The 57,671-nt window shown below is 67.6% G+C and carries 50 protein-coding genes and 2 tRNA genes (1 of these 52 running past the window's edge); 22 read left to right on the top strand and 30 right to left on the bottom strand.

Annotated elements, in window-relative coordinates; all coding sequences use genetic code 11:
* The first annotated feature begins 69 nt into the window (after positions 1-69).
* Positions 70-324, top strand: coding sequence for a cell division protein CrgA (gene crgA, locus H1D24_RS05840; protein ID WP_181656275.1), 255 nt, complete (start codon positions 70-72; stop codon positions 322-324).
* Positions 325-579: 255 nt separating this feature from the next.
* Here the strand turns inward: crgA and H1D24_RS05845 are convergent, their stop codons facing one another.
* Both H1D24_RS05845 and H1D24_RS05850 read right to left on the bottom strand, forming a co-directional pair.
* Positions 580-1,476, bottom strand: coding sequence for a rhomboid family intramembrane serine protease (locus tag H1D24_RS05845; RefSeq protein WP_181656276.1), 897 nt, complete (start codon positions 1,474-1,476; stop codon positions 580-582).
* Between the two features lie 121 nt (positions 1,477-1,597).
* Positions 1,598-2,131 (bottom strand): peptidylprolyl isomerase, encoded by a 534-nt coding sequence (locus H1D24_RS05850; RefSeq protein ID WP_181656277.1) that lies wholly within the window; start codon positions 2,129-2,131, stop codon positions 1,598-1,600.
* Between the two features lie 342 nt (positions 2,132-2,473).
* Between H1D24_RS05850 and H1D24_RS05855 the strand changes: the two genes are divergently transcribed.
* Positions 2,474-3,181: a DUF5324 family protein gene (locus H1D24_RS05855; protein ID WP_181656414.1), complete on the top strand. Its 708-nt coding sequence runs from the start codon at positions 2,474-2,476 to the stop codon at positions 3,179-3,181.
* Positions 3,182-3,577: 396 nt separating this feature from the next.
* On the opposite strand, the gene H1D24_RS05860 is transcribed toward H1D24_RS05855, so the two are convergent.
* Positions 3,578-3,650, bottom strand: a tRNA-Ala gene (locus tag H1D24_RS05860).
* A 183-nt stretch (positions 3,651-3,833) separates the two neighbouring features.
* Between H1D24_RS05860 and H1D24_RS05865 the strand changes: the two genes are divergently transcribed.
* Complete coding sequence (locus H1D24_RS05865; RefSeq protein WP_181656278.1) at positions 3,834-4,385, top strand: helix-turn-helix domain-containing protein; 552 nt, start codon at positions 3,834-3,836, stop codon at positions 4,383-4,385.
* Positions 4,386-4,434: 49 nt separating this feature from the next.
* A complete protein-coding gene (locus tag H1D24_RS05870) occupies positions 4,435-6,045 on the top strand; it encodes a serine/threonine-protein kinase (protein WP_181656279.1) in 1,611 nt (536 codons plus the stop codon).
* Positions 6,046-6,083: 38 nt separating this feature from the next.
* On the opposite strand, the gene H1D24_RS05875 is transcribed toward H1D24_RS05870, so the two are convergent.
* Together H1D24_RS05875 and H1D24_RS41685 are read right to left on the bottom strand one after the other, a co-directional pair.
* Entirely contained in the window at positions 6,084-7,460 is a 1,377-nt protein-coding gene (locus tag H1D24_RS05875; protein ID WP_309484221.1) for a hypothetical protein, read from the bottom strand.
* 105 nt (positions 7,461-7,565) lie between these two features.
* Positions 7,566-7,694 (bottom strand): DLW-39 family protein, encoded by a 129-nt coding sequence (locus tag H1D24_RS41685; protein ID WP_003999697.1) that lies wholly within the window; start codon positions 7,692-7,694, stop codon positions 7,566-7,568.
* A 315-nt stretch (positions 7,695-8,009) separates the two neighbouring features.
* Here H1D24_RS41685 and H1D24_RS05885 point away from each other — a divergent pair, with 315 nt between their 5' ends.
* The gene (locus tag H1D24_RS05885; RefSeq protein WP_181656281.1) at positions 8,010-8,339 is read left to right on the top strand and encodes a DUF6344 domain-containing protein; all 330 of its coding nucleotides are present in this window, start codon (positions 8,010-8,012) and stop codon (positions 8,337-8,339) included.
* A 518-nt stretch (positions 8,340-8,857) separates the two neighbouring features.
* Here the strand turns inward: H1D24_RS05885 and H1D24_RS05890 are convergent.
* From H1D24_RS05890 to dnaA, 9 genes are all read right to left on the bottom strand, one after another.
* Positions 8,858-8,934, bottom strand: a tRNA-Ile gene (locus tag H1D24_RS05890).
* 71 nt (positions 8,935-9,005) lie between these two features.
* The gene (locus tag H1D24_RS05895) at positions 9,006-9,716 is read right to left on the bottom strand and encodes a DUF3566 domain-containing protein (protein WP_181656282.1); all 711 of its coding nucleotides are present in this window, start codon (positions 9,714-9,716) and stop codon (positions 9,006-9,008) included.
* Between the two features lie 18 nt (positions 9,717-9,734).
* Positions 9,735-12,326, bottom strand: coding sequence for a DNA gyrase subunit A (gyrA, locus tag H1D24_RS05900; RefSeq protein WP_181656283.1), 2,592 nt, complete (start codon positions 12,324-12,326; stop codon positions 9,735-9,737).
* 42 nt (positions 12,327-12,368) lie between these two features.
* A complete protein-coding gene (gene gyrB, locus H1D24_RS05905) occupies positions 12,369-14,468 on the bottom strand; it encodes a DNA topoisomerase (ATP-hydrolyzing) subunit B (RefSeq protein ID WP_181656284.1) in 2,100 nt (699 codons plus the stop codon).
* 286 nt (positions 14,469-14,754) lie between these two features.
* A complete protein-coding gene (locus H1D24_RS05910) occupies positions 14,755-15,327 on the bottom strand; it encodes a DciA family protein (protein ID WP_181656285.1) in 573 nt (190 codons plus the stop codon).
* Complete coding sequence (recF, locus tag H1D24_RS05915; protein ID WP_181656286.1) at positions 15,324-16,445, bottom strand: DNA replication/repair protein RecF; 1,122 nt, start codon at positions 16,443-16,445, stop codon at positions 15,324-15,326. Before recF ends, H1D24_RS05910 begins: the two co-directional genes overlap by 4 nt.
* Before the next feature lie 69 nt (positions 16,446-16,514).
* The gene (gene gnd / locus H1D24_RS05920) at positions 16,515-17,390 is read right to left on the bottom strand and encodes a phosphogluconate dehydrogenase (NAD(+)-dependent, decarboxylating) (RefSeq protein ID WP_181656287.1); all 876 of its coding nucleotides are present in this window, start codon (positions 17,388-17,390) and stop codon (positions 16,515-16,517) included.
* Positions 17,391-17,529: 139 nt separating this feature from the next.
* The gene (gene dnaN / locus H1D24_RS05925) at positions 17,530-18,660 is read right to left on the bottom strand and encodes a DNA polymerase III subunit beta (protein ID WP_181656288.1); all 1,131 of its coding nucleotides are present in this window, start codon (positions 18,658-18,660) and stop codon (positions 17,530-17,532) included.
* Positions 18,661-19,634: 974 nt separating this feature from the next.
* Positions 19,635-21,665 carry a chromosomal replication initiator protein DnaA gene (gene dnaA / locus H1D24_RS05930; RefSeq protein ID WP_181656289.1) on the bottom strand — a complete coding sequence of 677 codons (2,031 nt, stop codon included), beginning with the start codon at positions 21,663-21,665 and terminating at the stop codon, positions 19,635-19,637.
* A 385-nt stretch (positions 21,666-22,050) separates the two neighbouring features.
* On the opposite strand from dnaA, the gene rpmH reads away from it, so the two are divergent.
* From rpmH to H1D24_RS05975, 9 genes are all read left to right on the top strand, one after another.
* A complete protein-coding gene (gene rpmH / locus H1D24_RS05935) occupies positions 22,051-22,188 on the top strand; it encodes a 50S ribosomal protein L34 (RefSeq protein ID WP_005482975.1) in 138 nt (45 codons plus the stop codon).
* A gap of 19 nt (positions 22,189-22,207) precedes the next feature.
* Complete coding sequence (rnpA, locus tag H1D24_RS05940) at positions 22,208-22,579, top strand: ribonuclease P protein component (RefSeq protein ID WP_181656290.1); 372 nt, start codon at positions 22,208-22,210, stop codon at positions 22,577-22,579.
* Positions 22,576-22,944, top strand: a complete 369-nt coding sequence (gene yidD, locus H1D24_RS05945) for a membrane protein insertion efficiency factor YidD (RefSeq protein WP_181656291.1) — start codon at positions 22,576-22,578, stop codon at positions 22,942-22,944. Before rnpA ends, yidD begins: the two co-directional genes overlap by 4 nt.
* 3 nt (positions 22,945-22,947) lie before the next feature.
* Positions 22,948-24,228: a membrane protein insertase YidC gene (gene yidC / locus H1D24_RS05950; protein ID WP_181656292.1), complete on the top strand. Its 1,281-nt coding sequence runs from the start codon at positions 22,948-22,950 to the stop codon at positions 24,226-24,228.
* A 12-nt stretch (positions 24,229-24,240) separates the two neighbouring features.
* Positions 24,241-24,753 carry a Jag family protein gene (locus tag H1D24_RS05955; RefSeq protein WP_181656293.1) on the top strand — a complete coding sequence of 171 codons (513 nt, stop codon included), beginning with the start codon at positions 24,241-24,243 and terminating at the stop codon, positions 24,751-24,753.
* 106 nt (positions 24,754-24,859) lie between these two features.
* Positions 24,860-25,576, top strand: coding sequence for a 16S rRNA (guanine(527)-N(7))-methyltransferase RsmG (gene rsmG / locus H1D24_RS05960; protein ID WP_181656294.1), 717 nt, complete (start codon positions 24,860-24,862; stop codon positions 25,574-25,576).
* A 267-nt stretch (positions 25,577-25,843) separates the two neighbouring features.
* Positions 25,844-26,920 carry a ParA family protein gene (locus H1D24_RS05965; RefSeq protein WP_181656416.1) on the top strand — a complete coding sequence of 359 codons (1,077 nt, stop codon included), beginning with the start codon at positions 25,844-25,846 and terminating at the stop codon, positions 26,918-26,920.
* Positions 26,917-28,017: a ParB/RepB/Spo0J family partition protein gene (locus tag H1D24_RS05970; RefSeq protein WP_181656295.1), complete on the top strand. Its 1,101-nt coding sequence runs from the start codon at positions 26,917-26,919 to the stop codon at positions 28,015-28,017. The genes H1D24_RS05965 and H1D24_RS05970 overlap by 4 nt, the downstream gene beginning before the upstream one ends.
* A gap of 344 nt (positions 28,018-28,361) precedes the next feature.
* Positions 28,362-28,979 carry a GNAT family N-acetyltransferase gene (locus H1D24_RS05975; protein WP_181656296.1) on the top strand — a complete coding sequence of 206 codons (618 nt, stop codon included), beginning with the start codon at positions 28,362-28,364 and terminating at the stop codon, positions 28,977-28,979.
* A gap of 76 nt (positions 28,980-29,055) precedes the next feature.
* Here H1D24_RS05975 and trxA read toward each other — a convergent pair whose 3' ends face one another.
* The 7 genes from trxA to H1D24_RS06010 all read right to left on the bottom strand — a co-directional run bounded on the left by trxA (position 29,056) and on the right by H1D24_RS06010 (position 38,693).
* Entirely contained in the window at positions 29,056-29,388 is a 333-nt protein-coding gene (gene trxA, locus H1D24_RS05980) for a thioredoxin (protein WP_067281759.1), read from the bottom strand.
* Positions 29,389-29,428: 40 nt separating this feature from the next.
* Positions 29,429-30,388 carry a thioredoxin-disulfide reductase gene (gene trxB, locus H1D24_RS05985; RefSeq protein WP_181656297.1) on the bottom strand — a complete coding sequence of 320 codons (960 nt, stop codon included), beginning with the start codon at positions 30,386-30,388 and terminating at the stop codon, positions 29,429-29,431.
* Between the two features lie 165 nt (positions 30,389-30,553).
* On the bottom strand, positions 30,554-31,477 hold the full coding sequence (locus H1D24_RS05990) for an RsmA family anti-sigma factor (RefSeq protein ID WP_181656298.1): 924 nt from the start codon (positions 31,475-31,477) through the stop codon (positions 30,554-30,556).
* Positions 31,474-32,190, bottom strand: coding sequence for an RNA polymerase sigma factor SigM (gene sigM, locus H1D24_RS05995; RefSeq protein ID WP_181656417.1), 717 nt, complete (start codon positions 32,188-32,190; stop codon positions 31,474-31,476). Before sigM ends, H1D24_RS05990 begins: the two co-directional genes overlap by 4 nt.
* Positions 32,191-32,218: 28 nt before the next feature.
* A complete protein-coding gene (locus H1D24_RS06000; protein WP_181656299.1) occupies positions 32,219-33,952 on the bottom strand; it encodes a protein kinase family protein in 1,734 nt (577 codons plus the stop codon).
* Positions 33,953-34,071: 119 nt separating this feature from the next.
* Complete coding sequence (gene murJ, locus H1D24_RS06005) at positions 34,072-36,309, bottom strand: murein biosynthesis integral membrane protein MurJ (RefSeq protein ID WP_181656300.1); 2,238 nt, start codon at positions 36,307-36,309, stop codon at positions 34,072-34,074.
* Between the two features lie 47 nt (positions 36,310-36,356).
* The gene (locus H1D24_RS06010; RefSeq protein ID WP_181656301.1) at positions 36,357-38,693 is read right to left on the bottom strand and encodes a DUF6049 family protein; all 2,337 of its coding nucleotides are present in this window, start codon (positions 38,691-38,693) and stop codon (positions 36,357-36,359) included.
* 233 nt (positions 38,694-38,926) lie between these two features.
* On the opposite strand from H1D24_RS06010, the gene H1D24_RS06015 reads away from it, so the two are divergent.
* Positions 38,927-40,399: a CCA tRNA nucleotidyltransferase gene (locus H1D24_RS06015; RefSeq protein WP_181656302.1), complete on the top strand. Its 1,473-nt coding sequence runs from the start codon at positions 38,927-38,929 to the stop codon at positions 40,397-40,399.
* 151 nt (positions 40,400-40,550) lie between these two features.
* On the opposite strand, the gene H1D24_RS06020 is transcribed toward H1D24_RS06015, so the two are convergent.
* From H1D24_RS06020 to H1D24_RS06035, 4 genes are all read right to left on the bottom strand, one after another.
* On the bottom strand, positions 40,551-41,054 hold the full coding sequence (locus tag H1D24_RS06020; RefSeq protein WP_181656303.1) for an LppU/SCO3897 family protein: 504 nt from the start codon (positions 41,052-41,054) through the stop codon (positions 40,551-40,553).
* A gap of 137 nt (positions 41,055-41,191) precedes the next feature.
* Positions 41,192-42,487: an MFS transporter gene (locus H1D24_RS06025; RefSeq protein ID WP_181656304.1), complete on the bottom strand. Its 1,296-nt coding sequence runs from the start codon at positions 42,485-42,487 to the stop codon at positions 41,192-41,194.
* A 118-nt stretch (positions 42,488-42,605) separates the two neighbouring features.
* The gene (locus H1D24_RS06030) at positions 42,606-43,688 is read right to left on the bottom strand and encodes an inositol-3-phosphate synthase (protein WP_181656305.1); all 1,083 of its coding nucleotides are present in this window, start codon (positions 43,686-43,688) and stop codon (positions 42,606-42,608) included.
* A 59-nt stretch (positions 43,689-43,747) separates the two neighbouring features.
* The gene (locus H1D24_RS06035; protein ID WP_181656306.1) at positions 43,748-44,443 is read right to left on the bottom strand and encodes a PadR family transcriptional regulator; all 696 of its coding nucleotides are present in this window, start codon (positions 44,441-44,443) and stop codon (positions 43,748-43,750) included.
* Positions 44,444-44,813: 370 nt separating this feature from the next.
* On the opposite strand from H1D24_RS06035, the gene H1D24_RS06040 reads away from it, so the two are divergent.
* Positions 44,814-47,489, top strand: a complete 2,676-nt coding sequence (locus tag H1D24_RS06040; protein ID WP_181656307.1) for a transglycosylase domain-containing protein — start codon at positions 44,814-44,816, stop codon at positions 47,487-47,489.
* Between the two features lie 108 nt (positions 47,490-47,597).
* Positions 47,598-49,118, top strand: a complete 1,521-nt coding sequence (locus H1D24_RS06045; RefSeq protein WP_181656308.1) for a glycosyltransferase family 87 protein — start codon at positions 47,598-47,600, stop codon at positions 49,116-49,118.
* Positions 49,119-49,224: 106 nt separating this feature from the next.
* Here the strand turns inward: H1D24_RS06045 and H1D24_RS06050 are convergent, their stop codons facing one another.
* From H1D24_RS06050 to H1D24_RS06060, 3 genes are all read right to left on the bottom strand, one after another.
* On the bottom strand, positions 49,225-50,256 hold the full coding sequence (locus tag H1D24_RS06050; RefSeq protein WP_181656309.1) for an alanine racemase: 1,032 nt from the start codon (positions 50,254-50,256) through the stop codon (positions 49,225-49,227).
* Between the two features lie 86 nt (positions 50,257-50,342).
* A complete protein-coding gene (femX, locus tag H1D24_RS06055; RefSeq protein ID WP_181656310.1) occupies positions 50,343-51,464 on the bottom strand; it encodes a peptidoglycan bridge formation glycyltransferase FemX in 1,122 nt (373 codons plus the stop codon).
* A 304-nt stretch (positions 51,465-51,768) separates the two neighbouring features.
* The gene (locus H1D24_RS06060; protein WP_181656311.1) at positions 51,769-52,083 is read right to left on the bottom strand and encodes a hypothetical protein; all 315 of its coding nucleotides are present in this window, start codon (positions 52,081-52,083) and stop codon (positions 51,769-51,771) included.
* Positions 52,084-52,382: 299 nt separating this feature from the next.
* Here H1D24_RS06060 and rpsF point away from each other — a divergent pair, with 299 nt between their 5' ends.
* The 4 genes from rpsF to rplI all read left to right on the top strand — a co-directional run bounded on the left by rpsF (position 52,383) and on the right by rplI (position 54,084).
* Complete coding sequence (gene rpsF / locus H1D24_RS06065) at positions 52,383-52,673, top strand: 30S ribosomal protein S6 (protein WP_004950685.1); 291 nt, start codon at positions 52,383-52,385, stop codon at positions 52,671-52,673.
* A gap of 72 nt (positions 52,674-52,745) precedes the next feature.
* Positions 52,746-53,324: a single-stranded DNA-binding protein gene (locus H1D24_RS06070; RefSeq protein ID WP_181656312.1), complete on the top strand. Its 579-nt coding sequence runs from the start codon at positions 52,746-52,748 to the stop codon at positions 53,322-53,324.
* A 58-nt stretch (positions 53,325-53,382) separates the two neighbouring features.
* Positions 53,383-53,619, top strand: a complete 237-nt coding sequence (rpsR, locus tag H1D24_RS06075; protein ID WP_003949403.1) for a 30S ribosomal protein S18 — start codon at positions 53,383-53,385, stop codon at positions 53,617-53,619.
* Positions 53,620-53,637: 18 nt separating this feature from the next.
* Positions 53,638-54,084: a 50S ribosomal protein L9 gene (gene rplI / locus H1D24_RS06080; protein WP_181656313.1), complete on the top strand. Its 447-nt coding sequence runs from the start codon at positions 53,638-53,640 to the stop codon at positions 54,082-54,084.
* Between the two features lie 154 nt (positions 54,085-54,238).
* On the opposite strand, the gene H1D24_RS06085 is transcribed toward rplI, so the two are convergent.
* Positions 54,239-55,576 (bottom strand): MATE family efflux transporter, encoded by a 1,338-nt coding sequence (locus H1D24_RS06085; RefSeq protein ID WP_181656314.1) that lies wholly within the window; start codon positions 55,574-55,576, stop codon positions 54,239-54,241.
* A 458-nt stretch (positions 55,577-56,034) separates the two neighbouring features.
* Between H1D24_RS06085 and dnaB the strand changes: the two genes are divergently transcribed.
* On the top strand, positions 56,035-57,513 hold the full coding sequence (gene dnaB / locus H1D24_RS06090; RefSeq protein ID WP_181656315.1) for a replicative DNA helicase: 1,479 nt from the start codon (positions 56,035-56,037) through the stop codon (positions 57,511-57,513).
* 103 nt (positions 57,514-57,616) lie between these two features.
* Here dnaB and H1D24_RS06095 read toward each other — a convergent pair whose 3' ends face one another.
* Positions 57,617-57,671, bottom strand: the 3' portion of a protein-coding gene (locus H1D24_RS06095) for a dihydrofolate reductase family protein (protein WP_181656316.1). 512 nt of this gene lie beyond the right edge of the window; only the last 55 of its 567 coding nucleotides appear in the window; the start codon falls outside the window, past its right edge; it ends in the stop codon at positions 57,617-57,619.

The following is a 57,671-nucleotide window of genomic DNA, read 5'->3' on the forward strand; positions in this document are numbered from 1 at the left end:
TGTACGCTGCCCCAGGGCCAGCCCAGTTCACTTGCGCGGCCACGCAGCGCATCGACAGGAGAGACCCTCGTGCCGAAGTCACGTATCCGCAAGAAGGCCGACTACACGCCGCCGCCGTCGAAGCAGGCGACGAACATCAAGCTGACCAGCCGCGCCTGGGTGGCTCCGGTGATGCTGGCGCTGTTCCTGCTCGGTCTCGCCTGGATCGTCGTCTTCTATGTGACCGACGGCTCGCTGCCGATCGACTCCCTCGGCAACTGGAACATCGTTGTGGGCTTCGGCTTCATCGCGGCGGGGTTCGGCGTCTCCACCCAGTGGAAATAGCTCGGCCCCAGCCTCGGCCCGAGGCTCTGCCCCCAGCTATCCACTGAGTTATCCACAGCACTGTCCACAGCGGGGGAAAAGGTCAGAAGATCTGTGGATAACCCACCGGTTTTGCTGCCGGTGTGACTGACCTACCACTCTTCGGACGTCAGTTCGCCCCTTGTCCTTCCTGCGAAAACCCAGGTCAGCGACAAGGGGCACACTCGTTCCCCACGGCATGCACAGGATCAGCCACACGCTGTGGACAACTGCGGCTCAAGTGAGCTGCGCAGTCCTCATCAGCACGATCACAAGCGACACGGCCAGCACCACCGCACAGGTCGCGTACTGGACCAGCGTCCGGCGCTCGCGAGGCGCGTGCACCATGGCGTAACCGACCACGACACCGCCGACGAGTCCTCCCACGTGGGCCTGCCACGCGATGTTGGCCCATGTGAACGTGAGGACCAGGTTGATCACCAGCAGCGCGATGACCGGCCGCATGTCGTAGTTCAGCCGCCGCATGAGAACGGCGGTCGCGCCGAACAGCCCGAAGATGGCACCGGACGCGCCGAGCGACGGCTGGTTCGGGGCGGCGAGGAGATAGGTCAGAGCGCTGCCCGCCAGTCCCGAGACCACATACAGAGCGATATAGCGCGCGCGGCCCAGCGCGGCCTCCAGCGGCGGGCCGATCCACCAGAGGCTGAGCATATTGAAGGCGATGTGGATAAGGCTGCCGTGCAGAAACATCGCCGTCAGCAGCCGGTACCACTGCCCGTCCGCAACGCCCTCGAGTGATCCGAGCACGGGGACATAGGCACGCCCGATCAGATCGAAGCTGTCCGTGAACCGGTCACCGACCGAGAGCTGCACCAAGAAGACAGCGAGATTGAGTCCGATCAGGAGCTTGGTGACCATGCGCGGGTCCGCCGCGACCGTGCCACCGGCGATGGTGCGCGGCTGGTTCGCATCCGGGGCATGGCCCGTGCCCGAGCCCTCGCGTACGCAGTTGGGGCACTGGAATCCGACCGAGGCGCTGACCATGCACTCCGGGCAGATGGGGCGCTCACAGCGGGTGCACCGGATGCCCGTCTCCCGGTCCGGGTGCCGGTAGCAGCCGGGCAGGCTCTGGGCACCCTGCGGGTCCTTGGGATTGCCTGGCGCCTGGTCCATGGGGTTCCCCTCGTTCTCCGTACACAACGCACCGCCCCGCCCATCCTTACGGACGGGCGGGGCGTTTGGTTCCCTGCGGGTCCCTTTGGGGCGCACCCCGCGGGATCCCGTGGGCTCAGGCTCAGCCCTGGCGGGTCTCCACGACGACCGACTCGATGACGACGTCGTTGACCGGGCGGTCGGTGCGCGGGTTCGTCTGGGTGGCGGCGATGGCGTCCACGACCTTCTGACTGGCCGTGTCGGTGACCTCGCCGAAGATGGTGTGCTTGCGGGTCAGCCAGGCGGTCGGCGCCACGGTGATGAAGAACTGCGAGCCGTTGGTGCCCGGGCCGGCGTTGGCCATGGCCAGCAGGTACGGCTTGTCGAAGGCCAGGTCCGGGTGGAACTCGTCCTCGAACTGGTAGCCGGGGCCGCCCGTGCCGTTCCCCAGGGGGTCACCGCCCTGGATCATGAAACCGCTGATCACCCGGTGGAAGACCGTACCGTCGTAGAGCCTGTCGGTGGACTTCTTGCCGGTCGCCGGGTGGACCCACTCCCGCTCGCCCTGGGCGAGCTCGACGAAGTTCTTGACCGTCTTCGGCGCATGGTTCGGCAGCAGCCGCACCTCGATGTCGCCGTGGTTGGTCTTCAGGGTGGCGTAAAGCTGCTCAGCCACGATCTGCCTTCCGTTGTCCTCTGTGACCCTCCGATCCTCGCACGGATGGTCTCTTCCGTCTTCGCACGGTAGGTCCGTGCGTCGTCGCACCTCGCAACCTGGCGGACTACACCTCTTTGCCGGGGAAACACGACCTAGTAGAAGCCGAAGGGGCGCGTCATGCCGGGATCCGTGGCATTGTCGTCGGCAAGCTCCCCTTGCACCGTATTGCTCTTGAATTCCCTGAGTCATCGCTGATGACCCGGATGCCCGCCCTCGCATGCCGCGGAGCCTTCCGACAGGCATGATCCCGATAAGGGTGGAAAGGTGAAATACCTGTACGCCACCGAGGAGGAGGATCCCGTGACCCGCATCGACAGCGTGCGCGCCGCGACCGGCTCGGCGAAGGAGAGCGTGCTGCACGCCGCGGAAGTGGTGGCGCCCTACGCCGACACGGCCAAGGACCGGGCCGCGCACTACGCACACGAGGCACGTGTACGACTCGCGCCGAAGGTGTCGCACGCCGCACAGCAAGCGGCGGAACAGGCCCGTGCCCAGTACGGAGCACATGTTGCGCCGCGTCTGGAACAGGCACGCACCCATGTGCCACCCAAGGTCGACTACGCGGCTCATGAGGCCGCCGTCCGCACTCGCCGGGCAGCCCGCCAGGCCGCCGTCTATTCGAGGCCGCGTATCGAGCAGGCCGTCGCCGCGGCCCAGCCCGTCCGTGAGGAGGCAGCCGCTCGCAGTGTGGCTGCGCTGGCCGCGCTGCGCGGTCAGATTTCCGCCAAGGACATCGAGAAGCTGGTCCGCAAGCACGAGCGTCGGGCGAAGGCCGGGCGGTTCGCCAAGGGTCTCGCCCTGCTCGCCACGCTCGCCGGCGGCGCCTTCGCCGCCTGGAAGTGGTGGGACAAGCAGGCCAACCCCGACTGGCTGGTCGAGCCGCCGGCTGCCACCGAAGTGTCAGACAGCGGTGCGCTGAGCTCGGTGGACGGCAGCAGCCAGCTCGACCCCGACGTGCAGGCGAAGCAGGCCGAAGCGGAGGCAGCCGAGCGCAACGAGCGCGACTGAGCGCCACGAACGCTGTCGGGCGGGAGACGAGCCGGTCTCCCGCCCGACAGCGTTTCACGTGAAACCTCGATGCGCTCGATCCGACCCCTTCGGCTCAGCGCCATCCGCCTACGGCATCCCTCTTCGACCCAGCGCCCTCCACCGACGGCGTCGTTCTCTGGCCCAGCGCCATCCCTCACCCGGCGTCGCTCTGTGGCCCAGCGCCACCCCTCACCCGGCGTCGCCTGCGCCATCCCTCACATGACACTCGGCCGGCGCTTTGCCTGCGGTTTGCGCAAAGGACGGCCGTAGATTCGGCACAAAAGCCGCAACAAAAGTCGCGAGAGTCACAGGATGCAGAACGACGAAGGCGACGCCGCCCGCGCTGGTCGCGGGAGGCGTCGCCTGTTGTCGTTGTGGAGCCTAGGGGAGTCGAACCCCTGACATCTGCCATGCAAAGACAGCGCTCTACCAACTGAGCTAAGGCCCCGAAGGCGATGCATCCACCGGAAGAAACACCTCCCGGCAGGCACCGGGGACCAGAGTACCGGGTAACCCCCGGGATCTCGCAAAAGGATTGGGGCTCCCCGTCCACGATCCCGCTTCGTAAGATGCTCGACGTGGTTCGCAGCAGCGAACCGCGCGGTACTTGGGGAAGCGATGGGGAGACGCAATGGATGCCGCACAGCAGGAAGCGACCGCAAGAGCACGGGAGCTGCAGCGGAACTGGTACGGAGAGCCGTTGGGGGCGCTCTTCCGTAGGCTGATCGACGACTTGGGCCTCAACCAGGCGCGGCTCGCGGGGGTGCTCGGCCTTTCTGCGCCGATGCTGTCCCAGCTGATGAGCGGCCAGCGTGCCAAGATCGGCAATCCGGCGGTGGTCCAGCGCGTCCAGCTGCTGCAGGAGCTGGCCGGCCAGGTCGCGGACGGCAGCGTGAGCGCCGCCGAGGCGACCGAGCGCATGGACGAGATCAAGAGGTCCCAGGGGGGCTCCGTGCTCAGCACCAACACCTCGCAGACGACGTCCAGTTCAGGCGCGCCCACGGTCAAGCGTGTCGTCCGCGAGATCCAGTCCCTGCTGCGCTCGGTGGCCGCCGCCGGCGACATCATCGAGGCAGCGGACATGCTCGCCCCGGCCCATCCGGAGCTGGCAGAGTTCCTGCGGGTGTACGGCGCCGGACGCACGGCGGACGCTGTCGCCCACTACCAGGCGCATCAGAGCTGAGCCGGCGGCCGGGCCGCCGGAACCGCCGAACCGGGAGCTGGGCACGACGATGGGTGAGATCTTCGCCGGGCGGTACGAACTGGCCGATCCGATCGGACGCGGGGGAGTCGGAGCGGTCTGGCGTGCCTGGGATCACCGGCGGCGCCGGTATGTGGCCGCCAAGGTCCTGCAGCAGAGCGATGCACACACGCTGCTGCGCTTCGTGCGCGAGCAGGCGCTGCGGATCGACCACCCCCACGTGCTCGCTCCCGTCAGCTGGGCCGCCGACGACGACAAGGTCCTGTTCACCATGGACCTGGTCGGCGGCGGCTCGCTGGCGCACCTGATCGGCGACTACGGCCCGCTGCCGCCGGGCTATGTCTGCACTCTGCTCGACCAGTTGCTGTCGGGGCTCGCCGCGGTGCACGCCGAGAGGGTCGTGCACCGCGACATCAAGCCCGCCAACATCCTGCTCGAGGCGACCGGCACCAAGCGGCCGCACCTACGGCTGTCGGACTTCGGCATCTCGATGCGCAAGGGTGAGCCGCGGCTCACCGAGACGGACTTCGTGGTGGGGACGCCCGGGTATTTCGCGCCCGAGCAGATGCTGGGCGCGGAACCCGACTTCCCCTCCGACCTCTACGCGGTGGGCCTGGTGGCCCTGTATCTGCTGCAGGGAGCCAAGCCGGACGCCAAGGCGCTCGTCGAGCGCTTCAGGGCGCAGGGCATCCCGCACGCACCGCAGGGCATCCCCGAGCCCCTCTGGCAAGTCGTGGCGAATCTGCTGCAGCCGGATCCGCAGGCGCGGTTCCGTACGGCCACGGGGGCACGCAAGGCGCTGGCCTCCGCCGCCGAGATGCTGCCCGAGCCCGGGCCGGACGACGAGCTGATCGAGGTCTTCGACCAACTCGGGCCGCTCCCACCGGGGTTCGGCCCCGACGGGCCCGTCACGAAGGCACCTCGATCCGAGCCGACGGTGGCCACCGGGCCGACCGTCAGCTCCGGACCGGCTGTGACCACCGGGCTGACCGTGAGCCCCGCACCGGCCGTGCCCACCGGGTCGACCATCGACCCCGGACCGGCGGTGCCTCCCTCCGAGGCTTTCGCGAACGCCGAAACTCCCGCTGCTGCGTTCCTCGACGCGGACGCCTCCAAGGCGCTCGTGACCCCCGAGGCCGACCCCGGCTCCGAGCCGGTCACTCCCGCCGGACCGGCCGTACATGCGTCCCCCGACGCGGAAGTCGCGGGCCGGCATCACCCCTCGATGTCGGAGACGGGCAGCTTCCCGCTCACTCCACCACTGCAGGCGAGTCCAGCCCCGAGCTCACCATCGAGTCCGCCGTCGAGCCCCCTGCCAGGCCTTTCAGCGCCGCCTACGGCTCCCATGGACCTCTCGGGGACTCCGACAGCCTCGGTCCAGCGGGACACCGCGCCCACTCGTTCGTACACGGCTCCGGTCCCGGGAGTCCCCGCTCATGGATCCGCGCACGGATCCGCTCACGGTCACGCCCCTGCCAACCCCTACCTCCCGGGGACCACCCCGGGAGCCGATCAGCTGCCGTACGCACCGCCCCAGCTCCCCACCCGGCGTCCGGGCCCGCCCGCGAAGGTGGCGATCCCGGTCTTGGCGGTCGCGTTTATCTGTTTCGCCGTGGGCATCTGGGCGTTGTCCCAGATCTGATCATGAACCGCCCCCGGCCTGGCCACCGGCCCGGCCCTTCACGGCGTCCCGTACTCCCGCTGCGCCCGGGAAACCCCTGCCGCCCGCCGCCGCGCAACGACCGTCCACAACCCGAGGAACAGCACGAGCACGGTCCCCGTGCCGATACCGCCGGCAGCCACCAGCTTCATGGTGTCGCCGCGCGCGGCCTCGTCCTCCGTCTCCCCGCTCTCCGCCGCGTCCTTGTCCCCTTCCGTGACGCTGAACGCGTCGGCGGGCTGAGGGGACCCCGCGTACTCGGGTCCGGCCTGCGCCGCTCCCCGTACCGCCACGCTCAGGATCAGCCCGAGAGGCTCGTGGCCGATCTTCTCGGCGACCTCGAGGTCGAGGTGGACGGCCAGGTAGTACCAGCCGGCGAACCGCACCCCGTTCACCTGGTCGTCACGGTCATAGCGGTTCTCGTACGCGACCGGAGGCAGCGGGTCCAGGGCGGTCGACTTCTGCTCGCCGTCGTACCCGGTGCTCGTATCGGCCACGTAGCCGCGCACCGGGTTGTACAGGGTCATGACGAGGGCGTTGCCCACATAACCGTCGCCCCCGCTGGCGCTGCCCAGCTCGGCGGTGGCGAAAAGCTGCTGCCCCCAGTCCACCGGCACGCGGTAGAAGAGCGTCTCCCCGGCCTCGATCTCGTCCTTCCAGATGCCCTGCGCCACTCCGCGCGCCTCACTGAAACCGGCTCCGCCCTTCCGGGGCTTCGGCTCGCCGTCGGGCGGCTGGGGTGAGGCGGAGTCCCAGACCTCGGGAGGCACCGTCGCACCGCTCTGCTTCAGAGCGGGCTCGGATGCGTACTGAATCTCGAGGTCCCAGTCCTCCGGGGTCGACCGGGAGATGCCCGTGCGTTCGACGAGCACGTAGTACGTGCCGGCCTCCTGGCAGGTGACCTCGCCGGGTTCGATACTGCGTGAGGCCCAGGCGGCGATGGGCCGCGCACTCTCGGCGGCGCCGAACCGCTCTTCACCGAACGAACAGGTGCGGCCATCGCTGTCCTGTAGGGAGACCTTTATGCCGTCCGTGTTCACGACCTGCGCGGTCGGCTTGGGTACGGCGGTGACGGAGACGTAGCCGTTGGACGTCGCGTCGAGTTGGAGGCGGTAGTACAACTTGACTTCGTCGCGCGGGAAGGAGCTCCTGTACGTCGTGCCTGGCTGCAGCCTCTGGGCATCCGTATTGCTCGCGGTGCCCGCGACCTTCGTCGCATCGTCGTCGAATGCATACGGATGCGGAGGAGCGGTAGCCGCCGAGGCGGGCACCACAGGAAGTACGGCCGCTACGCAGAGCGAGCCCAGAACGCCCAGCGGAGCTCCCGCAGCGACCAACGACCTGCTGTAGCGCCGCCCCATCACGCACCACCCCTCATCGCCCATCGTTATGTGCACCAGCAAGCAAAAGATTCACTCAAGTGAAGCGGGTTGGCCGAACCTGGCAGCACAAAGCCCCGGCCATCATGTGACCGGGGCTCGTGACGAGACTGCCAGGGATACTCACGAACCCGTGGGCACGGAGTCAGTCGCCTCCGTCCACAGATCCTGCTCGGCGCGATCCGCCTGGATCTGGCGGTACACGAGGAGTCCGCCGATGGCGGCCAGTGCGACCAGGAGAAGCTTCTTCACCGCGCGACCTCGTCTTTCCTTGACGTAGGGGACCTCTGGCGCCCGACTATACACACCGACCGATATCGATCGGTGACCTGCGTCGGCCCTCAACTGCCGCCCGGAATCCAGCAGTCGAACCGGGCGGAGCCCCGCCGATCACCCTTTACATGCTGGTACTTTCACCGCCCTTGGGGACATTTCCATCCATATGCATCCATCCGGGTGGTGTTCATCCGAAGATCGATGCGCCATGGGCGTCGGTCCACCACTCTCCGCCCGTCATACACATCATGAGGAAAGTACGCAAATCGCCCGACCCGAATGGGAGAGATCATGGCCGCCAACAAGGTCGTCAAGTTGTGGACCCTCGTCATTTCCGCCTTCCTCGCGGTGCTCGCCGCACTCGGTTTCACCACGGCGGCCACCGCGGCCGCCCCCGTACAGCAGCCGACGGAATCCTGCAACGGCAAGACGGACGCGACGGCACCGGCGCCCCGCGCGGTCCACTGGAGGCCGCCGCACGTCGGGGCCCTGCCGCCCACGATGAAGCAGCGCATCCACGCCGAGGCCCACGGTTCCTCGCCCACCTGCCGCCGTCTGCCGGCCCTCGACGCCGCCTCCGCGAGAGGCACAGCGAATGTGGCAGAAGTCCCGGCCCTCTGAAGCCCTCACAGGCACAGACGAATCGCAGGACAAGACATCGCGGCAGTACGCAGGGCATCACTCAGTACTCACGGCATCACGCGGCACCATGCAGTCCAAGGCGCCATGCAGTACCCAGGCGCCATGCAGTACTAGCACCCAGGCGCCATAGTACCCAGGCACCACGCAGCACTAGGGGCATCACCCCGGTACTCAAGGCGTCACGGCAGCAATGACTCATCCAGCTCCACGCGGTACGCAGCGCAGCTCGTACCCGCCCAAAGACCCTAAGCGCTCCACCAGCAGAGCCCCGGCGTGCTCGATCTCCGCCAGTCCCCCGCCTTTCCCGCCTTCCCCGCCTTCGCCCAAGCCTCGTAGAACGCGACGCTCGTAGCACCCGCGCCGCATCGCAGCACGCGACGCAGCACAAGCTGTCCCGCGGTCCGAGGCAGAAGCCCGAAGCAGAGTCACACGGCAGACGACAACAGGACCACGAACGTCAAAGACCCCCAGTCGTGATCGACTGAGGGTCTTATCGGTGGTGGGGCTAACAGGACTTGAACCTGTGGCCTCTTCCTTATCAGGGAAGCGCTCTAACCGTCTGAGCTATAGCCCCGCGCGCTGCGCGCTGACCTCTGAAGATTAGCGCACGACGCGGCCAGTCCCAAAATCGGTAATCGGACGGCCTTACTCGTCCTCGGCGAGGGTCAGCTCGACACCGCCCACGAAGCCCGCGGAGAGGTTGTAGATGAAGGCGCCGAGCGTCGCCAGCGCCGTGGCGAGGACCACGTCGATCACCGCGATGATCGACGTGAACATCAGGACGTTCGGAAGCGAGAGGAACGCCTGCAGGTCGAAGCCGTTGGACTCGTTGGAGCCCGTCGCCTCGGCGATCGTGCCGCCCACCGTGGAGAAGACCCCCATGGCGTCCATGACCATCCACAGCACCGCTGCGGCAACGATTGTGCAGACGCCCAGCGCGATGGAGAGCATGAAGCTCACCTTCATCACCGACCACGGGTCGGCCTTGGCCACCCGCAGCCGTGCCTTGCGCGTACGCGGCATCGTCCGCGCCCCGGTCCGGGGCCGACGGACGGCCTCGGTCGCAGGCGCGGGTGCCTGATACGCCTGCGGCGGCTGGTACGGCTGGGGAGGCTGCTGGTGGGCTTGCGGCCCCTGCTCTCCTGGCAGCGGGCCGACGGAACCCCCGGCCTGGCCTGCCGCCCCGTCCGGGCCGGGTGCATATCCGTCGTACTGCTGAGTCCCCGGTCCTCGGGTATCCGTCACAGTTCCCCCCTGGGATCCATGAGAGTCATGGGAGTCTGCCGAGTCGGTGGCGGGGCCACGGGCGCCGTCCGCTCCGGCGTCGTTCGCTCCGGCGCTCGTGGCTCCGCTCACGCTGGCTCACTCCTCGTGCTACTCGGCCGTGGACTCCGTGCCCTCGTCCGTACCGACGGCCGCTGCGTTGCCGGCCGACTCGTCGACGGCGTCTGCGCCCTCGACCTCCTCGGCCTCACGACCGGCCTCGGCGTTACGTGCGATGCCGACCACGGCATCGCGCTTGCCCAGGTTGATCAGTTGGACGCCCATGGTGTCACGGCCCGTCTCCCTGATCTCATTGACTCGCGTACGAATCACGCCGCCGCCCAGCGTGATGGCGAGGATCTCGTCTGTCTCCTCGACCACCAGCGCTCCGACGAGCGAACCGCGGTCCTCCACGATCTTGGCGGCCTTGATACCGAGGCCGCCACGGCCCTGGACGCGGTACTCGTCGACGACGGTCCGCTTCGCGTACCCGCCGTCGGTGGCAGTGAACACGAACGTACCGGGACGGACAACATTCATCGAGAGCAGTTCGTCGCCCTCGCGGAAACTCATGCCCTTCACGCCCGAAGTGGCGCGGCCCATCGGGCGCAGCGCTTCGTCCGTTGCGGTGAACCTGATCGACTGGGCCTTCTTGCTGATCAGCAGCAGATCGTCCTCGGCCGACACCAGTTCGGCGCCGATCAGCTCGTCGTCCGAACCGTCCGCGGTCTCGCGGAGGTTGATGGCGATCACGCCGCCCGAGCGCGGGGAGTCGTAGTCCTTGAGCGCGGTCTTCTTGACCAGGCCGCCCTTGGTGGCGAGCACGAGATACGGCGCCGCCTCGTAGTCCCGCATGGCGAGGATCTGTGCGATCGTCTCGTCCGGCTGGAACGCCAGCAGGTTCGCCACGTGCTGACCGCGCGCGTCGCGTCCGGCGTCCGGGAGTTCGTACGCCTTGGCCCGGTAGACGCGGCCCTTGTTGGTGAAGAACAGCAGCCAGTGGTGCGTGGTCGACACGAAGAAGTGGTCGACGATGTCGTCTTCCTTGAGCTTCGCGCCGCGGACGCCCTTGCCGCCGCGCTTCTGGGCGCGGTAGTCGTCGGTTTTGGTGCGCTTGACGTAGCCGCCGCGGGTGACCGTGACGACGATGTCCTCCTCGGCGATCAGGTCCTCGATGGACATGTCACCGTCGAAGGGGATCAGCTTGGAGCGGCGGTCGTCGCCGTACTTCTCGACGATCGCGATGAGCTCCTCGCTGATGATGCCGCGCTGGCGGATCGGCGAAGCCAGGATCGCGTTGTACTCGGTGATCTTCGCCTGGAGCTCGTCGTGCTCCTGGACGATCTTCCGGCGCTCCAGGGCGGCCAGTCGGCGCAGCTGCATCTCGAGGATGGCGTTGGCCTGGATCTCGTCGATCTCCAGCAGGCCCATCAGGCCCTCGCGCGCGATCTCGACGGTGTCGCTGCGCCGGATGAGGGCGATGACCTCGTCGATCGCGTCGAGCGCCTTGAGCAGACCGCGCAGGATGTGGGCGCGCTCCTCGGCCTTGCGCAGCCGGAACCTCGTACGGCGGACGACGACCTCGATCTGGTGCGTCACCCAGTGGCGGATGAACGCGTCCAGCGAGAGCGTCCGCGGCACGCCGTCGACGAGCGCCAGCATGTTGGCGCCGAAGTTCGTCTGCAGGTCGGTGTGCTTGTAGAGGTTGTTCAGGACGACCTTGGCGACCGCGTCGCGCTTCAGCACGATGACCAGGCGCTGGCCCGTGCGGGAGCTCGTCTCGTCGCGGACGTCGGCGATGCCGCCGATCCTGCCGTCCTTGACGAGGTCGGCGATCTTCTGCGCGAGGTTGTCAGGGTTGACCTGGTACGGCAGTTCCGTGACCACCAGGCACTGGCGGTTCTGGATCTCCTCGACCTCGACGACCGCGCGCATCGTGATGGAGCCGCGACCCGTGCGGTACGCCTCTTCGATGCCCTTGCGGCCGACCACCAGGGCGCCGGTCGGGAAGTCCGGGCCCTTGATCCGCTCGATGAGGGCGTCCAGGAGCTCCTCGTGACTCGCTTCCGGGTGCTCCAGGTACCACTGGGCGCCGGCCGCGACCTCACGCAGGTTGTGCGGCGGGATGTTGGTCGCCATGCCCACCGCGATACCGGCGGAGCCGTTGATCAGCAGGTTCGGGAACCGGGACGGCAGGACGGTCGGCTCCTGGGAGCGGCCGTCGTAGTTGTCCGTGAAATCGACGGTCTCCTCGTCGATGTCGCGGACCATCTCCATCGACAGCGGCGCCATCTTGCACTCGGTGTAGCGCATGGCGGCCGCGGGGTCGTTGCCCGGAGAGCCGAAGTTGCCGTTGGAGTCCACCAGCGGCATCCGCATCGACCACGGCTGCGCGAGGCGGACCAGCGCGTCGTAGATCGAGGAGTCGCCGTGCGGGTGGTAGTTGCCCATGACGTCGCCGACGACGCGGGCGCACTTGTAGAAGCCGCGCTCGGGCCGGTACCCGCCGTCGTACATGGCGTACAGCACACGGCGGTGGACGGGCTTGAGGCCGTCCCGTACGTCGGGCAGCGCGCGCGACACGATGACGGACATCGCGTAGTCGAGATACGAGCGCTGCATCTCGGTCTCGAGCCCGACGGGCTCGACGCGCAGCGTCAGGCCCTCGTCCTCGGGGATGCTCGGAATGTTCTCGTCGGCCATTGCTGGTGAAGATCCTTCCTGGTGCGGTCAGCGGTGACCGACTCAGATGTCGAGGAAGCGGACGTCCTTGGCGTTGCGCTGGATGAACTGGCGGCGCGCCTCGACGTCCTCGCCCATGAGGACCGAGAACAGGTCGTCGGCCTGGGCGGCGTCGTCGAGGGTGACCTGGCCGAGGACGCGGTGCTCCTGGTCCATCGTGGTGATGCGCAGCTCCTCGGCGTTCATCTCGCCGAGGCCCTTGAAGCGCTGGACCGAGTCGTCCCTGATGCGCTTGCCGTTCTGGCGGCCGAGCTCGATCAGCGCGTCGCGCTCGCGGTCCGAGTACGCGTACTCGAAGTCGTCCCGGCCCCACTTGATCTTGTACAGCGGGGGGCGGGACAGGAAGACGTGACCGGCCTCGACCAGCGGGCGCATGAAGCGGAACAGGAAGGTCAGCAGCAGCGTGTTGATGTGCTGGCCGTCGACGTCGGCGTCCGCCATCAGGATGATCTTGTGATAGCGGAGCTTCTCGATGTCGAAGTCCTCGTGGACTCCGGTACCGAAGGCCGAGATCAGCGCCTGGATCTCCTGGTTCTGCAGGATCTTGTCGATCCGCGCCTTCTCGACGTTCAGGATCTTGCCTCGGATGGGCAGGATGGCCTGAACCTCCGGGTTCCGGCCGGACTTGGCCGAGCCGCCGGCGGAGTCACCCTCGACGATGAAGATCTCGCACTTGGTGGGGTCGTTCGACTGGCAGTCGCTGAGCTTGCCCGGCAGGGACGCCGACTCCAGCAGGCCCTTGCGACGGGTCAGATCGCGGGCCTTGCGGGCCGCCACGCGCGCGGTGGCCGCCTGGATGCCCTTGCGGATGATGTCCGCGGCCTCGTTGGGATTGCGGTCAAGCCAGTCGTTGAGGTGCTCGTAGACCGCCCTCTGGACGAAGGTCTTCGCCTCGGTGTTGCCCAGCTTGGTCTTGGTCTGGCCCTCGAACTGCGGCTCGCTGAGCTTCACCGAGATGATCGCGGTCAGACCCTCGCGGATGTCGTCACCCGTGAGGTTGTCGTCCTTCTCGCGCAGCAGCTTCTTGTCGCGCGCGTACTTGTTGATCAGCGAGGTCAGCGCTGCACGGAAGCCCTCCTCGTGCGTACCGCCCTCGTGAGTGTGGATGATGTTGGCGAAGGAGTACACGCCCTCGGTGTAGCCGCTGTTCCACTGCATCGCGACCTCGAGGGACAGGCTCTTGTCCTTGTCCTCGGCCTCGAGGTCGATGACGGTGGGGTGCACCGCGTCTCCCTTGCGGGAGTTGAGGTACTTCACGAAGTCGACGATGCCGCCGTCGTAGTGGTACGTGACGGTCTTGACCTCGGCGGTCTCGTCCGCGCCCGCCTCGTCCGCCCCGGATGTGGCCTTCGCCGACTCGCGCTCGTCGGTGAGTTTGATCGTCAAACCCTTGTTGAGGAACGCCATCTCCTGGAAGCGCCGCGAGAGCGTCTCGAAGGAGTACTCGGTGGTCTCGAAGATGTCCGCGTCGGCCCAGAAGGTCACCGACGTGCCGGTCTCGTCCGTCGCCTCGTGCTGGGCGAGCGGGGCCGTCGGGACGCCCATCTTGTAGTCCTGCGTCCAGCGGTAGCCGTCGGTCTTGACCTCGACGGACACCTTGCTCGACAGGGCGTTCACGACCGAGACGCCGACACCGTGCAGACCGCCGGAGACCGCGTAGCCGCCGCCGCCGAACTTGCCGCCCGCGTGCAGCACGGTCAGCACGACCTCGAGGGCCGGCTTGCCCTCGGAGGGGACGATGCCCACCGGGATGCCACGGCCGTTGTCGACGACGCGCACACCGCCGTCGGCGAGGATCGTCACGTCGATCGTGTCCGCGTGCCCGGCCAGGGCCTCGTCGACCGAGTTGTCGACGACCTCGTACACGAGGTGGTGGAGTCCGCGCTCACCGGTCGAGCCGATGTACATGCCGGGGCGCTTGCGGACCGCGTCCAGACCCTCGAGGACGGTGATGGCGCTGGCGTCGTACGACGAGCCTGCCTCGCCGGGGGCCACGTTGGGCACCCCGGCGGGCATCTCGCCGGACGCGCCGGCGGCAGTGGACGGAATGTTCTCGTTGGGGTTGCCGGAATCGGCCACGAAGCGCCCTTTCTGGCACAGCACAAGCCAAGCTCCCGGTGGCGGCCGGAGCGGCTGCGGCGTGATGCGGTGGTAAGCCTTGTTCAGCTCTTGCTCAGCTTTGCCCGTTCGGTCCCCGCAAGCGGGGCGGGATTCTCACCCAGTCTACCGGTAGCGCCGACGGTGATGGGGGTTTGCCGGTACCTGAGTCCGCATGTGCCGCCCTGAACCGGTCTCGGCCGACTCCCCATATGCGGAGCGGGGCTCCAAGAGGCTCACAGCGGCACTCAGCGCTTCGAGGTGTCAACCCCCCGCTACCGCCCGCCGGAAGTCAGCCGTATGTGTCGCCGGGGCCCGTGCTTCCGGGGGCGCGCAGGGGGCCGAAGCGGCTGGCGGGGCCGCCGGGACCGTGGACCTTGATGAGCTTCACGGTGCCGTGGCCGAGGTCCTCGTTGAGGCGCGCCACCAGCTGCGGAGCCAGCAGCCGAAGCTGTGTCGCCCAGGCCGTGGAGTCGCAGAGCACCGTCAGTACCCGTTCGTCCTCGTCGTACCGCTGCGGTACGCAGTGCCTGGCCAGGTCCGCGCCGACGATCTGCGGCCAGCGGCCCATGACACCGCCGACGGCGGCCGGGGTCTCCCAGCCGCGCTCGGTGATCAGCCGGTTGATGGCGGCGCCCAGCGCCATCGGGTCGCGGCCGTCGGCCCGCGCGCCGGAGCGCAGGCCGCCCCTTCGCGCCTGCTTCTTCTGCTGTGCTGCGGCACCACGCGCGCGTGCCTGTTCCTTGGCCGCGCGCAGGGCGACGCGGGCGAGGTCGACGCCGCTGGGTTCGGGGACCTTGGGGCCGGGCTCCGCGGGCCGCTCCTCGGAAGCCCCACCGGCACCACCGGATGTGATATCGCTCATACGCGCTCCACGGTGCCCTCGGACACCACGAAGCGTGCGCCCGTCAGTACGTCCGGTACGTCGTCGTCGACCGCGGCCGTGACGAGCACCTGCTCGCCCGGGGCGACGAGCTCTGCGAGCCGTTCGCGGCGCCGGGTGTCCAGCTCGGCGAACACGTCGTCGAGAACGAGCACCGGCTCGGCGCCTTCGGCCCGCAGCAGGTCGTACGAGGCGAGGCGCAGGGCCAGCGCGAACGACCACGATTCGCCGTGACTCGCGTATCCCTTCGCGGGCAGCTGGCCAAGTTTGAGCAGTAGATCGTCCCTGTGGGGGCCCACCAGGGTCACGCCCCGCTCGATCTCCTGCTTGCGCACCTCAGCGAGCGCGGCCATCAGCTGTTCGTACAGCTCCTCGCGCGTGTGGCCCTCGCCGGGCGCGGACGGCTTGTACTCCAGCGCGACCGGTCCGCCGCCGGGTGCCAACTGCTCGTACGCCTTGTCGGCCAACGGCTGCAGCGCGGCTATCAGATCCAGCCGCTGGGCGAGCAGCTCGGCGCCCACGCGCGCGAGGTGCTGGTCCCATACGTCGAGTGTGGACAGGTCCATGGAGCGGCCGCCGTGCCGGCGGGCAAGCGCGGCCGACTTGAGGAGGGTGTTGCGCTGCTTGAGGACGCGGTCGTAGTCGGACCGCACACCGGCCATGCGCGGGGCGCGCGCGGTGATCAGCTCGTCGAGGAAGCGCCGACGCTCCCCGGGATCGCCCTTGACGAGCGCCAGGTCCTCGGGCGCGAACAGCACGGTGCGTACGATGCCCAGCACGTCACGCGGTCTAACCTGCGACGATCTATTGATCCGGGCGCGGTTCGCCCTGCCCGGGTTGAGCTCGAGCTCGACCAGCTGCTGGCGCTCACCCTGCCGTACGGCGGCCCGGATGATCGCGCGCTCGGCTCCCATGCGTACCAGCGGGGCGTCCGACGAGACGCGGTGGCTGCCGAGCGTCGCCAGATAGCCGACGGCTTCGACGAGGTTCGTCTTTCCCTGCCCGTTCGGGCCGACGAAAGCGGTGACGCCCGGGTCGAGCGGGACCTCGACCCGGGCGTACGAGCGGAAGTCGGCCAGCGACAGATGCGTGACGTGCATGGTCGTTCGCCGACCTCCCCCAGGGGTGTTTCGGGTGTTGCTTGGTACTGCTGTGTTGCTTGGTACCGCTTACGCCTTCTCGACCGCGTGGCCGCCGAACTGGTTGCGCAGGGCCGCGATCATCTTCATCTGCGGGGAGTCCTCCTGGCGCGAGGCGAAGCGGGCGAACAGCGACGCGGTGATCGCGGGCAGCGGGACCGCGTTGTCGATGGCGGCCTCCACCGTCCACCGGCCCTCGCCGGAGTCCTGCGCATAGCCCTTGAGCTGCTCGAGGTGCTCGTCCTCGTCGAGGGCGTTGACCGCGAGATCCAGCAGCCAGGAGCGGATGACCGTGCCCTCCTGCCAGGACCGGAAGACCTCGCGGACGTCGGTGACCGAGTCCACGGCCTCCAGCAGCTCCCAGCCCTCGGCGTAGGCCTGCATCATCGCGTACTCGATGCCGTTGTGGACCATCTTCGCGAAGTGACCGGCGCCCACCTTGCCGGCGTGCACCGAGCCGAACTCGCCCTCCGGCTTCAGGGCGTCGAAGATCGGCTGCACCTTGGCGACGTTCTCCTTGTCGCCGCCGTACATCAGCGCATAGCCGTTCTCCAGGCCCCAGACACCGCCGGAGACGCCGCAGTCGACAAAACCGATGCCCTTGATGCCCAGCTCGACGGCGTGCCTCTCGTCGTCCGTCCAGCGGGAGTTGCCGCCGTCCACGACGACATCGCCGGGACTCAGGAGCTCGGCGAGCTCGTCGATGGTGGACTGGGTCGCGGCACCGGCCGGGACCATCACCCACACCACACGCGGACCCTTGAGCTTGCCCACAAGCTCTTCGAGGCTGTGGACATCCGCGAGGTCCGGATTGCGGTCATATCCGATGACGGTGTGACCTGCGCGGCGGATCCGCTCGCGCATGTTGCCGCCCATCTTGCCGAGGCCGACGAGACCGAGCTCCATCAGTGGTGTTCCTTCACTTAGCGAGGTGGCTTTCCGGCACTTTCGTACCCGCGTCCGAGCCTACGCCCGGACTTGCGTGCACACCTGTGGGCTCAGCCGCTCAACCGATCCCACCTGCGGTGATGCCCGCCCGTGGTGATCAGCCCGAGAGCCGGACCGGCATGATCAGGTACTTGTACGCCTCGTCCGCCTCGGCGTCCACGGCGGGCTTGCCGCTGAGCAGCGCCGGCTTGGTCGACGTCGTGAAGGAGAGCTGGGCCACCGGGGAGTCGATGGCGCTCAGGCCGTCCAGCAGGAACGTCGGGTTGAAGGCGATCGAGATGTCGTCACCCTCCAGCTGGGCATCCACCCTTTCCACAGCCTGTGCATCGTCGCTGGAGCCGGCCTCCAGAGTGAGGACACCCTGCTCGAAGCTGAGCCGCACCGGAGTGTTCCGCTCGGCCACCAGAGCCACACGCTTGACGGCCTCGACCAACGGGCCGGTCTCGATGACCGCGACCGAGTTGAACTCCGTCGGGAAGAGCGTGCGGTACTTCGGCAGGTCGCCTTCCAGCAGCCGCGTCGTCGTACGCCGCCCGGCGCCCTCGAAACCGATCAGGCCCTCGCCGGCACCCGAGCCGGACAGCGCCAGCGTCACGCTGTCGCCGCTGGTCAGCGCCTTGGCCGTGTCGAGCAGCGTCTTGGCCGGGACCAGGGCGACCGCGGAGGCGTCCGGGTTCTCCGGCTTCCACAGGAACTCGCGGACCGCAAAGCGGTAGCGGTCGGTGGAGGCCAGCGTGACCGTGTCGCCCTCGATCTCGATGCGCACACCGGTCAGGACAGGGAGCGTGTCGTCACGGCCGGCGGCGATGGCCACCTGGGCTGCCGCGGAGGCGAAGACCTCGCCGGGGACCGTGCCCGTGGCGTTCGGCATCTGCGGCAGCGCCGGGTACTCCTCCACAGGCAGTGTGTGGAGTGTGAACCGGGAGGAGCCGCAGACCACGGTCGCCCGTACACCGTCTGTGGAAATCTCCACCGGGCGGTTGGGGAGGGCGCGGGAGATGTCGGCGAGGAGCCGGCCGGAGACGAGCACGGTGCCCTCCTCCTCGACCTCCGCCTCCACAGAGACGCGCGCCGACACCTCGTAGTCGAAGCTGGACAGGCTCAGTGCGCCGTCCTCGGCCTTCAGCAGAAGGCCCGCGAGGACGGGCGCAGGCGGACGGGCCGGAAGGCTGCGCGCCGCCCAGGCCACTGCCTCCGCGAGTACGTCGCGTTCCACCCGGATCTTCACCGTAAGCCGCCTCCTGCTGTTGCCGGCGCTCTCGCCTGCTCACTTCGTCGTCTGGCTCGGTGTCGCTAGGCCCTCGGGAGGGAAGGACACCGGGAGACCAGTCTGACGCACGGCACTGACAGCTGGTGCCTCTCGGGGTCAAGTCGTACCGGGCGGCACCGGAGCACCGGACCGCGAGTTGTGCACAGGCCCCCCTTCGAGGCAATTTCCCTGCTCTATCTAGTCAGGGGTAGTAGTAGGGCCTGTGGAAACCGTGGATAACCGTGAGTGCGCAGGTCAGAGCCGGTTTTTTGTCCACCGGGCCTGTGGGCGCGAACGGTGGACAACCGGGCACAGCTGTGGACGGGGAAAAGTTCTGCACACCCGATGCACAGGACAGGGCCACTTCTCCCCAACGCCGTCCCCAGCTTTACCCACGTTCCCCACAGCCCAATCCGGCATCTTGGTGTGACGCCTTTCACTCGCGCCGGTGAGAGCGTGCGTTTCGTTGCCGAACAGTGGACAGGCATGTGGAGAAGCTGGGGACAACGCCCTCGTTCCTGTGGGCCGCCGGTGGACAACGCCCGGTCCCCCCCTGTGGATCGTTTTCCTGTCCACAGTCTGTGGAGACCGTTCATCCACGGATCCACAGGCCTCTGGCCTCGGTAGATGGTCTCTCATCGGCCCCCGCTGTGGACACGATCTGGACAACTCGGCAGTCCCCAGGGTGTGGAGGAGGGAAACCCCTCGTTTCTGTGGAGAAGGGGCGAGCCGGGCCCTGTAATCGAACAGCCGGATAACCCTCGGCGGCCCCCCGGGAGCCGCGCCGCAGCCGCAGAACGACGAAGGGCGCCCTGGGAACCTGTCCCTGGACGCCCTGCACCCGCGCGTGCGCTCTGCCGTCAGCCGTTCTCGAATGTGCGGTCAGCCGCTCCTGCGCATGCTGCTCAGTGGCTGCCCCCGCGCAGCCTCAGTGGCCGCTCCCGCGCGAGCCGTCAGCCGTTCTTGATGCGGTTCGTGAGCTCGGTGACCTGGTTGTAGATGGAGCGGCGCTCGGCCATCAACGCGCGGATCTTGCGGTCCGCGTGCATCACCGTCGTATGGTCCCGGCCGCCGAACTGCGCGCCGATCTTCGGCAGCGACAGATCGGTGAGCTCGCGGCAGAGGTACATCGCGATCTGGCGGGCCGTCACGAGAACGCGGCTGCGCGATGATCCGCACAGGTCCTCGACCGTCAGCCCGAAGTAGTCGGCGGTCGCGGCCATGATGGCGGTCGCCGTGATCTCCGGCGCCGAGTCCTCACCCCCGGGGATCAGGTCCTTGAGGACGATCTCCGTCAGACCGAGGTCCACAGGCTGGCGGTTGAGGGACGCGAAGGCCGTCACCCGGATCAGCGCGCCCTCGAGCTCGCGGATGTTGCGCGAGATACGGGAGGCGATGAACTCCAGCACCTCCGGCGGGGCGTTGAGCTGCTCCTGCACCGCCTTCTTACGGAGGATCGCGATACGCGTCTCCAGCTCGGGCGGCTGGACATCGGTGATCAGGCCCCACTCGAAGCGGTTGCGCAGCCGGTCCTCCAGGGTCACCAGCTGCTTGGGCGGCCGGTCCGAGGACAGCACGATCTGCTTGTTCGCGTTGTGGAGCGTGTTGAAGGTGTGGAAGAACTCCTCCTGCGTCGACTCCTTCTCCGCGAGGAACTGGATGTCGTCGACGAGCAGGATGTCCATCTCGCGATAGCGCTTGCGGAAGCTGTCGCCCTTGCCGTCGCGGATGGAGTTGATGAACTCGTTGGTGAACTCCTCGGAGCTCACGTAGCGCACGCGCGTGCCCGGGTAGAGGCTGCGGGCGTAGTGCCCGATCGCATGCAGCAGATGCGTTTTGCCGAGTCCCGAATCCCCGTAGATGAAGAGGGGGTTGTACGCCTTGGCGGGCGCCTCGGCGACGGCGACGGCTGCCGCGTGCGCGAAGCGGTTCGAGGCGCCGATCACGAACGTGTCGAACAGGTACTTGGGGTTCAGGCGCGCCGTGGGCTCACCGGGACCCGTCGCGGGAGCCGGCTGTGCGGCCAACGGACCGGGTGCGCCGCTCGGTGCCGGCAGCGCGGAGCCGACGGGACCGCCGCTGTGCATGCCATGCACCCCGGGCCCCGTGCGGCCACCGTGCCCAGCCGGTCCCGACGGCCTGTCGGGAAGATCGCGGCGGGCACGCTGCTCGTACTCGGAACGCTGCTGCTCGTACTGAGGGCGGTCCGGGTCGTACTGCGAACGTTCCGAGTCGTACTGCGAGCGCTCCGTCTCGTAGCGCTGGCGGTCCGATTCGTACGGTGAACGGTCGTCGTAGGAGGAGCGGTCCGGCTCATACGGAGAGCGGTCTGCGGACTGCGACCGGTAGTCGTGCCCTGGTGCTGACGACGGCGTCGCATACGGGTCGCGGTCCGGGAAGCCGAGCCGCGGCTGTTGCCAGCTGTACTCGTCCTGGGCCGGGCGTGGCCAGGCACCGGGCTCGGGCCGCTGGTAGTCGCCCGGGTAGGCAGGGCGGACCGTCGGGAGCTGGTCCGGGCGTGAGCCCGGCAGCTGATCGCGGTGGCCTCCCGTGTGCTCGCCGGCGGGAGGCCGGCCGTACCCCTCGTACGTCTCGCGGCCCTGGCTGGAGGCCGAGGGAAGCTCGGGCTCCTCGTAGCGCTGCGAGGAGTGTCCGCCCGCTCGCGCCGGGTCTGGGGACGGCGGCACCGGTGGGGCCGGCGGCTCGCCGGCGGAGTCGTCGACCGTGATCGCGATACGGATGGGGCGGCCGCACTCGCGGCTCAGCGTCTCGCTGACGACGGGCGCGAGTCGGCCTTCGAGAACGCCCTTGGCGAATTCGTTCGGCACGGCGAGCAGCGCGGTGTCGGCCACGAGCGCCAGCGGCTGACACCGTCTGATCCAGTGCTCGTCCTTCGCCTCTACGCCCTGACCGCGGCCCTCCCCGAGGAGCTGTTCCAGTACTCGTGGCCACACTGCGGCAAGATCGGCAGGTACGTCAGCCACAGGGCACGCTCTCTCACGGGTCCCACGAACGTGTGGTTCTCGGGACGGGTCGGGATGGGTCCGGATGTAAACCGGGAGGGGCAGGGGAAGGGGAACGAATCGGAGTCCAGCCACGGTAGTCAGGGCGACCGGTACGGTTCAAGTTGTTGTCCCCAGCCTGTGGATAGTGTCCCTCACGTGCCGTTGGTTTGACCGGATGGCGTAGCCCCGCGTACCGTAACCAGGTCGAGTTGTCGATGGCTGCTGCCGCCTGCCTCCGATGGGCATAGATCACGATCAGTGATCGGGAAGCGGTGCACTCGGGCGTATTGCGAGCTACTCGTGGGCGCACGGTGACAGCCAGCCGACACCCCGCCAGCCACCCAATCATTTCTGGAGCCCCCGAGTGAGCAAGCGCACCTTCCAGCCGAACAACCGTCGTCGCGCGAAGACCCACGGCTTCCGCCTGCGGATGCGCACCCGTGCCGGCCGCGCGATTCTCGCGAACCGCCGCAGCAAGGGTCGCGCCAGCCTGTCCGCCTGATCACACAGGTCATGACGTCGTGCTGCCTTCCGAGCATCGGCTGAGGCGGCGCGAGGACTTCGCGACCGCGGTACGCCGAGGACGCCGGGCCGGACGCCCGCTTCTCGTCGTCCATCTACGCAGCGGTGCAACGGACCCGCACGCGCCTGGGGAGAGCGTCTCCCCGTCGCGTGCGGGTTTCGTCGTGAGCAAGGCAGTGGGTGGTGCGGTCGTACGCAACTCGGTGAAGCGCAGACTTCGCCATCTGATGCGTGATCGGTTGCCTCAGCTGCCCCCCGGTAGCCTGGTAGTCGTACGAGCGCTGCCCGGTGCGGGTGACGCCGACCACGCACAGCTGGCCCGAGACCTGGATGCCGCCCTTCAACGACTGCTGGGAGGGGGCGCGCGATGAAGTACCCGCTGCTGGCTCTCATCAAGCTCTACCAGTGGACGATCAGTCCACTGCTGGGGCCGGTGTGCAAGTACTACCCGTCGTGTTCCCACTACGGCTACCAGGCCATCGACCGGCACGGTGCGATCAAGGGAACGGCACTCACCGCCTGGCGCATACTCCGGTGCAATCCGTGGTCGCTCGGCGGTGTCGACCATGTTCCTCCGCGTAAGCGTCCGCGGTGGCACGAAATGCTGCGGAACGCATGGCGCGAACGCAAGGGCGGGACCTCCGCCGAGGGCGTGCCTCCCGGGGAAAGCCCGGAAAGCCGTCCTGACCCCTCGAGCCCGGCCGCCGAGACCCCGTCCCATGCTCAAGGAGCCTGATTAGTGGACACGATTGCCAGTCTTTTCAGCTTTATCACGACACCAGTTTCGTGGATCATCGTCCAGTTCCACTCGCTGTACGGGGCGCTCTTCGGCCCTGACACGGGCTGGGCCTGGGGCCTGTCCATCGTGTCCCTCGTGATCCTGATCCGCATCTGCCTGATCCCGCTTTTCGTGAAGCAGATCAAGGCGACCCGGGCCATGCAGACGCTCCAGCCCGAGATGAAGAAGATCCAGGAGCGCTACAAGAACGACAAGCAGCGTCAGTCCGAAGAGATGATGAAGCTGTACAAGGAGACGGGCACCAACCCGCTCTCCTCGTGCCTTCCCATCCTGGCGCAGTCGCCGTTCTTCTTCGCCCTGTACCACGTGCTCAACAGCATCGCGTCGGAAAAGACCGTCGGCGTGATCAACACGACTCTGCTGGAGAGCGCACAGAAGGCGCACATTTTCGGTGCCCCGCTGGCCGCGAAGTTCATGGACAGCGAGGAGAAGGTCTCGGCGCTTCAGGCGTCGCTGACGGACGTGCGCGTCGTCACCGCGCTCATGATCGTCCTGATGTCGCTGTCGCAGTTCTACACGCAGCGCCAGCTGATGACGAAGAACGTCGACACCACGGTGAAGACGCCGTTCATGCAGCAGCAGAAGATGCTGATGTACGTCTTCCCCATCATGTTCGCCGTCTTCGGTATCAACTTCCCGGTCGGTGTCCTCGTCTACTGGCTGACCACGAACGTGTGGACCATGGGCCAGCAGATGTACGTCATCCGCCAGAACCCGACTCCGGGCAGCAAGGCCCAGGACGCGTACCTGGAGCGTCTGCTGAAGCACGTCACGCACGCCGAAAAGGTCCGTACCCGTCGCGACCGCGCCGCGGTGAAGGCGATCGTCGCCAAGGGCCGCGATCGCAACGAGTACGAGCGGAAGTTCATCAACGGTCTGAGCAAGGCGGGCCTTGCCGCCCAGGCCGACGGCACCGTGGTGGTGAGCGAGACCACGGTGGCCGCGGAGTCGGGCGACGGCGCTCCTGGCGGCGCCGTTCCGAAGCGTCAGCAGCCCAAGCGCCAGTCCAAGGCGCAGCGCCATGCCGCCGGGTCCCAGGCGGCCCCCAAGACGGCGGCTGAGGCCGCCCCCAAGGCGTCGCTGGAGAAGAAGAACGAGCCTCAGGACGCCACTCCCCAGGACAAGCCGGCGGGCAGCCAGTCCGGCGCCGGTACCGCACGCCAAGCCAAGTCCGGACAGCGCAGGGGCCAGCAGCGGCCCAAGCACCCGTCCAAGAAGTAAGGAGTCCCTCCCGTGACGGAAGGCACCACCTCCGCCGCTCCTGAGGGTGGCGACACCCTGACCCGCCTTGAGCAGGAGGGTGAGATCGCGGCGGACTACCTCGAGGGTCTGCTGGACATCGCCGACCTCGACGGCGACATCGACATGGACGTCGAGGCCGACCGGGCCGCTGTCTCGATCGTCAGCGACACGGGCGGCCGTGACCTGCAGAAGCTGGTCGGCCGCGACGGCGAGGTGCTCGAGGCTCTGCAGGAGCTGACCCGCCTCGCGGTGCACCGCGAGACCGGCGACCGCAGCCGGCTGATGCTGGACATCGCCGGCTACCGCGCGAAGAAGCGTGAAGAGCTCTCCGAGCTGGGCGCCAAGGCCGCCGCCGAGGTCAAGAACACCGGCGAAGCGGTGAAGCTCAAGCCGATGACTCCCTTCGAGCGCAAGGTCGTGCACGATGCGGTCAAGGCCGCCGGACTGCGCAGCGAGTCGGAAGGCGAGGAGCCTCAGCGCTTCGTCGTCGTGCTCCCTGCCTGATCGGCACCTTGTCGTCCCGGCCCCGTCTGTTCGCAGGCGGGGCCGGTCTTTGTCAGCCTGATAGTCAGCATCCATTTCGGTAGCGCGGTACGGAAGGACGGTCCCCGTGACGGAGGCAGCGGAGCTCCCCCCGGTTCCGGAGCAGGCCCGGGCGGTATTCGGCGATCGCTTCGCGGACGCAGTGCGGTACGCGGAGCTGCTGGCCGATGTGGGAGTGCAGCGCGGCCTCATCGGTCCTCGCGAAGTCCCTCGGCTGTGGGAACGGCACCTGCTGAACTGTGCCGTGCTCTCCGAGGTCGTACCCGAGGGCGTGACGGTCTGCGACGTGGGTTCCGGCGCAGGGCTCCCCGGTATCCCGCTGGCCCTCGTGAGGCCCGATCTGAAGATCACGCTTCTTGAGCCGTTGTTGCGGCGCACGAACTTTCTCACCGAAGTGGTCGAACTGCTCGGCCTCGACCATGTGACGGTCGTGCGTGGCCGCGCCGAGGAGGTCCTCGGCAAGCTGCCGCCCGTCCATGTGGTCACGGCACGGGCTGTCGCCCCCCTGGACCGGTTGGCGGCATGGGGTGTCCCCCTGCTGCGTCCGTACGGCGAGATGCTTGCTCTCAAGGGCGACACCGCCGAAGAAGAGATCAAGAGCGCAGGGGCTGCCCTGAGCAAGCTCGGTGCGGTCGACGTCTCGGTCCTGCACGTAGGGGACGGAGTCGTGGACCCGCCCTCCACGGTGGTGCGCGTCGAGGTCGGGGAGAGTCCGGGTGGCGTACGGTTCGCCGCCAAGCGGGCCAAGGCCGCACGGACAGGACGGTCTCGGCGCCGTCGCTGATCCGTCCTGACGATCACCCCGTACTCCACACAAGCCGCCAAACCGACGCAAGTCGGAGTGTCGTGCGAGCTCGGCCAGGGGCCGCTATGCATCGTGTTTCACGTGAAACGTCGCTCACTGCTGCATGGCATCATCAGTCGCGGCCGCGCTGCCGCCGAACCGCGCGACCGTCGGCCTCTCGGTTCCCTCGGAGGAGGCACGGAGTTTTCCACAGAGGTGGAATCGTCCACAGAAGACCGGGCCTCGCTGGTTCACGACCCCGAAAGCATGGGAGGCTCTGTTCATTGCGAGCCTGTAGTCGAGGAGAGTGAATCGTTGCGGTCCGACGCCAACATCGCAGGGCCGATGACCGATCCGGTCCCCGGTCCCCGTACCGAGTCGGCAGGGGAGGATGTTTCACGTGAAACACCGCCCCCGATGGACGACACCCCGATCGGTCGCGCTGCCCAACTAGCGGTGGAGGCTCTAGGCCGCGCCGGGGAGGGACTGCCGCGACCTGAGGAAACCCGAGTCATGGTGGTCGCCAACCAGAAGGGCGGGGTGGGCAAGACCACAACGACGGTCAACCTTGCCGCCTCGCTTGCTCTGCATGGCGGACGCGTCCTGGTGATCGACCTTGATCCCCAGGGCAACGCATCCACCGCACTGGGCATTGACCATCACGCCGAAGTCCCGTCCATCTATGACGTCTTGGTCGAGAGCAAGCCGCTCTCCGAAGTCGTCCAGCCGGTGCCCGATGTCGAGGGCCTCTTCTGTGCCCCTGCCACGATCGATCTCGCCGGTGCGGAGATCGAGTTGGTGTCGTTGGTGGCGCGGGAGAGTCGACTGCAGAGGGCCATCCAGGCGTATGAGCAGCCGTTGGACTACATCCTCATCGACTGCCCTCCGTCGCTGGGTCTGCTGACGGTCAATGCCCTCGTGGCCGGCGCCGAGGTTCTCATTCCGATCCAGTGCGAGTACTACGCGCTGGAGGGGCTGGGCCAGCTTCTCCGCAATGTGGATCTGGTGCGTGGACACCTCAACCCTGCTCTGCATGTTTCGACGATTCTGCTCACCATGTACGACGGCCGGACCCGACTGGCGTCTCAGGTGGCGGAAGAGGTGCGCAACCACTTCGGTGAAGAGGTTCTCCGCACGAGCATCCCGCGCTCCGTGCGTATTTCCGAGGCGCCGAGTTATGGGCAGACGGTGCTGACATACGATCCAGGGTCGAGCGGTGCTCTCTCGTACCTGGAGGCGGCGCGGGAAATCGCGCTGCGCGGGGTGGGCATCCATTACGACGCACAGCAGGCCCACGCGGGCGCTCAGAATGATCAGCAGAATATGGCGGAGGGGATCCAGTGAGTGAGCGACGAAGGGGTCTGGGGCGCGGCCTCGGCGCCCTGATCCCAGCGGCCCCGACAGGCGAGAAACCGGTGCCCCCGGCGGCGAATGGTGCACCGGCCGCGTCCTCCACCGCGCCTGTCCTGACCGCGGAACGAGGAGTGGCGGCCGCGAAGGTGACCACGCTGCCCCAGAGCTCTGTTTCACATGAAACGGCGGAGCCGTCGAATGCTGAGGCGGAGTCTCCGCAGAGCCAGGCCGGAGCTCACTTCGCTGAACTGCCCCTCGACTCCATCACGCCCAACCCACGCCAGCCGCGCGAGGTCTTCGACGAGGATGCCCTGGCCGAGCTCGTCACCTCGATCAAGGAGGTCGGGCTCCTCCAGCCTGTCGTCGTCCGGCAGCTGGCGCCCTCGCGCTACGAGCTCATCATGGGCGAGCGGCGCTGGCGCGCCTGCCGTGAAGCAGGACTGGACGCCATCCCGGCGATTGTGCGGGCGACGGAGGACGAGAAGCTCCTCCTGGACGCGCTTCTGGAGAACCTGCACCGCGCTCAGCTGAACCCGCTGGAAGAGGCTGCTGCCTACGACCAGCTGCTCAAGGACTTCAACTGCACGCACGATCAGCTGGCGGATCGGATCGGCCGGTCCCGCCCCCAGGTCTCCAATACGCTCCGGCTGCTGAAACTCTCGCCGGCCGTGCAGCGCAGGGTTGCCGCCGGAGTACTCTCCGCGGGTCATGCGCGCGCTCTGCTGTCCGTCGAGGACTCGGAGGAGCAGGACAGGCTCGCGCACCGCATCGTGGCCGAGGGTCTCTCCGTGCGGGCGGTCGAGGAGATCGTGACCCTGATGGGTTCGCGGCCGAAGAGCACGGCGAGGTCCAAGGGACCCCGAGCCGGAACCCGTGTCTCCCCCGCGCTGAGCGATCTCGCGACTCGTCTCTCGGACCGTTTCGAGACGCGGGTGAAGGTGGACCTCGGCCAGAAGAAGGGCAAGATCGTCGTCGAGTTCGCGTCGATGGATGATCTGGAGCGCATTCTAGGAACGCTCGCCCCGGGCGAAGGACCGGTTCTGCAGCACGGCCTCACGGGGGATGCTTCAGAGGAAACGGAAGACTGAGCGGCTCTCCACGGAGACTGAGCGCCATCGAGCGGCGTAAACGATCTGCCGCGCAGAAAGAGCGGGCCCTGTCCGGTCTGTACCGGAACACGGCCTGCTCTTTGCTTTCAGTCGGTATCGATGCAATCGCTGCACGGATACCATGCGAACGGGTTTGGCGTATCTCTCTAGCGGCACCTTATTGGGGAGGCGGGGGCCATGCGATCGGTGAGCCGCACCGGACTGGTCACGACAGGCCTCGGGCTTGGGGCGGTCGGCGGGTTCGTCGGTAGTCTGCTCAGGGAACGGAGCGCTCTGACAGCCGCCCGTGATGCGGCGGGCGAAGGAAGTGAGGAACTGCCTTCATGGGGCGTCGGCTCGTACCGCTCACGCTGGACAACCTTCCGGATCTCCCCAAGCGCTGTCGCTCATGCGTCTTCTGGGAGCTGGATCCGGTCAGTGGGCAAGCCGCGCTGAAGGCGGGGACGCAAGAGCTGGAGAAGGAAGCCTGGATCTCTGCCGTGCTCCTGGAGTGGGGCTCCTGCGGACGAGTCGTTTACGTCGATGATGTTCCTGTGGGCTTCGTCCTGTACGCGCCCCCGGCGTATGTGCCCCGATCCATGGCCTTCCCCACAAGCCCTGTCTCGCCGGACGCCGTCCAGTTGATGACCGCCTTCATCACCCCCGGCTATCAGGACCAAGGTCTCGGCCGCGTCATGGTCCAGACGGTGGCGAAGGATCTGCTGCGCAGAGGCTTCAAGGCGATCGAGGCATTCGGCCACGCACAGTGGAAGGAACCCGCCTGTGTGCTGCCGGCGGACCATTTGCTCGCGGTGGGCTTCAAGACGGTCCGGCCCCATCCCACGTATCCACGGCTGAGGCTTGAGCTGCGTACGACGCTGTCATGGAAGGAAGATGTCGAGATGGCCCTGGACCGACTGCTCGGAGCCGTCCAGAAGGAGCCGGCACTGCGGCCCCTGTAGAGCCGCTAGAACAAGACGAATGGGCCAGCCCCGAAGGGTTGGCCCATTCGTGTTTCACGTGAAACAGCGCCGCCGTTTACTCGGCGATGAAGTCCTCGAGGTCGCGAACGATCGCGGCCTTCGGCTTCGCACCGACGATGGTCTTTGCCACCTCGCCGCCCTGGTAGACGTTTAGCGTCGGGATGGACATCACGCCGTACTTCGCGGCGGTGTTGGGGTTCTCGTCGATGTTGAGCTTCACGACTTCGATCTTGTCGCCGTACTCGGCCGCGATCGCCTCGAGGGACGGCGCGATCTGGCGGCACGGACCGCACCAGGCGGCCCAGAAGTCCACCAGAACGGGCTTGTCGCTCTTGAGCACGTCCTGCTCGAAGGAATCGTCGGTCACATTCTTGAGAGTGCCGGCCACGGCGGGCTCCTTAACTGTTGTGCGGTGGGGCGGGTGATGGTCAGACGGTGGCCGCAGCGGTCTCGCTGTCCGAGAGGGCCGCGAGGTAGCGCTCGGCGTCGAGGGCCGCGGAGCAACCGGTGCCGGCGGCGGTGATCGCCTGCCGGTAGGTGTGGTCGACGACGTCGCCGCTGGCGAAGACGCCGGTGATGTTCGTCCGGGTTGAGGGCGCGTCGACCTTCAGGTAGCCCTCGTCGTCGAGGTCGAGCTGACCCTTGAAGAGCTCAGTGCGCGGGTCGTGGCCGATCGCGATGAACAGACCGGTCACGGGAAGCTCGGAGGTCTCGCCCGTCTTGACGTTGCGCAGCGTCAGCCCCGAGAGCTTCTGGTCGCCGTGGATCTCGGCCACCTCGCTGTCCCACACGAACTTGATCTTGGGGTCGGCGAAGGCGCGCTCCTGCATCGCCTTCGAGGCCCGGAGGCTGTCGCGGCGGTGGACGATCGTCACCGACTTGGCGAAGCGCGAGAGGAAGGTGGCCTCCTCCATCGCGGTGTCGCCGCCGCCGATCACGGCGATGTCCTGATCCTTGAAGAAGAACCCGTCACAGGTGGCGCACCAGGAGACGCCACGACCCGAGAGAGCGTCCTCGTTCGGCAGGCCGAGCTTGCGGTGCTGGGAGCCGGTGGCGACGATGACGGCCTTGGCCTCGTGCACAGTGCCCGCCGTGTCCGTGACGGTCTTGACGTCTCCGCTGAGGTCCACGGCGACGACATCGTCCGGAACCAACTCGGCACCGAAGCGCTCGGCCTGCGCGCGCATGTTGTCCATGAGCTCGGGGCCCATGATGCCGTCCTGGAAGCCGGGGAAGTTCTCGACCTCGGTGGTGTTCATCAGGGCGCCACCCGCGGTGACGGCACCCTCGAACACCAGCGGCTTCAGCGACGCGCGCGCAGTGTAGAGCGCCGCCGTGTAGCCGGCGGGCCCGGAGCCGATGATGATCACGTTACGGACGTCGCTCACGGCTTGATTCCTCGTCTCTGGGGACTGCTTCACCTGGTGCCGGTGGAGCCCGTTTCCGGGCTCTCACCCACCCAACGGATCCTACGGGGCGCGCATTCCCCACGTGCCCGAGCACCCGGAGGTGTGCCGACGCGTGAGGCTCCGGCGTTCCGATGATGCAGGCGCTCAGGGATGGGCGTACGAGCGGGTGAGCAGGACGTTGCCCTCCGAGCCGGGTGACTGCTTGGTACAGGCAGCATCGACCACATAGGCCGAGATCTTCGCTGGGTCGGACTGATGCGGCAGCACGACGAGATAGGAGCTCGTTCCCTCGTAGGTCCCCTTCTCTACGCCGAGGGCCGCATCGCTTCGGCCGATGCCTGCCCGGACGCAGTCTGGAACCTGGTCCGTGGGCTTGATCATGGGCGCGTTCGATTTCGGGTCTTCAGGAGTGGTCTCGGCGTCGAAGGATGGCGGGGAGCTGCCGGCGCGGGGTTCCGGGGACGAATCCTTGGCGAGGAGATCCCCCACCTGCTCCTCCAGCGTCGCTGTAGAGAAGGTGCGCGCGGAAGCGGCGTGCCCCTGCGTGGGCTCGTCCGACGGGGAGCCGCTGAGCGACTGCACAAGAAGGGTGCCCAGTCCTATCACGGCCGCTGTGAAGACGCCGCTGAGCACAAGAGTCCTGCGGCGGCGGTGGCGGACCTGGCTCTGGCGCCCCGGGCCGGTGGCCCCGCGCGGGCGTCCCGCCGGCCGGTCCGTTGGGCTGTCAGGTTCAGCCGCGCTGTCAGGTTCAGCCGCCCCCGCTGTTTCACGTGAAACATGGACGACCGTGGTCTCTTCGGTCCGTGGCGCCGTAGCGTCAAGCAGCGCTTCCGCGGCCAGCGCCGCGTCGATCCGCCCCGCGACGTCAATAGGCATCCGCGACGGGCCCGGAAGGGTGCCGAGCAGGCCTCGGATTTCCTCCAGGGAGTCGTACACATCGGCGCAGAGCGCACAGGACTCCAGGTGCCGCCGCACATCGTCAGTGTGCGAGGGAGAGAGGAGACCCTCGGTCAGGTCGGAGATTTCGGTGACGTCCGGATGCCCGGCCGTGCCGGTCGAGGAACTCACGCGCGCCCACCTCCGCCCTTCACTGCATCTGGGTCTTTCGGCTCTGCTGCTGGTGGGACGGATGTCTCCTGCGTCCGGTTCCTTCCAGCACCCGCATCCGGCTTCTTGCTCTCGCTGCCGCTCTCATCGCTGCTGCCGGCTCCTGCCCGCAGATGCGTGAGCAGCGGGAGCAGTCTGGCTCTGCCGCGCGCGCAGCGGCTCTTCACCGTTCCTGTGGGCACATCGAGAATGCGGGCGGCCTCGGCGACCGGGTAGCCCTGCATATCCACCAGGACCAGAGCTGCACGCTGATCTGCGGGCAGGGTGTGCAGCGCCTTCAGAAGCTCGCGGTGGAGGTCATTGCGTTCGGCAGGCGCGGCCGCGGACTCGTGCGGCTCGAGGAGCTGCTCCAGCCGTTCCGTTTCGTTGACGGGAGACGTCTTGCGCGAGGCGGCCTTGCGTGCCCGGTCCAGGCAGGCATTCACCGTGATCCGGTGCAGCCATGTCGTGACGGCGGACTGTCCGCGGAACGTATGAGCCGCTCGGTAGGCCGAGACCAGCGCGTCCTGGACCGCGTCGGCGGCTTCCTCTCGGTCCCCCAGCGTGCGCAGCGCAACCGCCCACAGTCGGTCGCGGTGGCGCCGTACGAGCTCGCCGAACGCGTCCTTGTCCCCCGCAACGTGGCGGGCAAGGAGGTCTTGATCGCTTGCTACGCCGAATCCGGCGTCGTCCACCACCGGGCCCCCTCCCCTCGGTGAATGCTCAGCCGCTGAACTTCACGTCCGTGACGCCCTGCTTGTAGCCCGTGTTGCTGTACTCGTCCGCGGGCGCCTTCGGTAGCGCGGTGAACCAGACCAGCACGTAACGGCTCTTCACCGGCTTGTCGGCCTTCACCTTTGCGGTGTCGCCGCTCGTCGTCACGGTCTCGATCTTCTTCATGGAGCTGAGTGATGTCGACGAACTCATGGAGTCAGTCGCGTACAGAGTGACCGTCGTGTGGTCACCGGCATATCGGAGCCCTATTGAGGCTGCCGACACCGCTTGCTCCGAGCCGAGGTCGTAGACGATACCGACGCCCGGCTTGTAGGCGGGGTTCATATCCGGACCGTCTATGTAGCTCCTGGTCCGCCAGTACGTCGAGCTATCGCCGTCGTACGTCTTGCCCACGTCGGACGGGGCCTGGGCATCGCCCTTCGCCACGTACTCCTGGGCGCCCTGAATGGTGATGGGCTTCGCCGACGGCTCGGACGCGGCGTTGCCCTTGTCGTTGCCGTCGTTGTTCTGCGTCGGGGTGGTGTCCTTGGATTTCCCCTGGTCCATGAGGGCGTCCGCGAGCTGCCAGCTGCCGAGGCCGAGCGCCGCGATGAGCAAGGCGGACACGGCCCACTTGAGGGCCTTGCCGGTACGGCTCTGCAGCGGGGGCGGCGGTGTCGGCACCGGGGCGGTGGCGCCGGGAACGGCCTGGGCGCGGGCGTATGTGCCCTGCTGGTACGTCGTGCGCTGATACTCGGGCGGCGTCGTGAACGCCGGCTCCGGCGGGCGGATGCGGGGCATCTCGCCGATCGCCTTCACCAGTTCCTCCGGCGTGGTGCACGGAGGCTCCTGGCGCGATGCCGTGGCGCCGTCGTTGACCAGGGCGCGCATCGCGAGTTCCGACAGGCCCCGGTGCACTCCTGCCCGTACCTGATCGGGGGCGATCAGCCCGACGTCCTTGGGCAGCCCGGAGAGACCGAAGGCGGCGTTCTCGTACGGCCAGCGTTGGGTCAACGCCGCGTAGAGCAGCGCGCCGATGGCCTCGGTGTCGGTGCGCTGGGGGGTGTCGGAGCTGATGCCGCGGAGGGCGGCGTTCACGGCGAGGCCGCGGATGCGCCACTGGCCGGACGAGGTCCGCAGCACGGAGCTCGGCGTCAGACACAGGTGGGCCAGGCCTTCGCGATGCGCTGCGGCCATGGCCTGGGAGACCTGGTTCACCAGTTGGTACGCGTCGTGCACCTCGAGAGGGCCGGCGGCCAGGAGAGTCGTCAGCTCCGTGGCATCCGGCAGCCACTCGTGCACGACATAGACGAGGTCGTTCTCCTCGACAGCGTCCAGGACCTGGACGAAGCGGGGATCGCCCAGCAGCGCCGACGAACGGGCCGCGGCCAGCACCGAACGGGCCCGCGGATGATCGGCAGGCAGCAGATGCACGCCGACGGCGCGGCGCAACTTCTCGTCCACCGCACGCCAGCTGCTGAACCCGTCCAGACGGGTGACGCATTCCTCGAGCCTGTAGCGTCTGGCGAGCTTGTGGCCGCTGTGCAGTTCCGGTGGCGAGGCCTGGACCGGCGCGGTCTCCGGGGTGACGTCCCCGCGCGCCTCGTCCGTTTCATCGCCCGCTGTGTCCCGCTCCCCAGTGTGGGCCGCCCCGTCGGCCGTGGCCTCGTCCGCCTTGGCGGCCAGCGGCTCATCACCGCTGTTGTCTGCCACGTCGACGGCAGCCGTGCTCCGTTCCGCCACCGTCGTTCCTGCCTCCCCATCCATTGCGCTCTGTTCAGACGCCAAAGCCAATTGTGCCCACAGTCCGACGCTATGCACGACACACGGTGGTCGGCGATGGTTGTGCGCGTACCCGGAGTTCAGCGACCCAGGCGTCCGCGAACCATACCGACCATCGAGTTGAGCTCGGCGATCCGCATCCGCTTTGCGGCGACGTAGAACACTGCGAGGAGCGCGATGCCGCCGCCGAGCAGGGCGGCCAGCGAACCGAAGACGTCCTGCCCCAGCGCCTGGGTGATCCCGTAACAGGCAGCGCCGGCCAGCAGTGCAGCGGGCAGCGAAGCGATACCGAGGCGGGCATACGTACGGATGACGTGGGTGCCGTCCAGGTCGCCACCCAGGCGCTTGCGCAGCCGCCGCCAGGCGACGCCCACACCGATCGCGTACGCGAGGCCGTACGAGGCGGCCATGCCGACCACGGCCCAGCGGGACGGAAGCACGACGAAGCAGAGCCACGAGGCTACGGCGTTGACGGCGGCCACGATGAGCGTGTTGTAGAAGGGGGTCCTGGTGTCCTCGTATGCGTAGAAGGCGCGCAGCACGACGTACTGAACGGAGAACGGGATCAGGCCGAGACCGAAGGCCATCAGCATGTAGCCCATGTTCGTGGCTTCGGCGCTGCCTGAGGAGCCAAAGATCAGCGTGCACATCGGGATGCCGAGTGCGATGAAGCCGAAGGCGATGGGCACGATCGCGACGGCTGTGGTGCGCAGGCCCTGGGAGATGTCGTCGCGTACCGCGCCGGTGTCGCCGTCATGGGCGGAGCGCGAGAGCCGCGGCAGCAAGGCGGCCATCAGCGAGACCGTGATGATCGCCTGCGGGAGACCCCAGATGAGCTGTGCGTTGGCGTAGGCGGCGAAGCCGGTGCCTTCGACCCCTTCAGCCTTGGAGTCAATGCCAGCCGCCGTGGACAGCTGAGTGACGATCATGGCGCCCGCCTGGTTGGCGAGGACGAAGAGCACCGTCCACTTGGCCAGCATCGCGGCCTTGCCGAGGCCATGGCCCTTCCAGTCGAAGCGCAGCCGCAGCCTGAACCCGGTCTCGCGCAGATACGGGATCATTGCCAGGGCCTGGACGACGAGCCCGAGGAGGATTCCGACGCCGAGGAGCCGCTGGCCCTCGGGGGGGATGGTCTCGACCGTCATCTCGGAGTTCGCCGCGGTGCCGTACACCCAGAGGAACATTCCGAGCGTCACGATGATGACGATGTTGTTGAGGACCGGGGTCCACATCATCGCGCCGAACCTGCCCCGGGCGTTGAGGATCTGCCCCATCACCACATGGATGCCCATGAAGAAGATCGAGGGCAGGAAGTAGCGGGTGAAGGTGACGGCGACCTCGTTTGCCGCGGCGTCACGGGCGATCCCCACCGACAGCGCGCTGACCAGGAGCGGCGCGGCGAACATCGCGAGCACGGTGAGTACGCCGAGGGCCACCATGACGAGTGTCAGAAGGCGGTTGGCGTAGGCCTCGCCGCCGTCATCGTCGTCCTTCATGGCGCGCACGAGCTGTGGCACGAAGACGGAGTTGAGTCCGCCGCCGATGGTCAGGATGTAGATCATCGTCGGCAGTTGGTAGGCGACCTGGAACGAGTCGCCGAGGAGTCCGAGGCCCAGGGCCGAGACGATCAGTGCGGAGCGGATGAAGCCGGTGAGCCGGGACACCATCGTGCCCGCCGCCATCACCGCGCTCGACTTCAGGAGGCTTGCCGCCCGGCCGGTCTTCTTCCCGGCCGAGACAGGAGCAGGAGCGGGTGCGGGCACAGTGGGCGGCTCGATGGGCGCGGTGGGCGCGGAGGACGGCCCGGTGGACGGTGCCGGGACTGCCGAGGGTCCGACGGGGGGACGTCCGCCGGGCCCGCTCTGGTCCCGGAAGAGATGCGCGAAGGCGTCCGGCTCGTGGCGCTCATCGCCGGCCTCGGTGACAAGGTCGTCGACGCCGACGAACTGCGTGGTGCGCGCGTCGTCGCCGTACGGCAGCTGCCGACTCGGGCCCTCGGGCTCCGGGGGAGGCGTCTGCGCCCAGATGCGCGGGTCAGGAGAGTGCTGGGGGGTCGGCGGCTGTACGTAGAGCTGTTGCGTCTCCTGGTAGGCGCCAGGAGGCGGCGGAGGGTGCGCCGAGCGGTCGTAGAGCGCCTCTGTCACAGGGTCCTGGGCGGTGAGGTCCTGATCGCGGTACGGATCGTGGGCGTAGGCGTCCTGGAAGTACAGGTCGGCGGCAGGCCCCTGGCCCCCCTCGGGAGGGCCGGGTGGCATGCCCTCGGACGATGCGGAACCGCCCGCGCCTTGGCCACGGTCACCGTCGTACGGCGCGTTCATGGTCTACCCCACCTCATCGTCCCCGGGCCCACCGGCCACGACATCGCTCAACGGTCCACTCTCTCACCCGTGCCGGACGGGTCGGTGCTTTCCGGTGCGGTGTCCGGCGTCGGGTCACTCGGCTGCCCGGGATCGGCGGCACCGCTCTCCGCGCGGGACTCCTGCTCAGGGCCGCCCTCCGGAGCGTCTGCCTGCCGGGCGGTCGCGCGCTTACGCTGCGTGTACATCCGGAAACCGGCGAGTACGAGCAGCAGCAGACCGCCCGCGATGACCAGCATCACGGAGGGCGGAACCTCGGTGACCTCCAGGTCGAAGCTCACCTCAGGGCCGTATCGCTGCCCGTCCTCGGTGTACAGCTGGGCGATCACCGGGACGGGGCCGTTGGCATTGGTCGTCGTGGTGAACTTCACCGTCTGGCTGTGCCCGCCCGCGACTCTGACGGGCTGCTCCTGATAGTCGCCGTCACCGATCTGGAGCCGCTTCGGCTTCGTCGAGGTGAGGCGCAGCACGAGACGGTCGACGCCCTGCACGAGATTGTTCTGCACCGTCACCGGGATCGTCGCGCTGCGGCCGGAGAGCTTCGCAGGGGACTTGTCGATCAGTTTCACCTGCTGGGTGAGGCCCTCCAGGTACGACTGCACGCCGTCACGGAACTGCTGGGCCTCAGCCGCGCGACCTCGCCAGGACGTCGACATCTGCCGGTCGATGGCGCGGCCGAAGGGCGTGACCACGCGGGACGAGTCGGTGAGGATCACCGTGAAGCTGTCGAGCGCCTGCTGCGTCTCCTGGATGGCTTCGAATGCGGACTGCGGCAGTTCCTGCTTGCGCAGCGCCGACGGGTATTCCTTGGTCGAAGGCACCTGGGCCGTGGCGTCCGGGTCGGGCTTGGCCTTGGCAGCCGCGGACAGATCCTGGGCCTCGGACCAGCGGTCCTCGTCGAGTGCCGTCAGCGCCGTGGCCATGGTCTGCGCCTGGCTCGCGGATGGCATGCGCTGCGGGGCGACAACGATGCTGCGCTGTTTCTGCGGCTCCTGCAGCGTGATCATCAGGCTCTGTGCGAGGAACTCCTGCACGGCGAGCGTGGACTTCTCCGCGCCCGTCATGTCTCCTTCGAAGGCGGTCGACAGGCGGGCGTCGGCGACCACGGCCGTGGTGCCCCCGCCGATCGGCCGGGCCGCATTGGGGGTGTACGTCAGCCCGCTGGTCTCCTGCATGCTGTCGCTCCGGGCGATCACCATGTCGGCGCCCGCAGAGGTGGCCACTTCGACGATGGAGGGGTCAACCGCTCCCTCCACGGGCCAGGCGAAGTCGGTGCTCGGTTTCACGTGGAGAACCGTCTCCACGGTTCTGATTGCCGCGTCAGTGGCGTCCTTGAGGTGACCCAGGGAGCCGGAGACGTTCTTGCCGTTGTGCGCGAGCGAGGCCAGGTCGGGGTCGGCGAAGGGCAGCGCGACGACTTTCTTGTCCGCCACGGCCTTCTCGAGATTGTCGAGCCACTGCTTGGCGACAGCCTGGTTCTTGCCGGCGATGGTGCCGTTGGTCGCCCGGATCCGGTAGCTCCTGGTCATCGCGTCGACGGAGGCCAGGAGATCCGGGTCGATGACCCAGGTGACGTCCAGGTCGGCGCCGAGAGCCACCATCCGCTCCAGCCGGCCGCCCGGGGAGATCTCCTCGGCCAGGCTGTCGTCCTCCAAGACCGGAGTCTGCTGCTCGTCCGAGCCGGTCTCCGCGGTGACGTGCGTGGACGAGATCAGCGGCCACAGATACGTCGTCCTGGTCTTGGTGTCCGTCTCGCCGGGCTGCCACGGCAGGAACGTCCTCTGGACGCCGAGCACCTGCGTCCAGGGTTGAGCTGCGGTCTGACCCGTCAGGGTGACGGCGAGCTGATAGACACCGTCGGCACCGAGGTCCAGTTCCTTGACGGGAACCGAGATGCTGAAGGTCTGCGGGACGCCGGGCGCCAGCTTGGCGAACTCCTTGACGTACTCGCTGCTGATCTGGTTGCCGTCCGCCCCCGGGACGTAGCTGGTGCGCTGTGCCGCGCTGTCGATCGCGCTACGGCTGTTCAGGGGCGGCCCCACCCGCAGGCTGACCTCGGCGGTGGTTACTGTCTGCTTGCCGCTGTTGGTGACCGTTCCGGAGATGGTGAGGGTGTCGTCCTCGCCCGGGGCGGTGGGGGTGAGCGAATTCACGGCGACATCGACGGTGCGTGAACCGGTCGCCTCGGCCGCGGAGGTCTTCGCGGCGGCGTGTGAGACAGGGGTCTCGGGCAGCTGGACCAGACCGGCCAGCAGCGGCACCGCGACGAGCAGAGCCCCTGCACGCCGCAGCCACCGGCGGGCAGGTGAGGGACTTGTCCCCGGGAAGTCTGCCGCCTCGGCCACGCGCTCGTCCGTCCTCGTGTCGTCAGTGGTCGTCGGAATGTGCGTCCACGCATGGTAACGATGTGCGCTCCGGTGAAGTGCCGCGGAGCGCTCCGCAAGATCGGACGACCGGGACCGGGCAGACTACCGGGGCTCACCGGGAGCCGCAGGCCGGGTGCTCGGTCAGTGGATATAGAGCAGAGGCAAAAAAGGAGTGCGCCCGCGGTCGTCCCGGGCACGTACCCTTTTCTGTTGTGCCGAACGCCAACGAAGAAAACTCCAGTGCCCTGAGCCAGGTGCAGCACCGCGCGGTCAGCGAACTGTTGCGGGTGTCACCTGTCGCAGACGATCTTGCCCGTCGGTTCCAGGAAGCCGGGTTCACTCTCGCCCTGGTCGGAGGGTCGGTCAGGGACGCGCTGCTGGGCCGGCTCGGCAATGACCTGGACTTCACGACGGACGCCCGTCCCGAGGACGTCCTGAAGATCGTACGGCCGTGGGCGGACGCCGTATGGGAGGTCGGGATCGCCTTCGGCACGGTGGGCTGCCAGAAGAGTGCTCGCGTCGAAGACACCGATCAGAACTTCCAGATCGAGGTGACGACCTACCGCTCGGAGGCCTACGACCGGACCTCGCGCAAGCCCGAGGTCTCCTACGGTGACTCCATCGAGGACGATCTCGTCCGGCGGGACTTCACCGTCAACGCGATGGCTGTGGCACTGCCGCAGAAGGACTTCATCGATCCGTACGGCGGTCTGCAGGACCTCGCCGAGCGTGTGCTGCGCACTCCGAGCACTCCGGAGGAGTCCTTCTCCGACGATCCGCTGCGGATGATGCGCGCGGCACGGTTTGCCGCACAGCTCGACTTCGAGGTGGCGCCCGATGTGGTCGCCGCGATGAAGGCGATGGCCGAACGCATCGACATCGTCTCGGCCGAGCGGGTAAGGGACGAGCTCAACAAGCTGATCCTCTCCGCTTATCCCCGCATGGGACTCGCGCTTCTCGTGGACACGGGCCTGGCTGATCACGTGCTGCCTGAGCTCCCGGCGCTGCGACTGGAGCGTGACGAGCACCACCGGCACAAGGATGTATACGAGCACACGCTGATCGTGCTGGAGCAGGCGATGGCGCTGGAGGACAGCGGCCCCGACCTGACGCTCCGGCTCGCCGCTCTCCTGCATGACATCGGCAAGCCTCGGACGCGTCGCTTTGAGAAGGACGGCCGGGTTTCCTTCCACCACCACGAGGTGGTGGGCGCCAAGATGACCAAGAAGCGCATGGCCGCGCTCAAGTACTCCAATGACCTCGTGAAGGACGTCTCGAGGCTGGTCGAGCTGCACCTGCGCTTCCATGGATACGGCACGGGCGAATGGACGGACTCCGCGGTGCGGCGTTATGTGCGCGACGCCGGCCCCATGCTGGACCGGCTGCACAAGCTGACCCGCTCGGACTGCACGACGCGCAACAAGCGGAGGGCAAGTGCGCTGTCGCGTGCCTACGACGGCTTGGAGGAGCGCATCGCCCTCCTGCAGGAGCAGGAGGAGCTGGACGCGATCCGGCCGGACCTCGACGGCAATCAGATCATGGAGACCCTGGGTGTCGGCCCCGGCCCGGTGGTCGGCCGGGCGTACAAGTTCCTGCTGGAGCTGCGCCTGGAGAACGGGCCGATGGAGCATGACGCGGCGGTGTCGGCGCTCAAGGAGTGGTGGGCGACGCAGCCGCAGGGCTGACGGAGGTGGCGTCGGCGCGGGTCATGTTTCACGTGAAACATGACCCCAAGGGTTCGGTCTGGGCATGCGCGAGGGGCGGTGTTTCACGTGAAACACCGCCCCTCGCGGTAGCAGCCCTATCGCGGTAGCAGCCCTATGCGCGGCAGGAGCTCTACTTGTCCTTCAGGCAGAGCAGGAAGCTCTTGTCGCCGCCGGTCTCCGTGTACGCGTACTGGAAGTCCGAGGCTTCCTCAGAGCACTTCTTGTCCGCCGTCAGGCTGGTGAAAGAGCCCTCGATCTTGGCCAGGACCTTGTACTGGGCCTTGGCGTCACTGCACTTGACGACCTCCAGGTCCGGGTTGTTGTCGTCGGTGCTGCCGCGCTGCATGCAGTCGCCAACGGCGGCCGACTGCGCGTCGTCCTGGCTCGCCCACCAGCCGCCGGCGACCACGATGGCGGCGACGATGAAGCCGCCGATGCGGAGGTACTGCTTGACGCCGCGGCGCGGCTGCTGCGGTGCCGGGGCGGGTGCGCCGATGTACGGGCTGGGCTGCGGAGGAACACCCGGCTGGCCCTGTGTGGCCTGCTGAGCGTAAGGGTTCCCGCCCTCGGGCTGGCCATAGGGCTGCTGACCCTGTGCGAACGGGTTCTGGCCCTGGGGCGGCGGAGTGGTCACTTGGGGGTCCCCCTCGAACTAGGCGCACGCTGGCGCGAATAAGACGCCCGTACGGGCGTGGATAAGACGCACGTAAGCTACCGGGCCCTACTGACAACGCTGTAGCCCAAAGAGGCACTGTGGCATTGATGTGACACTCACTGGCGCTCAAAGCGGGCCATAGCGGCGGCAACCGCCCCGTAGATCACGGCCACCGTGCCCACAAGCGGAACCGACCGTCCGTCAGGAGGCAGCATCAGAGCGGCTACTCCTGCCGCTCCGACGAACGCGACATTGAACAGCACGTCGTACAAGGAGAAGATGCGGCCACGGAAGCCGTCGTCGATCGAGGACTGCACGACCGTGTCCGTGGCGATCTTCGCGCCTTGCGTCGTCAGGCCCAGCACAAAGGCCGCGGCCATCATAGGAGCGGGACTGAACGGCAACCCGAGCGCGGGCTCCAGGACCGCGGCGGCAGCCGCGCACGCGGTGATCCAGCCGCCGGGGCCCAGCCGCCCGGCCGCGTAGGGGGTCACCACGGCCGCCGCAAAGAAGCCGGCTCCCGAGATCAAGACGGCGAGGCCCAGAAGCGCCAGTCCATCTTCCGTCCCGCCAGAACCGCCGGCCCCATCAGCATCATTGGTCCCGCCGGACGACCAGGCGTACCGGCACAGCATCAGCACCATCACCGTCAGCGCGCCGTAGCAGAACCGCATGAGTGTCATCGCGGCCAGGGCACGTGCCGCCATCGGCCGTTTGGCCAGATGCCGTACCCCCGCGGCCAGCCCTCGTGCCGTGCCTGCCACCGCTGCCCACAGGCGCGGCTGCACCAACTCCGGATCCGGTCCCAGCAGTTCACGCGCGATCCGCAGTGAGGCAAGAGCCGCACACACGTAGAGCCCCGCCCCGGACAACACGACCGCGGCGTCGGAGTCCGAGACCACCAGACGCACGACGAAGGCGAGACCACCGCCGGCCGTCGCGGCGAGCGTCCCGGCTGTCGGCGACACGGAGTTGGCCATCACCAGGCGATCGGCGTCGACCACACGCGGCAGCGCGGCCGAAAGCCCTGCCAGCACAAAGCGGTTGACGGCGGTGACGCACAGCGCGGAGGCGTAGAAGAGCCACTCCGGAACGCTGCTCACCATCAGCACGGCCGTCACAGCGGCCAGGAGCGCCCGCAGCAGATTCCCGTAGAGCAACACCTGGCGACGCCGCCAGCGGTCCAGCAGGACGCCGGCGAAGGGGCCGACGAGCGAGTACGGGAGGAGCAGCACCGCCATGGCGGAGGCGACCGCGGCCGGCGACGTCTGCTTCTCCGGAGAGAAGACGACATACGTGGCGAGCGCGACCTGGTATACCCCGTCGGCGCCCTGCGACAGCAGCCGCACGGCGAGCAGGCGCCGGAAGTCCCTGAAGCGCAGGAGGACGCGCAGGTCACGCACCACAGCCATGGGCACAGCCTCACATACGAGGAGGGTCCCCGGGCGACGTGCCCAGGGACCCTCAAGGGTCGTACGACGGACGAGGCTCGGCGCGCGTGGCGCTCCTCTCGCCGGTGCTCCGTCGTGCCTAGCGCTCGACCTCGCCCTTGATGAACTTCTCGACGTTCTCGCGGGCCTGGTCGTCGAAGTACTGGACCGGCGGGGACTTCATGAAGTACGAGGACGCGGAGAGGATGGGGCCGCCGATGCCGCGGTCCTTGGCGATCTTCGCCGCGCGCAGGGCGTCGATGATGACACCCGCGGAGTTCGGGGAGTCCCACACCTCGAGCTTGTACTCGAGGTTCAGCGGGACGTCGCCGAAGGCACGGCCCTCGAGGCGGACGTAGGCCCACTTGCGGTCGTCGAGCCAGGCCACGTAGTCCGACGGGCCGATGTGGACGTTCTTCTCGCCGAGGTCCCGGTCGGGGATCTGGGAGGTGACGGCCTGCGTCTTGGAGATCTTCTTCGACTCGAGGCGGTCGCGCTCGAGCATGTTCTTGAAGTCCATGTTGCCGCCGACGTTCAGCTGCATCGTGCGGTCCAGGACGACGCCCCGGTCCTCGAACAGCTTCGCCATGACGCGGTGCGTGATGGTGGCGCCGACCTGCGACTTGATGTCGTCACCGACGATCGGCACACCGGCCTCGGTGAACTTGTCCGCCCACTCCTTCGTACCGGCGATGAAGACCGGCAGGGCGTTGACGAAGGCGACCTTGGCGTCGATGGCGCACTGGGCGTAGAACTTCGCCGCGTCCTCGGAACCCACCGGCAGGTAGCAGACCAGGACGTCGACCTGCTTGTCCTTGAGGACCTGGACGACGTCGACCGGGGCCTCGGGGGACTCCTCGATCGTCTCGCGGTAGTACTTGCCGAGACCGTCCAGGGTGTGGCCGCGCTGGACGGTCACGCCGGTGGTCGGCACGTCGCAGATCTTGATGGTGTTGTTCTCGCTGGCGCCGATGGCGTTGGCGAGGTCCAGGCCCACCTTCTTGGCGTCCACGTCGAAGGCGGCGACGAACTCGATGTCCCGCACGTGGTAGTCGCCGAACTGGACGTGCATCAGGCCCGGGACCTTGCTGTCCGGGTCGGCGTCCTTGTAGTACTCGACGCCCTGTACCAGCGACGCGGCGCAGTTGCCCACGCCGACGACGGCTACGCGAACCGAACCCATTCCGGTTGCTCCCTGTGTGTTCTCGGTGTTCCGGTATGAGGCCAGCGGAGATGCCGGCCTCATGTGGCGGTGCCGTCGGACGGATCCGGACCGGTGGTGTCCCGGTGCCGGGGCAGGCCGCCCGACTGCCCTGTTGTGTCGTGTCGAGCTGCGTCCCCCGAGGGGGAGGAGGCGTCGGTGGACCGTCGCTGGTCCCGCCCCGCTCGCTCGCTCTCGATGAGCTCGTTCAGCCAGCGCACTTCGCGCTCCACGGACTCCATCCCGTGCCGCTGGAGCTCAAGCGTGTAGTCGTCCAGGCGCTCCCTGGTACGGGCCAGGGAGGCGCGCATCTTCTCCAGACGCTCCTCCAGCCGGCTGCGGCGGCCTTCGAGTACGCGCATGCGTACGTCCCGCGACGTCTGCCCGAAGAACGCGAAGCGGGCAGCGAAGTGCTCGTCCTCGTACGCATCGGGGCCGGTCTGCGAGAGGAGCTCCTCGAAGTGCTCCTTACCTTCCGCCGTCAACCGGTAGACGATCTTGGCGCGGCGTCCCGCCAGCGGAGCGGCCAGGACGTCCTCCGGTGTGCTGCCCGGCTCCTCGATCAACCATCCGTTGGCGACCAGGGTCTTAAGGCAGGGATAGAGCGACCCGTAGCTGAAGGCGCGGAAAACCCCCAGCGACGTGTTGAGCCGTTTGCGCAGCTCATAGCCGTGCATGGGCGACTCGCGAAGCAGGCCGAGTACGGCGAACTCGAGGATGCCGGAACGTCGGCTCATCGTCGCCTCCTGACTGCGTCGGTTCGCGTGTACGGGTCTTTATGCCGAGCTGATGTATCGACTCGATACATCACGACGATAGAACGGCCTTCCGGCTGCGACAAGGGGGGGCATGGTGAACGGCGTCACATCACCGATTCGCAGGAAGCAAGTTGCCTGATTTGGGATGAACTTCGGCCTAGGTGGGTTTTGGCGGTGCGTAGTCTGTGCGCCATGCAGTCCACCGGGAACCAAGTGACGTCAGAGGACGTCCTCGTCCTTGGTGTAATGCGGGTGAGCGCCGTCATGGCCTCATCCGTATGTCGGGGGGAACCGGAAACCAGCCGCCGTTTCCAGGCGCGAGAGCGCCTGCCCGAGGAGTAGTCGTTCGATGAGCGAGCACCGTCGCAAACCGCCGCAGCCACAGGGCGGCGGACGTGCCGCGGCCCGACGTGGCCAGTCCGGCTCGTCATCCGGCCGCCGCGCAGCACCGCGAGGCGCCACCGGATCACCCTCCGATGCGTACGGCTACGGGGGTGGTGGAGGCGAGGAGCGCCCGTACGGCGGCCGCGCCGAGGCCCGCCGTGCGGCACAGCGTGCCGGTGGCGGTGGCCGCCGTAGGGCCGCCGACGGCGGAGGCCGCGGTGGCGGAGGCGGCCGGCGAGGCGGTCCCGGCGGACCGGGCGGCCCTCCGGGCCGCGGCAGGGGCCGCGGCTCCGTGCCTCCGAAGAAGCGGTTCATCGACTACCCGCGCGCGGGGAAGTACGGGGCTGCGCGGTGGGTGCCGTCGTGGCGGTTGGTGACCGGTCTGTTCGTCGGGTTTTTCGGCAGCATGCTGGTGCTGGCGGGGATCGGGTACGCCATGGTGGGTGTGCCGACCGCCGCGAACGCAGCGGCGAGGGCCCAGAACAACGTCTTCTACTGGTCTGACGAGACCCAGATGGCGGCCACTGGTGGCACGAACCGCCAGATCGTGGAAAGCGCCGATATTCCGAAGGAGCTGAAGGACGCGGTGGTCGCCGCCGAGAACGCGTCCTTCTACACGGACAAGGGCGTCGACCCGATGGGCATCGCCCGCGCTCTCTTCAACATGGCTCGGGGTGAAGAGACGCAGGGCGGCTCCACCATCACCCAGCAGTACGTCAAGAACACATATCTCACCCAGGATCAGACCGTCACGCGGAAGTTCAAGGAGCTCTTCATCTCCATAAAGGTGGGCTCCCAGATGACCAAGGACGAGATCCTCGCGAACTACCTCAACACCGCCTTCTACGGCCGTGACTCGTACGGCGTCCAGGCGGCGGCCCAGGCCTACTTCGGCGAGGATGCCAAGGATCTGGACACAGAGCAGTGCGTTTTCCTCGCCAGCGTCCTGAAGGGGCCAAACTTTTTCAATCCCGACGGAGGCATCGGGGCGGGTGCCTCGGCGAAGGAGAACACCGAGCGGGCCAAGAAGCGCTGGAAGTGGATCCTTGACCGTGAGGTCGAGGTGGGACGGATGGAGCCGGCAGAGAGGAAAAAGGTCGGCGAGTTCCCCGAGCTCAAGAAGAAGACCTCGAAGCTGTCCGGCCAGACCGGCTACCTCGTCGACATCGCCAAGGAATACGCCGCGAAGAAGCTCCGAGTGACGACCGAGGAACTGGACCGGGGCGGCGGCTACCGGATCTACACGACCTTCGAGAAGAAAAAGGTCAACCAGCTCGAGGCAGCCGTCAAGAAGACGCAGAAGAGCTTCCTGAAGCCCGAGGAACGCGCCAAGGACAAGTACGTCCAGTTCGGTGCGGCCTCGGTCGATCCGGAGAGCGGCGCGATCGTCGCGCTCTACGGCGGTGACGGCTACGACAAGGGCCACTACTCCAACAACGCCAACACGACGGGTGTGCCGGTCGGATCGACCTGGAAGCCGATCGTGCTGGCCGCCGCGATGGAGCACGGGACCTACCAGACCGAGGGGGAGCCGCTTTCGCCGATGGCCCGGTACAACGGCAACGACCTCCTCGTGATCAAGGATCAGAACGGTGATCCGATCATGGGGTCCAACGGCAAGCCGTTCCGTCAGAAGAACGAGGGCACCACGCCCTGGGGCATGGTGACTCTCAGGAAGGCCATGGAGCAGTCGATCAACTCGCCGTTCGCCCAGCTGGGCGTCGACGTGGGCCTCTCCAACACCCGGAAGACCGCGGAGGCCATGGGCATCCTGCCGGAGTCCTTCGACAAGGGGAATCTCAACAACGTGTCCTTCTCGCTCGGCACGTCGACCCCCAGCGCCATCCGCATGGCGGACGCGTACGCGACCTTCGCGGCCTCGGGCAAGCACTACGAGCCGTACTCGGTCACCAAGGTGATCAAGGACGGCGTCCCGCAGAAAGACTTCGATCCCCCGAAGCAGGAGAACGCCATGGACGAGAACGTCGCCAACAACGTGACGGACGTCCTGGAGAACGTGGTCCAGAAGGGTACCGGCAAGAAGATCGCGGACATCGGGTTCCCGGTGGCCGGCAAGACCGGTACGACCGACAAGAACAAGTCGGCGTGGTTCGTCGGATACACCAGGGAGCTGTCCACAGCCGTCACCCTGTTCAGGACCGACCCGGACAAGGGCAAGCTGCTGTCGATGAACGGCACCGGCGATGTGGAGTCCATCCACGGTGGTGACATCCCGGCCCAGGTCTGGAAGGACTACATGGCCGTGGCGATGAAGGGCGTGAACCCCAAGCCCTTCCCGGAGGCCGAGAAGATCGGTGAGATCATCGGCGCGAGTCCGTCCCCGAGTGCCAGCACCTCTCCCACCGGGGACCCCAGCGCGAGCGTGGCGCCGACCCCCTCGATGTCCGCACCCACCGCAAGCCCGTCGAAGACGAACGGCAACGGCAATACCTGCAGCCCCTGGGATCTGTCCTGCACCGATACCGGCGGAACAACGGACGGCGGAACTGACAGCGGGGGGACGACCGACGGAAGCACCGGAGGTACATCGCCGGCGCCGACGACCAGCTCCGACACCGGCGGCAATGGCAATGGCAATGGCAATGGCAGCGGAGGCTTCTTCGGAGGCCCGGCGGGGTAGCGCTCCTCGCGCCGCCCGTGCGTGTTTCACGTGAAACGAGGGCCGCCGCACCTGACCGGTGTGGCGGCCCTCGCCGCGTTCTCAGGCGCGTACGGCAGTATGTGCGGCATGCCCAGTGCAGAGACGACACGCTCGAGCGTGTACGAGCCGGAACCGGTGCGGCCGACCAGGGAGGACGAGGTCGCCGCGGCCGGCAGCGAGCTGATCGGTGGCCCCCTCGGACGACGGGCCCTGACCGGGACCAGCTGGTGGACTCCCGTGCGCGTCATCGCGCTCGTCATGATCGGCATGTTCGCGCTCGGCATGGTGCAGAAGCTGCCCTGCTACGACGGTGCCTGGTTCTACGGCGCCGGCTCGCAGTACACGCACGCCTGCTACTCCGACATTCCGCACCTCTACCAGGGACGCGGCTTCGCAGACGGCCTCGTGCCGTACTTCGACAAGCTGTCGGGCGACATGGAGTACCTGGAGTACCCCGTGCTGACCGGCGTCTTCATGGAAGTCGCCGCCTGGCTGACCCCCGGCAGCGGATCCATCCAGCGCCAGGAGCAGATCTACTGGATGGTCAATGCCGGAATGCTGATGGTGTGCGCCGCGGTCATCGCCGTCTGCGTCACCCGCACCCACCGGCGCCGCCCCTGGGACGGCCTCCTCGTCGCTTTTGCGCCCGCCCTTGCCCTGACGGCCACCATCAACTGGGATCTGCTCGCTGTGGCCCTCACAGCCGCCGCGATGCTGATGTGGTCGCGGGGCCGAGCCCTGGCCTTCGGCGTGCTGCTCGGCCTCGCCACGGCCGCCAAGCTCTACCCCGTCCTGCTGCTGGGCCCGCTGCTCGTCCTGTGCTGGCGCGCCGGCAGATGGCGTGCGTACGGAACCGCCGTGCTCGGCGCGGTGGTCGCCTGGCTCGTCGTGAACCTCCCCGTGATGCTTCTCGCCATGGAGGGCTGGTCGAAGTTCTACACGTTCAGCCAGGAGCGCGGCGTCGACTTCGGTTCCTTCTGGCTGATCCTCTCCCAGCGGATGGACAGCCCGCTGAGCACTGACACGGTCAACACCCTCGCCACGGTGCTCATGATCGTGGCCTGCGCTGGCATCGGTGCCCTCACCCTGACCGCGCCACGCCGCCCTCGCTTCGCCCAGCTCGCCTTCCTGGTGGTGGCCGCCTTCATCCTCACCAACAAGGTCTACTCACCGCAGTACGTGCTGTGGCTGATCCCGCTCGCCGCCCTGGCCCGCCCCCGCTGGCGGGACTTCCTGATCTGGCAGGCCTGCGAGGTCGCGTACTACCTGGGCATCTGGATGTACCTCGCCTACACGACGAGCGGCGACGCCCACAAGGGACTGCCGCCCGACGGCTATCACCTGGCCATCGCGGCCCACCTGGTCGGGACGCTGTACCTGTGCGGCGTCGTCATCCGCGACATCCTCATGCCCGAGCGTGACGTGGTGCGACGGGCCGGCGACGACGATCCGTCGGGCGGTGTGCTGGACGGCGCGACGGACGTCTTCGTGCTCGGCTACGCGGCTCACCCGCCACGTCATGCCGCGCACTTCGAAGGCCACTACGTCGAGTGGGGCAGAAAGCCCGACGGAATCCCCCCGACCGCACCGACCGCCGCCCAGGAGTGAGCCGCTTCGGAGAAGCCCAGAAATGAGCCGGAGGGGCTGCCGCAGAAGCGCAGACGCGCCATGCGGCAGCCCCTCCGGTTTCAGTGAGGCTTAGTACGGCCGAGCCCTACCGGTCGACGAGCCGGTCGAACTGCGTCGTCGTATGCCGCAGATGAGCCACCAGCTCCTCGCCCACCTTCGGCTCCGGCGCATCCGACGGCACGAACAGAATCGACACCTGCATGTGCGGCGGCTCCGCGAACCAACGCTGCTTGCCCGCCCAGACGAAGGGCGACAGATTGCGGTTGACCGTGGCGAGGCCCGCACGAGCCACGCCCTTGGCACGCGGCATGACGCCGTGGAGCGCCTTCGGGGCCTCCAGGCCCACACCGTGCGACGTACCACCCGCCACCACGACCAGATAGCCGTCGGAGGCGGCCTTCTGCTGCCGGTACCCGAAACGGTCGCCCTTCGCGACGCGCGTGACGTCGAGGACAGCGCCGCGGTACTCGGTCGCCTCATGGTCGCCCAGCCACAGGCGCGTACCGATACGCGCGCGGAACCGGGTCTGCGGGAACTGCTGCTGCAGACGCACGAGTTCATCCGCCTTGAGGTGGCTGACGAACATCGTGTGCAGCGGCAGCCGGGCCGCGCGCAGGCGGTCCATCCACCCTATGACCTCCTCGACGGCGTCCGAGCCGTCGGTGCGGTCCAGCGGCAGATGCATCGCGAACCCCTCGAGACGTACGTCCTCGATGGCCGCATGCAGCTGGGGCAGATCCTGCTCGGTCACGCCGTGCCGCTTCATCGAGGACATGACCTCTATGACGACGCGGGCGCCGACCAGCCCGTGCACCCCGTCGACCGAGGAGACGGAGCGGACGACGCGGTCGGGCAGCGGTACGGGCTCCTCGCCCCGGCGGAACGGCGTCAGTACCAGCAGATCACCGCTGAACCAGTCCTTGATCCGGGCGGCTTCGTAGGTCGTGCCGACGGCGAGCATGTCGGAGCCGAAGCGCGTGGCCTCCTCGGCCAGGCGCTCATGACCGAAGCCGTAGCCGTTGCCCTTGCAGACGGGGACCAGCCCCGGAAACTGGTCGAGCACGTGCTTGTGGTGTGCCCGCCAGCGCGCGGTGTCGACGTAGAGCGTGAGCGCCATGGCCGGTCCCCGAACCTTTCTCGTGATTGCGGTGTATCAGGGTATGAGCTGCGATGTTTCAGGAGAACGAGGGGAAGACTGCGAGGTCAGCGGCGCGACATGTAGATGTCGAGCGCCTTGTGGAGCAGCTTGTTGAGCGGGAAGTCCCACTCGCCGAGGTATTCGGCGGCCTGCCCGCCCGTGCCCACCTTGAACTGGATCAGGCCGAAGAGGTGGTCGGACTCGTCCAGCGAGTCGCTGATACCGCGCAGGTCGTAGACGGTGGCTCCCAGGGCGTAGGCATCGCGCAGCATCCGCCACTGCATGGCGTTCGAGGGCCGGACCTCACGGCCGATGTTGTCGGAGGCGCCGTAGGAGTACCAGACGTGGCCGCCGACGACGAGCATCGTCGCCGCGGACAGGTTCACGCCGTTGTGTCGGGCGAAGTACAGCCGCATGCGGTTGGGGTCCTCGTTGTTGAGGGCCGTCCACATGCGCTGGAAGTACGACAGCGGACGCGGCCGGAAGTGGTCGCGCACGGCCGTGATCTCGTACAGTCGCTGCCACTCGGCGAGGTCTTCGTAGCCGCCCTGGACCACCTCGACGCCGGCCTTCTCGGCCTTCTTGATGTTGCGCCGCCACAGCTGGTTGAAGCCCTTGTGGACGTCCTCGAGGGAACGGCCCGCCAGCGGCACCTGGAAGACATAACGGGGCTGCACGTCGCCGAAGCCCGCGCCCCCGTCCTCACCCTGCTGCCAGCCCATACGGCGCAGCCGGTCCGCGACCTCGAAGGCGCGCGGCTCGATGAAGTCCGCCTCGATGTCGCGCAGGCGCTTCACGTCCGGGTCCTGGATGCCCTTCTTGATCGACGAGGCCTCCCAGCGCCGGATGACCACGGGCGGGCCCATCTTCACCGAGAACGCGCCCTGCTGCTTGAGATGCGCCAGCATCGGCTGCAGCCAGTCGTCGAGGTTCGGCGCGAACCAGTTGATGACGGGGCCCTCGGGCAGATACGCCAGATAGCGCTTGATCTTGGGCAGCTGCCGGTAGAGGACGAGGCCGGCACCCACGAGCTCACCCGTTCGATCGTCGAACCAGCCCAGGTTCTCGGACCGCCACTCCGCCTTGACATCGGACCAGGCCGGGACCTGCATGTGGCTCGCCGCGGGCAGACTCTGGATGTACGCCAGATGCTGCTCTCGGCTGATGGTCCTCAGGGTCAGGCTCATTCGGGGCGCTCCTCGGGCTGGTGTGTCCCCATGGGTACAGGGGCTCCGGCTCTCGCGCCGAAGCCTACTGCGCCGTTCGAGCGCCCTGTCTGGGCGTACGCAACTTGACCCCGGCCGGCACCCGACCGGGGTGTTTCTGACCGTCAATCGGCTCTCAACCGAAGACTCGATCGACCTCGGTCGCCGAGCGGGCGGACTCAGCCGAGTACACGATCGTTCTCGATCTCCGACCGGTCCTGCGCAGCCGTCGACCGGTCTTGTGCAGTCAAGGAATCGATCGCCATCAGCCGCCGGCCGATCGGTCTCAGCCGAGGACTCCGCCGAACAGGCCACCGTGAGCCATGCCCAGGAAGAATCCGATCGCCGAGGCGCCAAGGCCCAGGATCAGACCGAAGCGTTCCCGCGTCGTCTCCGAGATGAACTGGCCGTAGGCGCCCGTGATGATCCCGATCAACCCGGCCCATGAGCTGATCAGATGGAGGCTGTGGAACATCGCCGTGATGAAGGCGATGGCGCCGAGGACCAGCGTCACCGCGGCCAGGGCATCCTGGCGAGGGTGGGGCTTGCCGTCCGTGGCGAAGAGGGAGGTCGCGGAGTTGGGTCGTACTGCCTGTGCCATAGGGGCACCTCCTGCGGAAGACGGCGCATCGTAGCGCCATACACACCCGATGTGTACAGATTGCCGGTGTCCGCCGCCGGATTTCAACCGGAAGCCGGTGTGCGGGTAGTCTGTACCCTCTGCACCGGTGTCTGCCCAGCCCTGCCCAGATCATGGCCGGGAACTCCACCAACGGCGCGTGTCCGGCAGTAATGCTGCCGGAGGCGTTGTCAGTGGCGGCCGATACCGTTGCGTACGCATCACAACCCTCCTGCCACGGAACGACCGTGGCCGCTGAGTCCAAAGGAGGTGGGTTCCACATGCGTCACTACGAGGTGATGGTCATCCTCGACCCCGATCTCGAGGAGCGCGCTGTCTCCCCGCTGATCGAGAACTTCCTCTCCGTCGTCCGTGAGGGCAACGGAAAGGTCGAGAAGGTCGACACCTGGGGCCGTCGTCGTCTCGCGTACGAGATCAAGAAGAAGCCCGAGGGCATCTACTCGGTCATCGACCTGCAGGCCGAGCCTGCGGTCGTCAAGGAGCTCGACCGCCAGATGAACCTGAACGAGTCGGTCCTCCGGACCAAGGTCCTCCGTCCCGAGACCCACTGAGCTTCCTAGCTCAGCGGTAACCGGGATTCGAGTAGCAGCAAGCAGCCAGCAAACCCGCCGAGAGGTTCCCCCATGGCAGGCGAGACCGTCATCACGGTCATCGGCAATCTCGTCGATGACCCCGAGCTGCGCTTCACCCCTTCCGGTGCGGCCGTCGCGAAGTTCCGTGTCGCGTCCACTCCCCGCACCTTCGACCGCCAGACGAACGAGTGGAAGGACGGCGAGAGCCTCTTCCTGACCTGCTCGGTCTGGCGTCAGGCGGCGGAGAACGTCGCCGAGTCGCTTCAGCGAGGCATGCGCGTCATCGTGCAGGGCCGGCTGAAGCAGCGGTCCTACGAGGACCGTGAGGGCGTCAAGCGCACGGTCTACGAGCTCGACGTCGACGAGGTCGGCGCGAGCCTGCGCAGTGCCACGGCCAAGGTCACCAAGACCTCCGGCCGAGGCAGCCAGGGCGGTTACGGCGGCGGCGGTGGTGGCGGCCAGCAGGGCGGCGGCTGGGGCGGTGGCCCCGGTGGCGGTCAGCAGCAGGGGGGCGGCGCTCCCGCCGACGACCCCTGGGCGACCGGTGCGCCGGCCGGCGGCGGCCAGCAGGGCGGCGGTGGCTGGGGCGGCGGCTCCGGCGGCGGCTACTCGGACGAGCCCCCCTTCTAGGCCCTCGGGCCAGGGGGCGGGTCGTACCCAAACTTCTTGATCACACAGGAGAAACACCATGGCGAAGCCGCCTGTGCGCAAGCCGAAGAAGAAGGTCTGCGCTTTCTGCAAGGACAAGGTCACGTACGTGGACTACAAGGACACGAACATGCTGCGGAAGTTCATTTCCGACCGCGGCAAGATCCGTGCCCGCCGCGTGACCGGCAACTGCACGCAGCACCAGCGTGACGTCGCCACGGCCGTGAAGAACAGCCGTGAGATGGCGCTGCTGCCCTACACGTCCACCGCGCGATAAGGGAAGGGTGACCGACACATGAAGATCATCCTTACCCACGAGGTCTCCGGCCTCGGCACCGCGGGCGACGTCGTCGACGTCAAGGACGGTTACGCTCGCAACTACCTGATCCCGCGGAACTTCGCGATCCGTTGGACCAAGGGTGGCGAGAAGGACGTCGAGCAGATCCGTCGTGCTCGCAAGATCCACGAGATCGCGACCATCGAGCAGGCCAACGAGATCAAGGGCCGCCTCGAGGGCGTCAAGGTCCGCCTGGCCGTCCGCTCCGGCGACGCCGGTCGGCTCTTCGGTTCCGTCACCCCGGCCGACATCGCCTCGGCGATCAAGGCTGCCGGTGGCCCCGAGGTCGACAAGCGCCGCATCGAGCTGGGTGCGCCGATCAAGACCCTGGGCGCCCACGCGACGTCCGTGCGTCTGCACCCCGAGGTTGCCGCCAAGGTCAACATCGAGGTCGTCGCCGCGTAAGCGCTGCGCTCGGCAGAGCTGAGAGAAGGGCCGCACCCATCCAGGTGCGGCCCTTCTTGCTGCGTTACGTCTTGGTGGTGGCGTTGCCGTGTGTTTCACGTGAAACGGGGTGCGCAGGGAAGGAACGACTGCCCACAGCGGTCTGCGCCCCGTATCAGCGCGTCGCCCCTGTGACGATCCAGCGGCCCGAGCGGGAGCGGAGCCACAAGGTCAGCATTCGCACGGCCATCATCAGCGTCATCGCACCCCACAGCGCGGTGAGTCCCCCTCCGAAGACGGGTACGAGCAGCGCCACGGGAGTGAAGACAGCGAGGGTGACCAGCATGGCCCAGGCCAGATATGGACCGTCTCCAGCGCCCATCAGGACTCCGTCGAGGATGAAGACGATGCCCGAGATCGGCTGGGACACGGCCACCACGATGAGGGCGGGCAGCGCCACGTTCTGGACGGCCGAGTCACTGGTGAAGAGTGGGATGAACAGCGGCCTGGTGACGATCACCAGTAGGCCGAGCACGATGCCGGCGGCGACGCCCCACTGCACCATCCTGCGGCAGGCATCACGTGCTCCCTGGGCGTCTCCGGCTCCGAGGTAGCGTCCGATGATGGCCTGACCCGCGATGGCGATCGCGTCGAGCGCAAAGGCCAGTAGGCTCCACAACGACAGAATGATCTGGTGGGCGGCCACGTCCGCATCGCCGAGCCGGGCGGCCACCGCGGTGGCGATCATGAGAATCGCCCGTAGCGACAGCGTGCGGACCAGCAGTGGCGCACCGGCCTGGGCACAGGCTCGTATACCGGCGGCGTCCGGCCTCAGCGACGCACCGTGCCGCCTGGCGCCGCGGATGACGACGGCGAGATACGCAGCGGCCATGGCCCACTGGGCTATGACGGTGCCCCATGCGGAACCGGCAATGCCTAGCCCGGCACCGTAGACGAGGCCCGCGTTGAGGCCTGCGTTGGCGACGAAGCCCGCGATCGCCACGTAGAGGGGTGTCCTCGTGTCCTGCAGACCACGCAGCACGCCGGTGGCGGCGAGCACGATGAGCATGGCCGGGATGCCGAGCGCGGAGATCCGCAGATAGGTGATCGCGTAGGGCGCCGCGGTGTCCGAGGCGCCGAAGAGCTCCACGAGGGCCGGGGCCGTGGGCAGGACGACGGTGATGACGGCGGCACCGAGCAGCAGGGCCAGCCAGATTCCGTCCATGCCCTGACGGATGGCTGCCTGCAGATCTCCGGCACCGACCCTGCGGGCGACGGCGGCCGTGGTGGCGTAGGCGAGGAAGACGAAGACGCTCACGGCCGTCATCAGAAGGGCCGAGGCCACGCCGAGACCGGCGAGCTGGGCGGTGCCGAGATGACCGACGATGGCGCTGTCGGCCAGCACGAAGAGGGGCTCGGCGACGAGTGCACCGAAGGCCGGGACGGCCAGCGCGATGATCTCTCGATCGTGCCGGCGCCGGGCGACCTTGGTGGTCGCGGAAGCCTGTGTCATGTGCACCAATGTAATCGTCCACAGGTAAGTGATGCAACGCCCCTTCATCCCTTACTCAGGGGTCTGGTTGACGCTTGGTCATGCACCGGTCGCAGCGAACTTGGTCCGATGGGGGAAGTTTTTCTTCTGCACAGCCGGTGGACGGGAGAACCGCAGCTCAAGAGGGGTTTTCCAGTGAAGCTGAGGGCTTGTTCACAGTGCTGTCCACCGGGTCGTGCACAGGTTTGGCGAGGTTCTCCACAGCATCGGAGCCGTCGTCCACAGGACCTGTGGATAACCAGATTGGCTGACGGTGCCGAGGGGCCTACCGTGGTCCGGCGCCCGACCCGTTCCGCGGCCTTGTGAACGTCGCAGAAACCGACCGTCAGAACCGGAGCTGGGCCTCTCATTTTGTCAGTGCCGTGCCGTAGAAAGAGGGGCGCGGAATGTCCGCGCGCAGCACGGGAGGAGGTGGCTCGGTGAGTATTTCCGAGCCCTTGGACGAACCCTGGGCCGACAGCGGTCCAGGGGACCGTCTGCCTGTCTCCCGCCCGCGCCGTGAGTCCGGCCGGAGCCGCGACGAGCAGCACGACCGCGGCCGCGAGGGGGGTTCCTGGGACGGCGGCGGTCCGTCATTCGAGCGCGTACCGCCGCAGGATCTCGACGCCGAGCAGTCGGTCCTTGGCGGCATGCTGCTGTCGAAGGACGCCATTGCCGATGTCGTCGAGGTACTCAAGGGCCACGACTTCTACCGGCCCGCACACGAGACGATCTATCAGGCGATCCTCGACCTGTATGCGAAGGGCGAGCCGGCCGACCCGATCACGGTGGCCGCGGAGCTGACCAAGCGCGGTGAGATCAGCCGGGTCGGCGGCGCTCCGTATCTCCACTCCCTCGTCCAGACCGTCCCGACCGCTGCGAACGCCGAGTACTACGCGGAGATCGTTCACGAGCGCGCTGTCCTACGGCGTCTGGTGGAGGCTGGCACACGCATCACCCAGATGGGATACGCGGCCGACGGCGACGTCGACGAGATCGTCAACAGCGCCCAGGCCGAGATCTATGCCGTCACCGAGCAGCGCACCAGCGAGGACTATCTGCCGCTCGGCGACATCATGGAGGGCGCGCTCGACGAGATCGAGGCGATCGGTTCGCGCAGCGGCGAGATGACCGGTGTGCCGACGGGCTTCACGGACTTCGATTCCCTGACGAACGGCCTGCACCCGGGCCAGATGATCGTCATTGCTGCCCGTCCGGCCATGGGTAAGTCGACGCTCGCTCTGGACTTCGCGCGCGCGGCCTCCATCAAGCACAACCTGCCCAGCGTGATCTTCTCCCTGGAAATGGGGCGGAACGAGATCGCGATGCGTCTGCTGTCCGCGGAGGCGCGGGTGGCGCTGCACCACATGCGGTCCGGCACGATGACGGACGAGGACTGGACGCGGCTGGCGCGTCGGATGCCGGATGTGTCGGCGGCCCCGCTCTACATCGACGACTCGCCGAACCTGTCGATGATGGAGATCCGCGCCAAGTGCCGCCGGCTTAAACAGCGGAGTGATCTGAAGCTCGTCGTCATCGACTATCTGCAGCTGATGCAGTCAGGGGGCTCGAAGCGAGCGGAGAGCCGTCAGCAGGAGGTCTCGGACATGTCGCGAAACCTCAAGCTGCTGGCCAAGGAGCTTGAGATCCCGGTCATCGCGCTCTCCCAGCTGAACCGTGGTCCCGAACAGCGCACCGACAAGAAGCCGATGGTCTCGGACCTGCGCGAGTCCGGCTCCATCGAGCAGGACGCCGACATGGTCATCCTGCTCCACCGTGAGGACGCCTACGAGAAGGAGTCGCCCCGTGCGGGCGAGGCGGACCTGATCGTGGCGAAGCACCGTAACGGCCCCACGGCGACGATCACGGTCGCCTTCCAGGGGCACTATTCGCGGTTCGTGGATATGGCACAGACCTGATCCACCCTGTAGGGTCTCGCGGCTGGTGTCGTAATCTCACGGGCCGTGTCGTACTGATGTCGTATACGACATCACCGTGAGACTAGCGTGTGGGTGCTGCTGCTCAGCGCCTCGTCTCGTACCTGGTCAGGACCACGCCGCCGGGAAACGTCCGCGTC

It is taken from the genome of Streptomyces himalayensis subsp. himalayensis, from assembly GCF_013778455.1.
Lineage (GTDB): Bacteria > Actinomycetota > Actinomycetes > Streptomycetales > Streptomycetaceae > Streptomyces > Streptomyces himalayensis.

Bases quoted from the DNA above. Each gene is read 5' to 3' on its own strand.
- H1D24_RS05845 (WP_181656276.1), bottom strand. From the start codon at position 1,476: ATGGACCAGGCGCCAGGCAATCCCAAGGACCCGCAGGGTGCCCAGAGC.
- H1D24_RS05865 (WP_181656278.1), top strand. From the start codon at position 3,834: ATGGATGCCGCACAGCAGGAAGCGACCGCAAGAGCACGGGAGCTGCAG.
- H1D24_RS05870 (WP_181656279.1), top strand. From the start codon at position 4,435: ATGGGTGAGATCTTCGCCGGGCGGTACGAACTGGCCGATCCGATCGGA.
- H1D24_RS05885 (WP_181656281.1), top strand. From the start codon at position 8,010: ATGGCCGCCAACAAGGTCGTCAAGTTGTGGACCCTCGTCATTTCCGCC.
- gyrA (WP_181656283.1), bottom strand. From the start codon at position 12,326: ATGGCCGACGAGAACATTCCGAGCATCCCCGAGGACGAGGGCCTGACG.
- H1D24_RS05910 (WP_181656285.1), bottom strand. From the start codon at position 15,327: ATGAGCGATATCACATCCGGTGGTGCCGGTGGGGCTTCCGAGGAGCGG.
- recF (WP_181656286.1), bottom strand. From the start codon at position 16,445: ATGCACGTCACGCATCTGTCGCTGGCCGACTTCCGCTCGTACGCCCGG.
- gnd (WP_181656287.1), bottom strand. From the start codon at position 17,390: ATGGAGCTCGGTCTCGTCGGCCTCGGCAAGATGGGCGGCAACATGCGC.
- yidD (WP_181656291.1), top strand. From the start codon at position 22,576: ATGAAGTACCCGCTGCTGGCTCTCATCAAGCTCTACCAGTGGACGATC.
- H1D24_RS05965 (WP_181656416.1), top strand. From the start codon at position 25,844: ATGGGAGGCTCTGTTCATTGCGAGCCTGTAGTCGAGGAGAGTGAATCG.
- H1D24_RS05975 (WP_181656296.1), top strand. From the start codon at position 28,362: ATGGGGCGTCGGCTCGTACCGCTCACGCTGGACAACCTTCCGGATCTC.
- murJ (WP_181656300.1), bottom strand. From the start codon at position 36,309: ATGAACGCGCCGTACGACGGTGACCGTGGCCAAGGCGCGGGCGGTTCC.
- H1D24_RS06025 (WP_181656304.1), bottom strand. From the start codon at position 42,487: ATGGCTGTGGTGCGTGACCTGCGCGTCCTCCTGCGCTTCAGGGACTTC.
- H1D24_RS06030 (WP_181656305.1), bottom strand. From the start codon at position 43,688: ATGGGTTCGGTTCGCGTAGCCGTCGTCGGCGTGGGCAACTGCGCCGCG.
- H1D24_RS06035 (WP_181656306.1), bottom strand. From the start codon at position 44,443: ATGAGCCGACGTTCCGGCATCCTCGAGTTCGCCGTACTCGGCCTGCTT.
- H1D24_RS06040 (WP_181656307.1), top strand. From the start codon at position 44,814: ATGAGCGAGCACCGTCGCAAACCGCCGCAGCCACAGGGCGGCGGACGT.
- H1D24_RS06045 (WP_181656308.1), top strand. From the start codon at position 47,598: ATGCCCAGTGCAGAGACGACACGCTCGAGCGTGTACGAGCCGGAACCG.
- H1D24_RS06050 (WP_181656309.1), bottom strand. From the start codon at position 50,256: ATGGCGCTCACGCTCTACGTCGACACCGCGCGCTGGCGGGCACACCAC.
- femX (WP_181656310.1), bottom strand. From the start codon at position 51,464: ATGAGCCTGACCCTGAGGACCATCAGCCGAGAGCAGCATCTGGCGTAC.
- H1D24_RS06060 (WP_181656311.1), bottom strand. From the start codon at position 52,083: ATGGCACAGGCAGTACGACCCAACTCCGCGACCTCCCTCTTCGCCACG.
- rpsF (WP_004950685.1), top strand. From the start codon at position 52,383: ATGCGTCACTACGAGGTGATGGTCATCCTCGACCCCGATCTCGAGGAG.
- H1D24_RS06070 (WP_181656312.1), top strand. From the start codon at position 52,746: ATGGCAGGCGAGACCGTCATCACGGTCATCGGCAATCTCGTCGATGAC.
- rpsR (WP_003949403.1), top strand. From the start codon at position 53,383: ATGGCGAAGCCGCCTGTGCGCAAGCCGAAGAAGAAGGTCTGCGCTTTC.
- rplI (WP_181656313.1), top strand. From the start codon at position 53,638: ATGAAGATCATCCTTACCCACGAGGTCTCCGGCCTCGGCACCGCGGGC.
- H1D24_RS06085 (WP_181656314.1), bottom strand. From the start codon at position 55,576: ATGACACAGGCTTCCGCGACCACCAAGGTCGCCCGGCGCCGGCACGAT.